This window comes from Nakamurella sp., assembly GCF_044224575.1.
Lineage (GTDB): Bacteria > Actinomycetota > Actinomycetes > Mycobacteriales > Nakamurellaceae > Nakamurella.
The window spans coordinates 171,222-219,498 of record NZ_JBGAKE010000009.1 but is presented as its reverse complement, the minus strand read 5'-3'; the positions used below and the strand labels follow the sequence as shown (position 1 = coordinate 219,498).

Here is a 48,277-nt window from a genome sequence, read left to right as displayed (position 1 = left end):
ACCTCAAACGAGTCCAGGACTCGCTCAACCAACGGCCTCGTCCGACGCTGGACCTCAGGACCCCAGCCCAAGCCCTGGCCCAGTTCCTGGCACGGGCCGCCTGATGACCCCCGTGTTGCACCGACCCCTTGACAAGGCCGCCCCGCGGAACGGCCACCAGCCCATGATCAACAGCGGATGGGGCTCGGCTCAGGCCCGGTCATGTCAGACTCAGGCCCGGTCAGGTCAGGTCAGGTCAGGTCAGCTCAGGTCAGGCCGCGAGGGTGAAGTCCCGCGTGGCGTGGTGCACCAGATCGCGGTTCTCGACCCCGACGAGCTCGTCGACGATCCGGGCCACCGCGTCCGGGTGCCGGGTGATGGAGCGGTGCCCCGCGGGCACCCGGATCGACCCCGCCGGCAGGCGGTCGGCTCCGGCGGGGACGACCCGGTCCACCGCGGCCTCGATGTCGACCCATCGGGTCGCGCCGAGACGAGCGTCGGCGGCCAGCTCCGCGAGGAAGGCCGAGCCGGGCGACATCTGCCGGGCGCCGGGACCGGGCACGAACCGGGCGAACGGCGTGCCCCGGTGCGGGGTGGCCAGGGTCACCACGGTCCGGGCCCGGTCGCCGAGCCCGCCCGACTGCACCGCCGCGCGTACCACCAACCCGCCCATGCTGTGCCCCACCAGGTGCACCCCGCGGGTGCCGCATGCGCCCATCGTGCGGTCAGCCTGATCCACCAGCCAGTCCGCGACGGACCGGATGTCGGCCCGAAACGTGTTGTACCGCAGGGCGATGACCTGATCGAAGCCGGCCGCGGCCAGAGCGACACGCAGGGGTTGCCACATGTGTTCGGTGCCGGCGTACCCGTGCACCAGCAACACGGGCGTGCGCCGCGGGAGCGCGGAGCGCACGATCGGACTCGGGCGCGGCCAATAGCGGATGGACAGGCAGTCCGGCGTCCGCCCCACCCCCGGCAGCCGCAGCCAGCGGGCCAGGCACGCGGTTCGGTGGCGTACCGCGGCCCACGCCGGCACGTCGGCCAGCCAGTGAAAGGTGTGGGGGCGCACCGTCATCAGGTCCTCCTGATACTCATGCCCGGAGTCGGCGTCGGGAGCCGGTGCGAGCGGCGTCGGGAACGAAGGCCCCGACGCGCCAACCCGATTCGCGGCGGTCGACCCGGGATACGGGCCGACGGTCGGAACGGTTCTCCGCGGGGCGCGCCCGGCCGCGGTCCGTTCCTTCCGCTGGGTGAAGCATGCTGTGAAGTGGATCTGTGTGATGCATGACGCGCCTGACCGGCGGGCGTTGCCCGGGCCGACGGTTCCGGGCGAACAACGCAGATCCATCCGCGGCGACCGGAACCCGTCGACATTGATTCCGACCGATGTGTCGATCCGGTGGGGCGGCTGCGTCAACGAGGCAGCGGTCGGGAACCGACCCAGCCGCCGCGAGATCATCAACGATCCGCCACCCGAGGGCAAGGAGCCGTCATGGAGTACATGCTGCTGATCTACCGCGACGAAACGGACGCGCCGGAGTACGGGTCACCCGAGTGGGAGCAGATGATGGCCGGCTTCCTCGCGTTCAACCAACGGCTGATCGACGGCGGGCACTGGATCGCCGGCGGCGGCCTGCAGACCACGCCGTCGGCGACGACCGTGCGGCTCGCCGCCGGCACGATCCCCACGGTGCTGGACGGCCCCTACGCCGAGACGAAGGAGCAGCTCGGCGGCTTCTACCTGGTCAAGGCCGAATCCCTGGACGACGTGTTGGACCTGGCCAAGGGCCTGCCGATCGTGGGGGCCGTCGAGGTGCGGCCGCTGACGTTCCGGCCGACCGGTGACTGAGAGCGCGGCGAGCGCGGTCACCGCCACCGGGGCGGTGCCGGCGGCAGTGACCGCCCTGGCCCGGGGCGAGGGCGGCCGGATGGTCGCCGTCCTCGCCCGCCGGTTCGGCGACCTGGACGTCGCCGACGAGGCCGTGCAGGACGCCTTGATCGAGGCCCTGCGGACCTGGCCGACGGACGGGATTCCGGCGAACCCGACCGGCTGGTTGCGGACCGTCGCCACCCGCAAGGCCATCGACCGGATTCGGAGAGCCGGTGCCGCTCACCGGCGAACCCTCGCTGTGGCCCGGGACCTCATGCCTGACCCGCTGGGCGGGTCACCCGCCGGCCCGGACGGATCGGAGCAGGAGCTGATGATCGACGAGAGCACGATCCGCGACCAGCAATTGCGGCTGGTCCTGCTCTGCTGTCACCCCGCCCTGCACCCCGAGGCGCAGATCGCGCTGACCCTGCGGCTGGTCGGCGGCCTGACCACCGCCGAGATCGGGGCCGGGTTCCTGCAGCCGGAGGCGACGATCGCGCAGCGCATCGTCCGGGCCAAACGCAAGATCCGGGACGCGCGGATCCCGCTGTCCCTGCCGACGGACCTGACCGAGCGGCTCGGCGTCGTACTCACCGTGCTCTATCTGGTGTTCAACGAGGGTTACCTGTCCCGGGGCGGTTCCACCGGGGCGCGCTCGAGTTTGATGGACGAGGCGATCCGGTTGACCGACGTGCTGATCTCCCTCGTCCCCGACGAGCCCGAGATCCGCGGGCTGCTGGCGTTGGAGCTGTTCCACCGGGCCCGCACCGCGGGGCGGTTCGACCCGGCCGGAGACCTGGTGCTGCTGGACGACCAGGATCGGTCGACGTGGGACCTGGCGATGATCATCCGGGCGAACCGGGCCCTGGCCTCCGCGCTCCCGCAGCGGCGTCCCGGCCCGTTCCAGCTCCAGGCGTTGATCGCCGCCGCGCACGCCAACGCGCGGACGGCGACCGACACCGACTGGCCGGCGATCGCCGGGCTGTACGGCCAGTTGCACGCGATGACCGGCTCGCCGGTCGTCGCCCTGAACCATGCGGTGGCCGTCGGCATGGCGGACGGGCCGGACGCCGGGCTGCGACTGCTGGACCGCATCGACGGCCTGGCCGGGTATCACCTGTTGCCAGCCGCCCGGGCGGAGCTGCTGATGCGGGCCGGCCGGCCGGTCGAGGCGGTCGCGGAGTTCGACGTTGCCCTGCGGGTCGCACCGGGGGAGGTGGAACGGCGGCACCTGGAACGACGGCGGGCGTCGGTCTCCGGTCGATCGTGCCCGGGGTGATCGCCGCCGCCGATCCCTTGGTCAGTCCTCCGGTTCTGGTTCCGGCTGTGGCACTGCGCCCGGCTCCAGGTCGATCCGGAAAGGCGCGCTTGGGCTGTTGATCGCGGCGACGACGGCCGCCCGCAGGCCGTCCGGGATCGCCGCCCGGCCCTCGACCGCCGGGACGATGCCGAAGGACTGCAGCATCCGCAGGGTGTCGAACACCGTGGCGCTCAGCAGCGCCGATGCCTCCTGTTCGGCCGACTCCCTGGATGGTGATCAGGTCGGCCGCCACGGCGACGTCCCAGGCCTTCATCAGGCTCAACATCTCGAAGACGGCGCGGAAGTCGTTGTCCGCGATGGACAATTCGTGGTGGCGAATCCACCACGACTGGTCGTCCCGGGTGAGATCGAGCTGCTTGTCCAGCCGTCGCCCGCGGGTCACCCACGCGGTCAGGGATCGCAGGTGGCGCAGGAGCGGGGTCGCCGTCAGCGCCGCCCATTCCTGGTCGGCGGGCGGCACGGTGATCGGGACCACGACGCCGGGCAGCAGCCCGGTGGCCTCGACGAACTGCTCCGCCGCGCGCGACTGGCCGATTCGTCGTTCTGCGGCTTCCACCGGCCCGTCCGGACCAGAAAGTCGAAGAAGACGGTCAGCGCGGGCACCCCATGCCGGGCGATGTCCTCGGGGTCGACCCGGGGCTGCTCGGCCAGCACCTCGAAGAGCTCATCGAGCGTCTCCGCCGGCCAAGTCCCGCGGGGTTCGGCACGCCGAAGATGGCCTTTGCGTTGGCCAGGGTGGTGACCTGGATCAGGAGTTCTTCGATGGGCAGGACCGTGGTGGGGTGATCGTCCATCCAATGCCGGAATGCCATGACGACCCGGAAGACCATCTGCTCCGGGGATTCCGGCGCGGGTCCGCGCCGGCGCTTCTTGTCCCGTCGTGCCGCCACCCGTGCTTTACCTCCGAGGGAGGTACCGACTCGGGACAACCCCGCTGGACGCCGTTGTCCGGTCGGGACAGGTCGAGCGGGGCGCGCCGCCGCTACCGTCGACGCGGATCGAGGAGGCACGATGACCGAACCCACCCGCGCGGCCGGTGCGCTGGGTCTGATCGAGACCAAGGGGCTGGTGGGGGCGATCGAGGCCGCCGACGCGATGGTCAAGGCCGCCAACGTGCAGGTGCAGGGGTACCGGACGCTGCGCAACGGGCAGGTCTCGGTACTGGTTCGCGGCGATGTCGGCGCGGTGAAGGCCGCGGTCGACGCCGGCCGGGCTGCCGCGCAGCGGGTCGGTGAGCTCTACAGCAGCCATGTCATCCCGCGCCCGCACGGGGAGACCGAGGACGTCGTCGGTCAGGCCGTCGTTTCCACCGGCTGACTCTGTCCCGGGAAAGCTCCGGTGCGCCGCCAGCCCGGGGCCTGGCGTCGGGCTGATCAACTCGGCAGGATGCGCCAGAAATGTAGCCATTCTTGCCGAGTTGATCAGCCCGGGCGAGCGGTCGCGGGCACGCCGACGGGCTCCAGCAAAGGCCCGGCGGCGCGAGGTCGGTCAGCGGGCCGGCGCGGCCCCGTCGTCCGCGGTCTGGTTGATCTGCAGCAGGCGCAGGGCGAAATCGGCGCGCATCCGGTCCTCGTGCCGGCTCAGGTCCAACCCGGTGAGCTGCCGGATCCGTTCCAGCCGGTAGCGAAGGGTCTTGTGATGGACGAACAGTCGCTCGGCGGCGACCCGCTGCGAGCAGTCGGCGTCGAAGAACGCGCGCAGGGTGCGGATCAGGGCGCCGTCGTTCTCCCGGTCGTAGGCCACCAGCGGACCGGTCATCTCGTCGATGAACGTCTGCAGGTCCGGGTCGTTGCCCGAGCCGAGCAGCAGCCGGACGATGCCGAGCTCCTCGTACAGGAAGGCGTTGCGCCCGCCGAGCCGGCGGGCGGCGGCCAGCGCGGTCTCCGCCTCGCTCAGCGCGGTGGGCAGCTCGATCGGATTCGGATGCTCCCGGCTGATTCCCCAGGTCAGCCGCAGGCCGGGCCATTCGGCGTGGATCGCCGCGCAGGTCGCCGCGGCGAGGTCCTTGGCCGCCGCACGACTGAGCTCCGCGGCCACCGCAACAAGCAGATCCCCACGCATGCCGGTCAGCGGCAACCGGCGGGTCTCGTCCACGCCGCGGACCGCCCGGAGGATGCCGCGGCGCACCTTGTCGGTGTGCGAGGTGTCCCACCCCTGCTCGGCGGCCACCTCCTCGACGTTCTCGATCCGGCCGTGCAGCACCCGCAGAGCGCCGTGCAGGGTGATGCCCAGCTGCTGGGCCCGCGTACGCGCGGCCACCCGGTGCTCGACCGGTCCCTGCAGCAGGTCCCACAGCACCTGGTCGACGGCCTGGGCCCGGGCCCGGGACGCCGCCCGTTCGCGGAGCAGGGCCAGCGAGCAGGCCATGGCCACCTGACCGGCGACCGCTTCCATCAGCTCCGCCGTCGCCTCGCCGAGGACCAGCACGACCTGGCCGACCTGATCGCCGTCCGCGTAGACCGGTCGGACCCACCGGCCGGCCACGGACCGGCCACGGGCCGGAAGTCGCGCCGGCAACGACAATTCGAGTGGACCGGGGGCGTGCGAGGCGATCATCGCGCCGTCCGGCCCGTAGACCCCGACCTCGCAGCCCAGTTCGGACGCCACCGCGTGCACCACGGCGGGTAATCCGCCGCCCTCGATGACGGTGGTCAGCAGGCTCTGCTGCAACCGGGACGATCGGTCGAGCAGGGCGACCTGCCGCTGCAGGGCGTCCCGCGCCTGTTCGGCCTCGGCCGTCGCCGCGGCCTGCTCGTCGTGCAGCCGGGCATTGTCGATGGCGACGGTGGCGATGTCGGCGAGCACCACCATCCGGCGTTCGTCGGCCCCGGTGAACATCGACGGGCGGCGACGCCACACCTCGAGCACGCCGATGAACTCGCCGTGCAGCCGCAGCGGGACGGCCAGCGCGGACCGGGTTTCCTCCTTGGCGGCGAGCGACATGAAGTCCGGGCTGATCGTCCGGTCCTCCAGGTAGGTGTCGACCTTGGCCGGCCGTCCGGTATCGAACACCAGGCCGGCCAACCCCTGCCCGCGGCGCATCCGCAGCCGCGCCGTCTCGGCGACCCGGTTGCCGACACACGCGCGCATCCGGACCAGGTCGCCCTCTCGCAGCATGACGCCGCAGATGTCGGCGTCCAGCACCCGCAGGGTGCGCTCGGCGATCGAGGTCAACACCTGGTCGACATCGCGGACGGACAGTAGTTGCTGCACGACCTCCCGGACGGCCTCGCTCTCCGGCTCGGCAGGCCCGGCCGGCGCCGGCCGATCCGGCCGCCGGAGCAGGGCGAGCCAGACGCAGGCCTGCGTCAGCATCGGATGCCGGCGGCCCGCGTCGCCCGTCCAACACAACGCGACCGTTCCGTCGGGGGCCACCACCTGCCGCGGCATCGACCTGGAGTCGCCGGCCAGCACGCCGCTCGCGGCGTCGACCACGCTCACCGGCCGGCCGAGCAGGGCGGCCGCCAGTCCCGCGAGATCAGCTGCTGCGCCCGCGACGTCGACCGGCTGGGTGCCCAGCAGGGTGGCCAGCGGCTCGGCGGCCGGCTCGCCATCGATCACGATCGGCGCGAGCACGGCGACGCGTTCGGCCGTGGCCATCGCTTCACCTCCGTCGGTGTCAGATCGCGATCAGCGTCTTGAGCGTACGTCGATCGGCCATGCGCCGGTACGCGTCCGGGGCCTGGTCGAGACGGACGGTGTCGGTGGCGACCACGGTCGGGTCGATCGCCCCCGATCGGACCAGTGCGATCAGCGCGTCGCCGTCCCGCAGCGCATTCCCGACGACGAACCGCAGCGTCAGCTCGTCGCCGAACGCGCGAGCGACCGGCAGGGACCAGCCCAGATCCCGGTGCACGCCGACCGAGATCACCGTGCCGCGGCGCCGAACCATCGCGAACGCCGCATCCAGCGCGCGCGGGCCACCGACGGCGTCGACCACGAGGTCCGCGCCGCGTCCGTCGGTCACCCGATCGACGACGGTCCGCGCGGTCTCCGGTTCGGCGGTCACCGCGCCCTGCGCCGACGCCAGCTCCCGGCGGGCGCCCACGGGCTCGACGAGCAGGACGACCCCGGCCCCGACCGCCTGGGCGGCCAGACTGGTCAGCTGGCCGACGGGTCCGCCGCCCAGGATCGCCACCGTGTCGCCCGGCGTGATCCGGGCCCGGGCGATCGCGGCGTACCCGGTCGCCAGGGTGTCACCGAGGAATACCGCGGCGTCCGGGGACAGACCGGCCGGGACCGGCCGGAGGGTGGCGTCGGCGAACGGCACCCGCACCAGCTCGGCCTGGGCACCCGCCAGCGGGGGGCCGAAGGCGGCGCCGGTGCCGAAAAAGCTGCGGTGATCGCATTCCCAGTGGTCGCCGCGCCGGCACCACCAGCAGCGGCCACAGGCGGCGTAGTCGGCGCCGAACACCATGTCGCCCAACCGATGTCCCTGAACTGCCGGTCCGGCGGCGACGATCTCGCCGACGAACTCATGGCCCAGCACGGAGCCGGCCGGTAACCCGTCCGGATGCGCGACGACGTGCAGGTCGGTGCCGCACACCGCGGCGCGTCGCACCCGGACGACGGCGTCCTCGGGGCCGGAGACCTCCGGGTCGGGCACGGTGTCCACCCGAACCCGGCCGTCTCCGGCGAACACCACCGCCTTCACGAGGCCCGGGCCAACCCGGCCAGCCGTTCCCGGATCCGGTCGGCGGCCTCGCGTAGCGCGGTGAGTTCGTCCGGCCGCAGCGGCAGCTCGACGATGCCGGCGACGCCGCGCCGGCCCAGCCGCGCGGGCAGGCCCACGTACACGTCGCGGATGCCGTAGCTGCCGTCGGCCAGCACCGCCGCGGGCAGCACCTCGCCGGTGTCCCGGGCCATCGCGAGCACCATCCGCGCCGCCGACATCCCCGGGGCCAGGAACGCGCTGCCCGTCTTCAGCAGCCCGACCACCTCGGCACCGGAACCCCGGGCCCGGTCGATGGTCTCGGGCAGCCCCAGCCGGTCCAGCGGGTGACCGTCCGCACCGGCCTGGGACAGCGGGATCACCATCTCCTCGCCGTGGCTGCCCAGCGCCCAGGCGGTGATGCGGTCGGCCCGGACGCCGCTGCCGAGCGCGGCCAGGGCCTGGAACCGCGCCGTGTCCAGGACGCCGGCCATGCCGACGACCCGGCTGCTCGGGAAGCCGGACACCTGCCAGGCGTGTTGGGTCATCTCGTCGAGCGGGTTGGTGACGATCACCATCACCGACTGCGGGGAGGTCGCCGCGACCCGGGCCGCCACGTCGCCGACGATCGCGGCATTCGTGCTGATCAGGTCGGCCCGGCTCATCCCGGGGCGGCGCGGCCGGCCGGCGGTGACGACCACGTAGTCGGCCGGACCCGCCGCCTCGACCGAGCCGACCCCGCGGATCCGCGTCGCGAAGCCGGAGAGCGCCGCGGTGTGGGTCAGGTCCAGCGCGATGCCGGCGGCCCGGCCCTCGTCGATGTCGACCAGCACGATCTCGTCGAACAGGTCCGCGTCGGCCAGCCGCATCGCGGCGATCATCCCGACGTGCCCGGCGCCGACCACCACCACCCGGCCGGGTTTCGCGGGTCCGGCGGCGGTGACCGGTGCGCCCCGCCGGTACAGCGCGCCGGACGGCGGGCCGACGAACGGCACGGGCGGGCCCAGCACCGTCGCCCGCGGAGCGGCCCGCGCCGGACGCAGGGTGCGGGTCGGCCGGCGGTCGGCCGGTGGGGCCGCCCGGCGATCATTCGCCTCATCGCGGGAAGGGGCTGCGTCGATGACGATCTCGACCCCCAGGTCACGCGCCCGTTCCCGGGCCAGCGGCGTCACCAGATCACCGGCGGCCACCCGGAGCGCCTCACCCGCCTTGGCCGCGCGCTCGATCGCGTCGGCGCCGATGACCGTCATCGGGGGTGTTCCCGGCCGGGCAGGCCCTCGAGCGCGGCCACGGCCGCGTCCCGGGCGGACTGCACCTCACTTTCCGTGCCGGACAGGAACATCCGGCCGAACCGACCCACCGCCCGCAGCTCGATCACGGTGATGTTGGCCGCCTTCTCCGCCTCATTCGCGGCGATCGCGATGTACGCGGCCGGCGCCACCTCCATCACGAACAGGCTCTGCCCGGGCATCATCATCGACCCCTTGCGCCACTTGTTCAGCAGCTGCGCCTGGTACGGGTGCACGTTGGTGATGAACTGGGTCGACGCGATGACCGGCTTGAGCCGGTCGCGCTCGGTCAGGCCGAGTTCGTCCAACACCGCCTGCCCGGAGGCGAGCACCTCGGCCTGCTGCTCGGAATGGATCTCCAGCAGGCCGAACTCACGCTCGATGATCTGCAGGGCCGGCCGCACCCCGGCCGCCTTCAAAGCGACGTCGGCGGCCCGGAAAACCTCGTTGCCGGGCGACATCTCGATGTACAGCTCGGCCATCCCGGCCAGCGGAACGTCACCCGGGCTGGTGGCCGCGATGTGCGCCGCGCACTGCGGCTGCATCCGATCGACGAACGCGTACGTCCGCAGCGTGGTTCCGGTACTCATGACGCCGTCCTCCCGGGGTGCCTCGCAGGCTCGTGCACCCCGGCGCGGACGCCGCAGCGGTGTCGACGATTCCCTCGGCAAGCCTCGGTCATGGCGCCGACCTCGCGATGCCGATCGGGGTGATGAGCAGGGCATGCGGGTAGGTGATCACGGTGCGCTCCAGGTAGCGGGCCAGCACGTCGCCGGCGCCAGGGATCATCAGCGCGCCGCCGGCCAGGTGCAGCGGCAGGTCGGCCGCGTCCGGGGTGAGCGCGCGGACGTTCTCGGCGATGCGCTGCAGGCCGGGGACAAGGATCGGGAAGGAATCGTCGGGATGGGCCCGCTTGTACGGCTCGGCTTCCTCCAGGGGGATGCCGAGCGCGCCGGCGAGCATCAGGTCGAGGTGATGCCCGCCGCCGGGCCGGTCGTCCAGCCCGGTCAGCATCCCGTCCCGGAACACCCCGACGCCGGTCGACCCGCCCCCCACGTCGACCACCACCCCGTCCCGCACGCCGAGCGTGCGCTGGGCCGCCGCGATCTCGTCGATCAGCGTCACCTGGCCGAAACCGGCAGCCTCGCAGACAAACCGGCAGGCGCGGGCGTCAGCCACCGGGATGCCCGGCGGGTAGGCGGTGGCCGCGTCGGCCAGCTGGGCGCCGAGCGCCGCCTCGGCGGTCTGCTTGAGCCGGCGGACCGTCGCGGTCGCCCGGGCGAAGTCGACGACGACGCCGTCCGCCAGCGCGCCGGACGGTGCCGCGCCCACCCAGACGGGTCGGTCACCGGCCAGCACCACGAGCACGCAGTTGGCGGTGCCCAGGTCGACGCCGACCCGCAACGGGCCGTCGGTCTCCCCGGCCGTGCCGTCCGCGAGCCGCGTCGCGGCCGTCCCCAACAGGTCGTCCACGGCAGTCATGACGGCGGTCGGCATCTCACAGCTCCACCGGGTCGTAGACGGTGCGCCACGGCCGGACCTCGTGCGCGATCCGCTTGATGTTGATCAGGTGCAGGGGGGTGACGTTGTCCGAGCAGATGGACCCGCTCCAGGTGCCGGTACCCAGCTGGAACGACGGGTCGACCTCGGCCGAGAAGCCCATGCCGCCGAACAGGGCCGGCGTGTTGATCAGGATCCGGCCGGCCCGCAGGGTGGCGAACGGGGCGATCTCCTCGGGATCGGCGGCGTGCACCGCGGCGGTGTGGCCCTCGCCGCCGTGCGCGAGGATCTCCTGGCACCGGGCCAGGCCCGCGGCCGGGTCGGGCACGGTATACACCGACAGCACGGGCCCCAGGATCTCCGCCGACAGCGGGATGTCGGTGCCCACCGTGTCCAGCCGGGCGGCCAGCACCCGGGTGCCCTTCGGGACGGAGAAGCCGGACAGCTCGGCCAGTCTCACCGCCGACTGGCCGACCGATGCGGGCCGCATCACCCCGCGCTCGTCGAACAGCACCCGGCCGAGCGCGTCCTGCTGGGCGGCGTCGAGCCAGTGCGCACCGCGGGCGGCGAAGGCGGTCAGGAAGGGCTCGGCGACCGCGGCCGCCACCACCACCGACTGCTCGGCGACGCAGGCGGTGCCGTTGTCGAAGGACTTGGAGGTGATGATCATCTCGGCCGCCTCGGCCGGGTCGGCGACGCTGACCCCGACGTAGGCGGGCACGTTGCCGGCGCCGACGGCGATGGTCGGCTTGCCGCTGGAGTACGCGGCCCGCACCATGCCCGGCCCACCGGTGGCCAGCACCAGCGCAATCTCCCGGCGTCGCATGAGTTCCGCGGTGGCGGGCAGCGTCGGGTTCTCCAGGCAGGAGATCAGGCCGTCGGGCGCACCCGCCGACACGGCCGCCTCGGCCATGATCTGCACCGCTCGCCGGGTGCACCCGGCCGCGCGGGGATGCGGGGCGAGCACGATCGCATTGCCCGACTTCACCGCGGCGAGGCTCTTGAACAGCGCCGTCGACGTCGGGTTCGTCACCGGGATGATGCCGGCGATGACGCCCATCGGCGTGCCCACCGCGGTCACCCGCGCCGCCTCGTCCACCCAGAGCACACCCACCGCGCGGCGTTGCAGCATCCACCGGGCGACAAATCCGGTGTTGTAGCGGTTCTTGTAGACCTTGTGCTCGTAGACGCCGTATCCGGTCTCGTCCACCGCCAGCCGGGCCAACTCCTCGGCGGCCCGGGTGCCGGCCTCGGCCATCGCCCGCACGTAGGTGTCCAGGGTGTCCTGGTCGGCGCCCTCGAGCGCGTCGAAGGCGGTCCGGGCCGCCCGGGCCTTGGCTCGGACGTCGGCCAGACCGGCGAGATCGGCGTCCAGGCCGTCCAGCAGGGCAGTCATCAACGCACCTCCACGGTCGGTTCCGGATCACTGGAGTGGAGGCCGCCCACCCGGCGCCCGAGGGGTCGGCGCCGGGCAGGCGGACGGCGGGACGGCCGGGCCGGACTCAGCCCTTGGGCCGGGTGAGGATGGACAGGATGCCCTCGGTCTCCTCGTGCGGACGCGGAATGACGTGCACCGAGACGACCTCGCCGGCCTTGCCGGCGGCGACCGCACCGGCGTCGGTGGCCGCCTTCACGGCGCCGACGTCGCCGCGGACCATCACCGTGACCAGGCCGCCGCCGATCTCGCGGTGCCCGACGATCTGCACGTTGGCCGCCTTCACCATGGCGTCGGCCGCCTCGATCGCCCCGACCAGGCCCTTGGTCTCGATCAGGCCCAGCGCGCCCCGCGGCCCGGACGTGGCTGTCGTCATGTGGTCCTCCAGTGTTCTTGCGACGCTGTGGTTGCGATGCTCACGACTTGCGGTAGGTGACGGTGCCGCGCTCGATGACGGAGTCGGCGATGCCCACCACCGCCCGGTCGGTCGGGCAGTCGGTGCCCGTGGCGGCGCTCGCCGCTGCCCGGGCGGTGCTGCCCCCGACGACCAGCACCAGTTCCCCGACCCCCGCTCCGACCAGATCGACGGCCACGTAAGGCGTTCCGGCCGGCGGGTCCGTACCCGGATCGGCCGCCAGACCGTCCTGGACGACCAGTAGGGTGAACCGGTCCAACCCGGGCTCCTTGACGGTGGCAACGACCTGACCGAGCACTGTGGCCAGCCGCATGCCCGATCCACCTCCGGCGTCGTCGCTGTTCGTCGCACCGACGACATCGGCCGCCGGCTGAACGGACCGTAGGGTCGACGGCACCCGGCGAGCGTTATCCCGAGCGGACAACGTGCCGGGGTGTGGTTGTCCACCACCGGCATGGCCGGGCGACGGGGTGGGAGAGAGTGTGACCCGGCAGCAGCGTGGCCGAGTCGACCCCGAAGGAGAGTCATCGGTGATCCGCCCCGAGGACGCCCAGTTCCACCGCCCGACCAGCGACGATCCGCTCTGGTCGGAGACGAACTACTTCGGCCTGTATGCCGGGCAGGACACCGACCGGCCGATGAACATCGGCGTGTACGGCCTGTTCCGGGAACCGCTCGGGGTGCTCGGCTCGACCGTGTCGGTGAACAGCCGCCGGGTGACCATGCCCTGGGCGGCCGACTACTGGGACGCCTGGCAGCATCTCGTCGTCCCGCAGCCGTCCGACCTGCTCGACTACTCGCTGGCCAACGGTCTGCGGGTGCGTTGCCTGGAGCCGAACATGGTGTGGGACGTCGACTACTCCGACGCCGCCGCGGGACTGGAACTGCACTTCCGCTACACCGCGCTGATGGAGCCCTACGACATCAACGACCCGGCCCAGGACCCGATGGCCGCCGGCCGGGACATGTCGCTGACCTGGGGGCATGCCTACGCCGGGCACTTCGACCAGACCGGGCACTACGAGGGCGAGATCGAGCTGCGCGGGGTGCGCACGCCGATCGACTGCGTGTCCACCATGGACCACAGCTGGGGGGTGCGGGCCGAACGGCAGACCTCCCGGCTCTCCTGGATGCACGCGCACTTCTCCCGGGACCTGGTGGTGCACGGCCTCTTCGACTTCGCCACCGCCGGCGGACCGGATGCGCCGTCCGAGCTGGTGATGACGCACGGCTACGTGCTGGAGACCGGAAAGGTCTTCGGGCTCCGGGCCGGCGGCGGGACGACCGACCGCACCGGGTTCTACCCGGAGCGGATCTCGCTGTCCGTCACCGACTCCGCCGGCCGCACCTGGGACCTCACCGGGGTCGCATTGACCACCTTCCCGTGGCAGTCGCAACCCGGGGTGGTCGGCCACAACAGCCTGCTGCGCTGGGAGATGAACGGGCGGACCGGCTACGGGGAGGCGATGGACTTCGTCGGACTCGGCGAACTCGGCGACGTCTACCACCGGATCCATCACGCCGGAGTCGCCGCCCGTGGCTGATTCGCCGGTGCGCGCGGTGATCTTCGACCTCGACGGCACGCTGGTGCAGACCCGGGTGGCGTCGTGGGAGATCTTCCAGCGCATCGACGAGCGGTTCGGGCTGGGCGTGGACCGCCCCGAGAAGTACTTCGAACTGTTCAACGGCAACGTGTTCCGTTCCATCCGTCGGCTCTGCCGGGACGACGCCCAGGCCGACCAGGTGAACGCGGCGTTCCTGGAGTTGCTGCGCACCGAGTACACGCCGCCCCTGGTGCCGGGGGTGGCCGACGTGGTGCGCCGGCTGGCGAGCGACTGCACCCTGGCGGTGATGTCGTCCAACGCGATGGCGGTGTTGCGCCGGGTGCTGGTCGCCAACGATCTCGCCTTCTGCTTCGCGCACGTGTTCGGTGGTGACGTGGCGCCGGACAAGAAGACCGCCATGCGCAGTTTCCTGGCCGACGCCGGCAACGGGTACGGCCGGCGGTGCGCCGCCGACTACGACGAGGCCGCCGCCCGGCAGGAGGCCGACCCGGCCAGCACCGTGCTCGTCACCGACACTGCCGGTGACGTCAAGGACGCCCGGGCCGTCGGCATCCGGGCGGTGGGGGTGGCGTGGGGAATGCACTCGGTGGCGGAGCTGACCGACGCCGGGGCCGAGTTCGTCGCGTTGTGGCCGCAGGAGATCGCCGCGCACCTGCTCGGTGACCAGGCCGCCCGACCGCCCCGCGGCGCCTGCGCCGTCCCGGCCGTCCATCCACCGGCCCGGCGCCCCGGGGAACATTCGGCTGTTGCGGGCGGCCGGATCCCCGGGGAACAGAACCGCCCCGGGGGGTGTGGGTGCGGGTGTGACGGCAGTGGCTGTCCGGTGCAGCGGTTCGTCAGGGGCGAGCGCGACCCGGTGCGAGAGGCCGCCTCGGCTCGGCGGCGGCGTCGCCAGCAGGCCGCCGCGGCGGTGAGCGCTCCGCCCCGATCCACCCGCGCGGTGCCGATGCCCGTGCCGGTGACACGTCCCGCAGCCGCGCCGTCCGACGAGCTGCTCGCCGCGGTTCGCCGGGTCTGCCATGGCTGAGCCGAGCCCGGTCACCGGCGCGTTCAACTTCCGCGACCTGGGCGGCCTGCGCACCACGGACGGCCGCACGCTGCGCCCCGGGCTGCTGCTCCGCAGCGACACCTTGCAGGCGCTCACCGCGACCGATGTGCGGTACCTGGTGCACGAGCTGCGGCTGGAACTGGTCGTGGACCTGCGGATCGGACCGGAGGCCGTCGGGGAGGGCCGCGGCCCGCTCGTCGAGACCCCGGTCTGCTACCTGAACGCGCCGCTGCGCGACCTGTCGCCGGAGCCCGGCCTCGCGCCGGACGCGCAGACCCTCCGGTTCTACCTGGACCATCTCGGATCGCCCACGTCGCCGCTGGCCACCGTCGTCCGCGTGCTGTGCGCGCAGGCCGGGCATCCGGTGCTGGTGCACTGCGCGGCCGGAAAGGACCGCACCGGCCTGGTCATCGCGCTGCTGCTGCGGTTGCTCGGCGTCCGAGACTCCGAGATCGTCGCCGACTACCTGCGCACCGCCACCAATATGGACCGGATCATGCAGCGGTTCCTCGGCTGGCCGCGGTATCGGGAGCACATGGCCCGCGTGCCGGCGGAGGTCTACCGGGCGCAGGAGCACACGATCGTCGGCTTCCTGGAGGGGCTGGACCGGGAGCACGGTGGCGCGCACGGCTGGGCGCAGGCCCGGGGGATCGGCGAACCGGAGCTGACCACCCTGCGGACGCGGTTGCTGACCGCGGGATGACCCGAGGTCACCCGGTTCGGTCGTTGGTTCCGCCGAGTCCGGCCGCCACCACGCGAAAGGCCTGATCCAGCAACTCGAGCAGGTCGCTGCCGTCGTCACGCAACCAGACGTCATAGGCCGCGATCGCCACGGCCAACGCCGTGTAGGCGATCGTCTGGATGACGATCGACGACTCCGGGAGCCCGAGCCGGGGGGCCGCGAACTCGACGATCACCTGGCGCCACTCGGCGTAGCGAAGCGTCGAATGCGCCTGCAGCGCAGGCGTCCCCAGGATCAGGGCGAGCCGCCGCCGATGCCACGGTTGCTCGGCCGGCTCCACGGTGTTGAACCGGACCACCGCGTACCGGACGGCCTCCATGACGGGCATGTCGGGCGGTGTGCCGGCCAGCATCGTGCGGAACAGCGCCAGCTCACGGTCGAACGAACCCCACGGAACGTCGTTCTTCGACGGGAAGTAGCTGAAGAACGTGCGCCGGGCGATCCCGACGGCCGCCGCGATGTCGTCCACCGTGGTCTGGTCGAAACCCTGCTCGTCGAACAACCGGAAGGCGACGTGTTCGATCTCGGTCCGCGAACTCGCCGGCTGCCGGCCGGTCCGGCGAGCACTGTCGGCTCGGCCGGTGCCGCATCCGCTCTCGCCAACGGTCACGTCCCGCACTCTATTCACATCGAACTCTTCGGGCGCGAACCCTTCACTTCCTGCACTCGGTGCATCTAGGGTGGGAACCGAGGCGAGATGTTGACACTCACCTCAGTCGGGGTCGACCGGATGCCGCGGACGGCATGCGGTCCGCTCCGTGCCGCAGTCGAAACGTCACCAGTCGACATGGTTGTCGTCGCCCGAGCGGGCCATCCGGCCTGCCCCCGGGTGCGGCCGGGTGTCGGCGCGAACGAAGGGACCACGCAATGGGGCGGGTCGAAGGAAAAGTCGCTTTCGTCACCGGAGCGGCCCGCGGTCAGGGCCGCAGCCACGCCGTCCGGCTGGCCGAAGAAGGCGCCGACATCATCGCGGTGGACATCTGCGCCCAGCTGGAGACGGTGCCCTACCCGTTGGGCACCGCCGAGGAACTGGCCCAGACGGTCAAGGAAGTGGAGGCACTCGACCGGCGGATCGTCGCCGTCGAGGCCGACGTGCGGGACGCCGACGCTCTCCGGCGGGTGGTCGACGACGGGGTCGCCGAACTGGGTCGGCTCGACATCGTCTGTGCCAACGCGGGTATCTGCACCATCCAGGCCTGGGACGAGGTGACGCCGGCGGTCTGGCAGGACACCCTGGACACCAACCTGACCGGTGTCTGGAACTCGATGGTCGTCGCCGTCCCGCACCTGATCGCGGCCGGCGGCGGGTCGATCATCGCGACCAGCTCGACGGCCGGCATCAAGGGCCTGCCGTTCCTGGCGCCGTACGTCGCCGCCAAGCACGGTGTCGTCGGCATCGCGAAGTCGTTGGCCAACGAGCTCGCCAAGCACCGGATCCGGGTGAACACCGTGCATCCCACCGGGGTGGACACGCCGATGGGCGCCGGCCTGGGCGGCCTGGAGGCGCTGCTGACCCGGGAGCCGGCGTTGGGCCCGATCTTCATGAACACCTTCCCGGTGGAGATCGTCGACCCCCGGGACATCAGCAACGCCGTGCTGTTCCTGGCCTCGGACGAGGCGCGTTACGTCACCGGCCTGGAATTCACCGTCGACGCCGGCAACACCATTCGCTGAACGATTCCGGAAAGGAAGTGCACTCGTGGGACGAGTAGAAGGCAAGGTCGCCTTCATCACCGGCGCCGCGCGCGGCCAGGGGCGCAGCCATGCGCTGCGGCTGGCCGAGGAGGGCGCGGACATCATCGCGATCGACATCTGCGAGCAGATCGACACCGTGCCGTTCCCGATGGCGACGCCGGCCGACCTGGAGCAGACGGTCAAGGAGGTGGAGGCGCTGGACCGCCGGATCGTCGCGGTCCAGGCCGACGTCCGTGACTATGCCGCGGTCAAGGCGGCCGTCGACCAGGGTGTCGCCGAGCTCGGCCGGCTCGACATCGTCTGCGCCAACGCCGGTATCGCCGGTGGCAACGCCGCCGCCTGGGAGCAGACCGAGGAGGAATGGCACAACACCATCGACGTCAACCTGACCGGCGTCTGGCATACCTGCAAGGCCGCGGTGCCGCACCTGATCGAGGGCGGCCGCGGTGGCTCGATGGTGCTGACCAGTTCCGCGGCCGGGCTCAAGGCCATGCAGAACATCGCCGACTACGTCTCGGCCAAGCACGGCGTGGTCGGCCTGATGCGCACCCTGGCCCTGGAACTGGCGGCGCACAGCATCCGGGTGAACAGCGTGCATCCGACCGTCGTGAACACGCCGATGATCCAGAACGATTGGACGGCCGGACTTTTCCGGCCGGATCTGGACAAGCCTACCGTCGAGGACGCGCACGACGTGTTCCGCAGCCTCAACATCCTGCCCATCCTGTGGGTGGAGCCGGTCGACATCAGCAACGCCGTGCTGTTCCTGGCCTCCGACGAGGCCAGGTACATCACCGGGGTCACCCTGCCCGTCGACGCCGGTTTCGGCATCAAGTAGGGGGGACCATGAGCGCACGAGTGGCCGGGAAGGTCGCGTTCGTCACCGGCGCCGCCCGCGGGCAGGGCCGCAGCCATGCGCTGCGGCTGGCCGAGGAAGGCGCGGACATCATCGCGATCGACATCTGCGAGCAGATCGAGTCCGTGCCGTACGGCATGTCGACCCGGGCCGATTTGGACCAGACGGTCAAGGAGGTGGAGGCGCTGGACCGCCGGATCGTCGCGGTTCAGGCGGACGTTCGCGACTACGCCGCGGTCAAGACGGCCGTCGACCAGGGCGTCGCCGAACTCGGCCGGCTGGACATCGTCTGCGGCAACGCCGGCATCTTCAGCTTCACCGCCGGCGGGGCCGAGCTGAGCGATGCGATGTGGTCGGACATGATCGACGTCAACCTCACCGGGGTCTGGCACACCGCCAAGGCGTGCGTGCCGCACCTGATCGCCGCCGGTGGCGGATCGATCGTGCTGACCAGCTCGACGGCCGGGATCAAGGGCTTTCCCAACTTCGCGCACTACGTCTCGGCCAAGCACGGTGTCGTCGGGCTGGCGCGCACTCTGGCCCTGGAACTGGCCCCGCACTCGATCCGGGTCAACACCGTGCACCCCACCAGCGTGGACACCGACATGGTGCAGAACACCGCCACCTGGTCGCTGTTCCGGCCCGACCTGGCCGAGCCGACCCGCGAGGACGCCCGGGAGACGTTCGCCAGCATGAACGCGCTGCCCATTCCGTGGGTGGAGGCCCGGGACATCAGCAATGCCGTGCTGTTCCTGGCCTCCGACGAGGCCCGGTACATCACCGGCGTGATGCTGCCGGTGGACGCCGGCTCGACCCAGCGGTAGCCGCGGGTGAGCACCAGCATGTCGACGGGTTCGTCGAACGGTCGGGCCGGGACGGGCCGCGCGCCCGTCCCGGCCCCGGCCCACCCTTCCCTGCGCTCGGTGCGGGACCGGGTCGCCACCCAGATCGTCGGCCGGGAAAGGGAACTCGACCTGGTGCTGGCCGCGGTGGCGGCCGGCCGGGACCTGGTGCTGGAGGGTCCACCGGGCACCAGCAAGACCACGATGCTCAAGGCGATCACGGCGCAGTGGGGGATCCCGCTGCTGTTCGTCGAGGGCAACGCCGACCTGACTCCGGCCAAGATCGTCGGTCACCACAACCCGGCCCGGGTGCTGCGGGAGGACTACAGCGCGGACACCTTCGTGCCCGGCCCGCTGGTGCAGGCGATGCGCGACGGCGGCTTCCTGTACATCGAGGAGTTCAACCGGGCGCCCGAGGACACCCTGAACACCCTGCTGACCGCGATCGCCGATCGAACGATCGCGGTGCCGCGGGTCGGCACCATCGACGCGGCGCCCACCTTCCGGGTGATCGCGTCGATGAACCCGTTCGACAACGTCGGTACCACCCGGCTGTCGACGAGCGTGCACGACCGGCTGTGCCGCCTGTCGATCGACTACCAGGACGAGTCCGCCGAACGGGCGGTCGTCGCGTTGCGGGCCCCGGACCTGCCGGACGGCCTGGCCGGCCGGCTGGTGCCGGATGCGGTCGCGGTGACCCGGGCCACCCGTGAGCACCCGGACGTGCGGCAGGGCAGCAGCGTGCGCGGCGCCATCGACACCGCGCTGGTCGCGGCCGAACTGGCGGACCTGCGGGGGATCGCGGCGGCCGACGACGAGCGCTACCCGGCCACCGTGCTGGACGCGATGATCGTCGCCCTGTCCGGCCGCATCCATCTGGACGAGGCCGCCGAGACGACGCCGGAGCAGGTGCTGACCGAGATCTTCCAGGACCGGTTCTTGCTGACGGGTGCCGACCGGCCCGGTTGAAGAGTGGTCGACGCCGACGGTCCGGTCCGCCGGCCCTCGGATCGACCGCCCCGCCCCGGGCGGAAGCCGTTGCGGCGCAAGCCGAAGGCGCTCAGCGCCGACCCGTCGGTGTTCGTGCCGGCGCCCGGCGGAGGAGCGGGCCTGGTGCTGGAGCGGGCCGGCGGCGCCGGCCAACGGCCCGCGCCGGCCGGCGGGGGCGGCTCGGCGCCGGGCGTCACCGAGGAGAGCGCCGAGCTGGCCGCCGAACCGGCGCCGGCCGAACGCAGCCCGCACGAGGCGCAGGTCCGGGAGCGGGCCCGGCAGATCGCGCAGCGACTCGCGCTGCCCCGGCCACGGAGCGCCGGTCCGGTGCGCCGCGGCGCCGGCGCGCTGGCCAGCCTGCCGTATCGCGGCGGCTCGGACGACATCGACCTGGACCGCACGGTTGAGGTCCTGGCCGAACGACCGGTACCCGAGCCCGAGGACATCGTGGTTCGCGACCGGATCCGGACGAGGCGCTCGGTGGTGCTCGCCGTCGACGTCTCCGGGTCGATGCGCGGCGAACGGGTGCGCACCGCCGCGGCGACGGTGGCCGCCCTCGCGGGTGCGTTGCACCGCGACGACCTCGCCGTCATCGCGTTCTGGTCGGATGCGGCGGTCCTGGCGCCACTCGGGACGCCGGTGGGGTCGCTGCGGCTGCTCGACCAGTTGCTGGCGTTGCCCGCCCGTGGGCTGACGAACGTGGCCTTCCCGCTGCAGCTCGCCGGCCGGCAGCTGGCCCGCATCCCGGCCCGCGACGCCCGGGTCGTGCTGCTCTCCGATTGCGTGCACAACGCCGGCCCGGACCCGCGTCCGATCGCCGGCCGGCTGCCGCGCCTCGACGTTCTGCTCGACGAGTCCGGGGAGAAGGATCTGGATCTCGGCCGGGAGCTGGCGACGGCCGGCCACGGCCGGTTCGCCCGGATCCGTACGTATCGCGACGTCGCCCCGGCGCTGCAACGGGCCTTCGCGGACTGACCCCACCGCCCCGCCCTCCCTGCCCGCGCGGATCAACGACGCCGGCGCGGCTGAACTCACCCCGAATGTGACCGGTGGGACGGGAGTCGACGACTTCATCCGCGCGGCACGAACCCGGTTCGGGACAGAGGCACGAACCCGGTTGGTGGACAGAGCGCGGTCCGGGTCAGCCGGTGGCGGCCCGGCCCAGGGCGAGGGTGAGCGGGCGCGTTTCCCCGGTGGAGATTGCGAACCGGCGAAAGCCCAGGGAATACAACTGCTCGACGACGGTCTCGGAGACCTCACCGGCCAGCCGAACGCCGACCCGGGCGGCGCCGGCGACCGCGGCCGCCGGGCCGAGGAGCCGTTCGACCGATGGGTCCAGCCGGCGCCGGGGATCGGCCGGCAGCAGTCCGCGGCGCAGGTAGTCGTCCAACGGTTCGGCCGTGAGCAGCAGCCGGGGCGGCAGGCCGAACATGGCCGCCTGCAAGGATCGAACCTCCAGCCAGATCACGTCGGACACCCCGGCGATCTCCTCGATCGCCAGCACCCCCCGCGGGCTCGTCAGGTAAGAGCCCACCGCAATGCCGGTCCCGGCGGCGGTTTCCCGCAGGAGGCGAGCTTCGGCCGGATCGCAGATGTGCCGCACCGCCAGATGCACCCGCGCGGCCCCGCCGGACGAGGCCAACGCCCGACCCAGCCCGGCCAGTTGCGCCTCGATCAGGGCGAGCCGGCCGAGCGGCACGGCGAGCTCGGGATGACGGGTGGTCACGGCCGTCTGCTGCAGCAATTCCCGGGACTCGTCGGCGACGAGATCGATGGCCCGAACCCCGACCTCCAGGCCACCGGCCTCGGCGAGCACCGGCGCCAACTCCTGCGCGATCAGATCGGTGAACCGTTCGAAGCCGTCGGCCCCGCGCGCCGGAGCCTCCAGCAGGTGCGCGACCAGGCCGTCGAGGTGTCCGGTCGCAGCCAGTATCTCGTCGATCGCGGTCACCAGCCCGCAGGCTCCGGCGGACCGGGCCACGGCGACGTCGGCGGGCAGGGTGACCCGGGACAGCACCTCGCACCCACTGGCCGCCGACGCCATGGCCAGCACCCGATCCATCGCCCCGGACGTGGCCGCCGGGGTGGCGGTGGCGAACGATCCGGCGAACAGCTCGCCGGTTGAACCGTCCAGCGACACCGGGTCACCCTCGGCCAGCCTGGTCTTGCCGACCAGCAACGTGCGTGTCGCCGCATCGATGCGCAGCTCGCCGGCACCGACGACACAGCAGGTGCCGAGCGCCCTCGCCACCACGGCGGCGTGGCTGGTGGAACCACCGGTGGCGGTGACGATCCCGCGCGCGGCGATCATGCCGTGCAGGTCGGCCGGGCTGGTCACCGATCGGGCCAGCACCACCGCCTCCCCGGCGTCCGTGCGGTCCCGGGCCCGGTCCGGGTCGAGCACCAGGGCGCCGCTCACCTGGCCGGGGCAGGCGCCGATGCCGGTGGTCAGCAGCCGCCCGCCGGCCCGGGCGGCGGTCACCTCGGCCGGGTCGAAACCGGGACGCTGCACCTGCCGGACCTGCGCCGCGGAGACGCCGCGCAGGGCCGCTCGCACGGTCGTGACGCCGGCGTCGACCAGATCGGCGGCGATCCGCACGGCCGCCTCCGGTGTCCGCTTGGCCGACCGCACCTGCAGCAGGTACAGCACGGATCGCTCGACGGTGAATTCGATGTCCAGCACGTCGCCCTGGGCGCGTTCCAGCGCGTCGCAGGTGGATTGGAGTTCGGCCAGCACGCTCGGGGCCAACGCCGTGGCGACCGGGTCGGGGGTGCGGACCCCGGCGACGACGTCCTCGCCCTGGCTGTGGGCCAGGTACTCGCCGAACAGCCCGGGTTCACCGGTGACCGGGTTGCGGGTGAACACCACCCCGGACCCGGAATCGTCCGACAGGTTGCCGAACACCATCGACTGCACCACGACGGCGGTGCCCAGATCATGCGGGATGCCGTGGAAGTCGCGGTAGGTGCGGGCGCGCCGGGTGTTCCACGATCGGAAGACCGCCTCCACCGCGCCCAGCAGCTGGTCCTGCGGATCGGCGGGCACGGTATCTCCGGTGTCGTCGGCCAGCGCTCGCTCGCATGCCGCCCAGACCCGGTCGTACACGGCGCCGGGGTCGTCCGTGCCGATGACGGAGTCGACCACCGACGCCACCGCCGGACCGGGATCCAGCGCGCCGAGTACGGTTTCGGCGTACATCGCATGGAAGCGGGCGACCACATCGGCGACGAACCGGCTGTCCCCGGTGGCTCGGCCCAGCGCGACCGCCGAGTCGCGGCAGATGCCCAGGTTGAGGATGGTGTCCATCATTCCGGGCATGGAGATCGGTGCCCCGGAGCGCACCGACAGCAGCAGCGGCACCGGGCCGCCGCCGAACGCCTTGCCCGCGGCCCTCTCCAACTCGGTCAGCCGGGAGCCGATCTCGTCGACCAGACCATCGGGCAGCCGCTTCTCGGCCAGATAGGTCCGGCAGGCCGGGGTGCCGATGATGTAGCCGGGGGGTACCCGCAATTGTTGTTGGGACATCCGGGCCAGGCCGGCGCCCTTGCCACCCAGCCGGTCCACGTCGGCCGGATCGGCCTCCGCGAAGGTGAGCGTGTACCCGGGCGGACCCGTCACCGTCATTCGGTGCGGTCCCGGCCCAGGGTGCGCAACAGGTCCTCGTGGAACTCGAACCAGACGGTGTGCACCGAGTCCAGCGTGGGCGAGGAGACGTACTCGTGGCGCCCGGCGTCGATCTGACCCGTCGCCGCGGCGAACCGCGTCGCGTACCGGGCGAACCGTGGGTCGTGCGCGGCCAGCGCGTCGATCAAGGGGTCGAGCCGGGCGACCAACTTGTCGATCCGGCCGATGATCTTGTCGTCGTATTCGGCGTCGGCGTGGTCGTTGGCCACCTTCCGGCCGCCGACGTCGACCTGCTGCCACGCCGAGATCGTCGTCAGGAACTGGGCATTGATCGTCTCGAACCGTTCGACCTGGGCCAGCACCACGGCATCGTCCCGCAACCGGGCGTAGCGGTCGGCGGCCGCCGCCTTCAGGGCCGGTTCGGCGGCGTCGGTGGGCAGCGCGGCACCGCCGGCGACGACCACCAGGCCCTGCGCGGCCAGCGGGCCGAGGACATCGTCCACGGCGGCGACCCCGATTCCCACCGTCTCGGCGATCGCTGCCGCGGTCGCCATCTTCTTCAGCGCCACCACGTTGAGCACGTCGTAGCCGGTCGGGTCCATCGCTTCATCCTCACAGGCGAACGGGGGCGGCGCGGCGCGCCGCCCCCGAGAGGGTGTCGGACTCCCGCGAGGAGATTGGCCTCGCCGGAAGGGTCAGAGCCAGCGGTACTTCGAGCGGCGCCGGTCGGCGTTGTCGGAGAACGGGAGGTAGCCGGCCCCGGAGAAGATCTTGCTGGGCACCGTCTCCTGGGCGAAGCCGCGTTTGGTGATGTCGTAGTAGTAGTTCGCCACCCGCTGGTCGATCTCCCACAGATCGTAGTCGCGGCAGGCCTTCTCGTAGGACCCGGCCAACCGCATGTGCGGCAGGATCATGTCCACGTAGTAGACGTACTGGCCGTTCCAGATCAGATCCCGCCGGCACATCCGGGCGGTCTTGCTGTACAGCTTGAATGTCGCGGTGCGCACCCGCTCCAGATGGTCGGCCAGGTCGTCGATCGGGATGTTGGCGACCTGCCCCATCGGGGTGTTCCACTTCTCCCGGGAGAAGACGGCGCCGCCCACGATGGCGTCGATGTAGTTCTTCGGCCGGGTGAACGTGGTGGAGATGTCGTTGACCCGGATCTCCGCGAGGGACATCTTCTCCGGATCGATGACGATGGCCAGGCTGTACACGTGCGGTAGGCCCGCATCGTCACACACGTCGCTCCAGTGGAACACCTCCTCATTGACGAACAGGTCCCGCAGGATCAACAGGTTGCCGTCGGGCAGCTCGTACGGGCCGGTGTCGCCCAGGCCGAGGCGGCAGTCGTAGTGGTCCAGGAAGGACAGCAGTTCGGCCGCCGCGTTGAACTGGGTGAACGCGGCGTGCTTGGGACTGCCCGGCTCGAGGGGCTCCACCTGGGCGGTGAGGGTGGCCAGGAAGTCGTCCTCGTGGATGCGGCAGCGGTAACGGTCCTGGGAGTTGAGGATGTAGCCGTCCTGTCGCTTGCCCCACAGGATCCGCTGCATGAACTTGAGGATCTCGTTGGATTCCTCGATGTAGTCGTCCGGCCCGATCGCCTCCAGGGCCAGCAGGCCGCACCGACCCATGCCGAAACCGACCGCACCGATACACCAGTCGTGCACCGCGTTGACCTTGGTGCCGATCTCCCGGCGGGCGGACGCGCCGATGTCCATCACAGCCTGTGGACCGCCGGCCTCGTCGGTGGTCATCCGCAGGAGCTCGGGCCACCGGTAGAACTCATGCATGAACGCGAGGATCTCGTACTCCTGGCGCGGGATCATGCCGCTGACGCCCTCGGTGGCGCGCATGACCAGGACGTCCCAGATGTTCCAGGCCAGATAGTTGTTCAGATCATTGAGCTCATCGATGGTGAACTGGCCGCGCAGCACGTCATCCTTCGAGACCCGCTCCAGCACCTGGCTCTTGGCGCGCTCGCGCAGCATCTTGTCGCCCTTGATGCCGTCGGTGACGGGCTCCATCCCGACGAAGTTGCCGGTGTAGGTCAGGTCCTGGAACCGCAGGCCGTCATCGGCTTGTTCGTACCGCTGGCGGAAGGTCGAGCGCTTGCTTTCCGTGGTCGTCATTGACTCGTCTGCTCCTTGCTCGGGCTTAGGATTGAACCGGCCGCGGGGACGTCGGTTCGATTCAATTCTCGGCGACCACCCGGCCGACCTCGTGGTCCGAACAGTCCAGCCGGACCCGGCGGCCGTCCAGCTCCTTGGCGATCTCCTCGAAGTGCGCCTCGTCGGTGTTGCCGACGACGTAGCGCGAGTCGCTGCTGGTCAGGTGGGCGGTCATCACGCAGGGGGTCTGGAACTCGCGGGACAGGATGCCGAGGTGCGATTCGGGGGCACCGGACATGGTGATGACGCCGATCGCGCCCATGCTCAGCGCCGGAGCCAGGAAGGTGGTCGTGCCGCCGCGGACCAGCAGGATGTGTTCGGCCAGCTTGCCCGACTGGATCAGGGTGATCACGTCCGCCGGCGAACCCAGGTACCTCACCGTCCCCGTCGGTGATTTGGCGGTATCGAAGACGTTGAATCCCTCGGCGAGCACTTCGGCCATGAAAGTTCCTCCTTGAACCTCTCGGGGACCGGCACCGCCTGCGTGCCGGTGGAGGAGCCGACCGGGTTCCGATCCTCCAGCCCGGCTCGTCGCCGACTGTTGCCGACGTCACAGTGCCGCGCGGCCCGGGCAGGGCCGATGGTCCCGACAGACAAAACTAGCCGAGGGCCTTGTCCAGGTTGGATAACGGGCGCGCGGTGCCTGGTTCCGGCGCTCGCAGCGTTGATTCCACTGCCGCCGACGGGTGAATCCGGTCGGCCGAGTCAGGTGCCGAGCAGGCTGACCGCGAGCCGGGCGGCCGCGCGTCCGCTGTGCACGGCGCCGTCCAAGTAGGAGGCACCCACCCGGGTGACGTCGGCGCCGGCGGGGACGATCCGCCCGTGCGGCACGGAAACCGCGTCGACCTCGGCCGTGGTGGTGGCTGCGTCGTGGGCCAGCCAGGTCCCACGGGCGTAGGGGTCGGCGACCCAGTCGTGCATCGCGGCCGCCAGCACCTGGACGTCCGGGACGACCGGTCGGATCAGGTCGGCCACCGCGGCCAGGTCGTCGGGGTCGATCTGGTCGGGGTGCGAGCCGAAGACGACCAGGACGACCGCGCCATCGGGCAACCGCCTGATGGTCTTGAGCACCGACAGGTTGGGCAATCCGCAGAACGCGACATCGGGAATGTCGCCCCGGGCGAGCACTCCCAGCTTGGCACCGCTGCCCCGGTGCCCCCGGGCAATCAGCGCGGCCGCGTCGGCGGTCCACGCGGGCGAGACCTCGAGGTCCGGCCAGGTGTTCAGCGGGGTGGCCAGGATGACCGCGCCGGCGCGGTAGGACCGCCCGTCGGTGATCGACACGTCGACGCCGGTTCCGTCGTCGGTCAGGGATCGGACCGGGCTATCGAGTTCGATCCGACCGGCCTCGGCGCCGAGCGCGGCGGTGAGCTCGCTGATCCCACCCTGGACGGTCGGCGCGAGCATCGCCGCGACGGTCCACCGGGTCACCGAACCACCGCCACCGGCGAGATCTTCGGCCATGGTGTGCATCGAGGCGGTGGCCCAGTCACCGGAGACCTCGGTGTCGAAATAGGCGCGCAACAGGTCCAGCGTGTGCGGGCCGTGCACCCGGCTGGTGAAGAAGTGCGCGACCGACCCAGGGACGAATCCGCCCCCGTCCGCCGTGGCGGCCGCGTCCTGCCAGGCCCGGACGGCGATCTCGAGTTGAGGCAGTTCGTCCGGCGGCACCGGCAGGCCACCGCGGCGTAACTCGCCCAGGGTGAGCCAGGCGACCGACGCCGGGAACGGCAACGGTTCGAGACTCAGTCCGTACCGGTCGAGTTCGGTGACGATCGCGGTGTGGGCCGGATCGACGAACATCCCGCCCATCTCGAATCCGTTGCCGTGCAATGCCGTCGGGTCGGTCCAGGCGCGACCGCCGACCCGGCTGCGGGCCTCCAGGGTGACGACGCCGACGCCGGCCGCGGTCAGGTCGCGGGCTGCGGTCAGGCCGGCCAGGCCCGCACCGACCACGATCACGTCCACCTCGGACACGCCCACCTCGCCCTCGTCGCTCCCCGGCCGGATGGGCAGGGTCCGGTCCCGAACGCTACCGGGTGGATCCGGATCGTGCGCTCGGCCGGCATCGTCCGACCGACCGGGTCGCGGGCCGGTCCGGCCTACCCGGAGAGCGCGAACCGCCGCGGTTCGGTGTACCGGCTGACCCCGTCCTCATCACCCAGGTAGAACGAGACCGCCAACGACGAATCGTCCAGGTCGTAGACCGCATGCCAGAAGGTGCGCGCCATCGGCACGGGTGCGGTGAATCGCACGGCGGCGAAGTGATCGCGGATGTCGTCCCGATCGACGAGCGGTCCGGGGTCGACCGCGGCGCTCAGCGTCCGGTACCGGTGGTAGGTCAGCGCGGCGGTGCCGTCCAGCTTCGGATCGTCGGGCAGGGTCGCGCCGTCGGGCCAGCGGTGCAGCAGGTGGTTGGTGCAGACGGTGGGCCGGTCCGGCGATGGCTCGACGATGAACTCCCGGTTGTGACCGGGCGAGTACTCCCAGACGAAGGAGCGGCCGGATCGATCGGCCACCAGGAAGTGGCACGGAACGAAGAAGTAGTACTGCTTGGCCAGCAGCAGCGCCTGCTTCGCCTCGTCCACTGTCGCACAGGTATCGAGCAGGTACCGGATGATCTGTTGCTCCGACAGGCCCACCTGGGCAACGATGCTCGGCTCGGGGGTGGCCGATTCGTTGTCCGCCATGAGGCTCACGGCCAGGCCCGCCGAATTCACCCCGTCCATCGCACCCAGCACGTCCATGATCCCGACCGTGATGGACGAGTAGCCATTATCAGGGTGGCATTCCACCACCCATGGCGCCGACGACAGCGGTCGCTCCGCGGAACCGGCTGCCCGGCCGATGATCTCGGAGTAGGAGAGGGTCGGGAAGTCGAAGTTCCGGGCCAGCAGGTTGTGCCCGTCCTTCACGCCGACGCCGGGGTAGAAGACGGTCGAACAGCCCGCCGGCAGTTCGTAGGTGCCGAGCCAGGCGAGATCCCAGGCGTCATCGGTCGGGTCCACGCCGAACGCCGTGCCGACCCCTTGCATGCGCTCGTGCAGGATCGGATGGTTGGCTGCGAACCAGGTGCGCCGGGCGCGCTGAACGGCCCGATCGGGTGCTCGTCGCGGCCCGGCCGCGGCGCCGTGGGCGTCGCGCGCCGCGTTGGCCAGCGCCTGCCCGATCTCCCGTTCGGTGCCGGCGACCCGAATGTGCCGGACGGTGGTGAAGTCGCCGGGATTGCCGCCGGCGACGATGTCGATGTGGGCAGGCATGGTGCTACCTCCGGTGTGTCGGGCTCGGAAGATACTACGGATTCGTAGTACTATGAGGAAATGATGCGACATCGCAGTAGCCCTGTCAACCCGTCCGCCGCGGTCAGTGCCGAGGACTACCGACAGACCCACCCGAAGCCGGATGCGGCCGACCCGGCGGCCGTGCCGACCGACGAGAACGTGCTGTTCGCGCTGTGGTCGGTCGGCCGGGCGGCGGCCGAGCTCCTCGACGTGATGCTGGCGCCGGCCGGCCTCGATGCGGACGAGTTCGCCATGTACTCCCTGGTGCTCGCCCGGGATCAGGTCACGCCCACCGAGCTGGCCCGGTGGGCGTCGGCTCCGGCGACGACGGTGTCCAGCTACGTCAAGCGGTTCGAGAAACGGGGGCACGTCGACCGGGTGCCGCACCCGACCGATCGACGGTCCTACTCGATCCGGCTCACCGATGCGCGCACGGCGGTGGGTGCGGTCGCCGCGCAGCGGTCGACCTCCGAGCCCTGATCACCGATGTTAACCGGGGGCCGGGCCCGGTCGGCCGGCCCCCGACTCGGCGGCGTTCCGGTACCACATCGCCGCCGCCGTGCGGCTCGTCACCTCCAACTTCGCGTAGGCGTTGGTCAGATGCTTGCGCACCGTGCGCTCGGTGATGCCGAGGGTGGCGCCGACCGCCGCGTTCGTCCGGCCGGTCGCGACCAGTGCAAGCACGTCCCACTCGCGAGCGGTCAATCGTCGTTCGTCGGCGGGTTCGGCCACCTCGAGGCTGACCAACCGCCCGACGGCCTGGTCAAGCGCGGCCCGGAAACTCAACGCCGACTGCAGCGGCTCGCACAGCAGGCCAAGGCAGTGCATGTCGTCATCGCTGAAGTCGTGCTTGTACCGGTGCAGCCCGACCATTCCCGCCTTCCCGCCGTGCAGCCCGAGGTTGAACCCGGCCGGGTACCGCCCGTCCCGGATGCCGTGGACGTACCACCATGTTTCGGTGTCCCAGAACGGCCGGATGGGCAGCTCGTCGCTGAGCCGGAAGGGGCGAGTCCGGACGAGCGCTGAGGGCTGGGTCATCGGATGGGCGCGCATGTGGGCGACGACGCCCTGCAGTTCACCGGGGCTGAGATTGGGTACCCCGGCCGCGCGGTGCCGACCCTGCAACGGGGCGGAGAGCTCCCACCGCCCGATGGCGACGCCGACGCCGAGGATTCGATGCAGCCCGTCGGCCAGCATGCGCGAGCAATCCCCGCCGCGGGCCTCGATCGTCGCCGCCTCGATGCCGAGCCGGATGAAGTCCTGTTCGCGCAACGGATCCTCCCGACCGAGCGAGCTGCTTCCCCAGTCGCACCCATGGTGGCGCATCCGCCACTGTCCGGCCAGTCGCCGGTTACGGAGAATTGATCGGCACGCGTCAAACGCGGGCACGCCCGCACCCGGCCCCCCGACCCGGGTGCGGGCCTCACGACGCGCGGGACGGGCGGCGCCGGACGGGGGCCCCGGCGCGGATGGCCCGGGGTATCTCGGCGACGCTGTCCACGGCCTGGAGCAGCTCCCGCAGCTCGTCCGGGGAATCCGGACCGTCGACCTCGACGGTGTACTCGATTCCGGTGGATTCCCAGGTCTCGAGGTCGAAACCGCCGGAGGCGGTCACCCGCACGCCGCGAACGGTGACCGCGAGCCGCTCGGCCTCCCGGTAGACGTCGTTGAGGACGCAGCCCGCCGTCGACAGATGCAGCAGGTGGGCACCGGTGAAGGCGCTCTCGACCCTGACCCCGCCCTCGGTCCAGCGGTGGGGGAAATGCACGGTACCGGCCGCGGACCCGGCGAGCGTCCCCGCTGCGGCAACAACCTGGAAGTCACCCATTTGTCCATTTTGACACTGGGACCGCCCGCGCGGCCACGGGTCAGCGGACCGCGTTCCGCCGGACCTCGTCCTCGACCACCGACCGGACCACCCGCGCCTGGATCTCGGTCAGGGCCGGCAGCCGCTCCGCCGCCGGCAGCGCGGTCAGCAGCGCGGACGCCTGGTCGATCGCCCGGTCGCGAGGGGCGGAAGGGTTCGGCACCGCGGCCGGTGCTGCCGCCGGATGTGCTGTCACCGATGGTGTTGCGGCCGGTGCGGCCGGTGCGGCCGCTGCCGGCGGGGTCGGATTCCGACGAAAGCTCCGGTTGGCGATCCAGCCGCCCGGCGCGCCTGACGCGAGGTCGGCCGGGGCGCCTGACGCGAGGTCGGCCGGGGCGCCTGCCGGAGCACCCGCCGCGAGGTCGCCCGTCCCAGGGTCACCCGCCGTGCCCGCTTCCCTCGCGGCCGAGCCGGTCGAGGTGGCCGAGAAGGCGCGGGGGGCCGCGCCGGCCGATGTGCCACCGGCCGGCGAGCTGACGGGCGACGGCGCGATCGACGGGCGTCCGGCTCGCGACGCGGCGGTGTGCGGGACCGCCGGGGCGGGGGCCGGTGCCCGGCTCGACGGTGTGTCACGCGACGGCGCCGATCGAAGGGCGTCGAACAGGCTGTCCGGCCGCAGGCCCAGGGCATCGGCCAGGGTGCGCATGGCGGGGGTGGACGGCATCCGGTAGCCGGTCTCGATCTGCGAGATGTACGGGTAGGACAGCCCGGTCGACTCGGCCAGATCCCGCCGGCTCATTCCACGGCGTTCTCGGGCCCGGCGAACCGCCTCGCCGAACTCGTCGCTCCCCGTCTTGAGTGACTCGGCCATTCAATGCTCCTTGCATAGCTATGCTTTAAGCATTACGCTCTAAGAATCAGCATAACCGATGCGATCGACCCGGAGGACGCACATGCACATCGCCACCCATCTCGATCTCGATGTGGTCGCGCTCGACGGCGACGACGAGATCTCGTTGCTCGTCGAGATGTCCGCGCCCATCGCCGCGGCCGGCACCGTGCGCGCGCCGCGCACGCTCGTCGTCGTGCTCGACCGCAGCGGATCCATGCAGGGCGAACGGCTCTCCGGGGCCAAGCGAGCGCTCACCGATCTGGTCGACCGGCTCGAACCGCAGGACCGGTTCGGCCTCGTCACCTTCGACAACTCGGTGCGGCTGGACATCCCGGCCGGGGCGTTGACCGACAAGGCCGCGGCCAAGCAGCGCATCGAGGCGATTCGCCCGGGCGGTGCGACCGATCTGTCGGGCGGCTACCTGCGCGGCCTGCAGGAGGCCCGGCGCAGCGTGGACGGTGCCGGCGGCACCCTGCTACTGATCAGCGATGGCCACGCCAACGCCGGAGTGGTCGACCCGGATCAGCTCGGCGCGGTCGCCGCGAAGGCGGCGGCCGACGGAATCGTGACCACCACGGTCGGTTTCGGGCTGGGTTATGACGAACGCCTGCTCCGGGCGATCGCTGCCGGGGGGAATGGCGGCGAGCTGTTCGCCGAAACGGCCGATCAGGCACTCACGGCGATCGCCGGCGAGATCGACGGGCTGCTGTCCCAAACCGCCCAGGCGGCGTCGTTGCTGGTCCGGATGTCCCCGTCGTGCCGCCGGTTGAGGGTGATCAATGAGCTGACCTCGGTGCCCACGGCGGACGGGGTGCAGGTCGAGCTCGGGGCGTTCCACTCCGGCGAGGCGCGCCGCCTGATGCTCACCTTCGACGTGCCCGGTATCGCCGCCCTCGGGCTCGCGCAGGTCGCCGAACTCGACTTCACCTGGGTGCAGTTGCCCGGGCTGGTGCAGCACTCGGTCACCATCCCGGTGTGCGTCAACGTCGTCCCGGGCGACCAGGCGGCCGGCCGGGTGCCGGATCCGACGGTCCGCACCGAACTCGCCTACCTGCGCACCCAGCAGGCCAAACGCGCCGCGGCCGAACGGATGTCCGCCGGCGACGCGGGCGCGGCGATCGCCGCGATGCAGGCCGCAGGGGCGATGCTGCGCACGGCCATGGCCGCCGCACCGGCGCCGATGATGGCCGACCTGCGCGAGGATCTGGACGCCATCGACCGGCTGGCCGACGAGGCGACCACCGGTAACCTGTCCCGCGCCGCCAAGGCGCTGTCGGCCGACACCAGCCGCAAGTCGCGCCGGCGGGGGAGTGGCGCGCGGGTCTGAAATCCCTGAAGCGGCTTCGCCCCCGCAGTCTTGCTGCCCCGCAGTCTTCCTGCCCGCCGACTCGCCGCACCGGCAGGTCCGGTCGGCAGGGGATTCGGCCGGTCAGGCGGTCGTTGGGCGCGATACTGCGGGCAACCGGGTCAGGCGCGAAGCGCCGCCAGGACCTTCTCGACCCGCCGGGCCCGGGTGTCGTCGGTCTTCGCGCCGTCCACGGACAGGGCATGCGCCCGCTGGTTGCTGTACGACAGCGCTGCCCACGCCGCGGCCGCGGCCGGGTCGGTGGCGAGCCGGTCCGCGAGCGCCGTCGGCACCTCGACGGTGCGGGGCGCGTCGTCGACCGCGAGGGCGACCTCCACCTCGTCCCCGGCGCCGCGCCCGGTAGCGGCGCGAGTCTCGGCGCCGAACGAGATCAGATACCGACCGCCCATCGAGGCGATGGTGCTGCGGTAGGTGCAATCGCCATCGATCGTGACCAGCACCGGGACCCGCTTGCCGCGGCCGAAGCCGTGCACGATCTCCTCGGGGACCACAATGCCCACGTTGTTCCCGCCGGCGGCCCAGAGTGTGGTGCGAAAGCTGACCATCGACGCTCCTTGTGGCTGTTTGCCCGGGTCAATGCAGTATCGCCGGGCAAGGGCGCCGGCGCGCGGAACGCTGTCGTGGCCCGGTGCCGGTAGGCCGACAATCGTTGGGCCGACCGGTCGCTTGACGCGAATCGGGCACCGGTCACCGTGCGGGGGGCGCTGGAACTCGATCCAGCACTGGCGGGGTCCGCCCGTCGACCCGGGGTGTTCATGGAGGCAATGACCCACGAGATTGACCCGCGTCAGGCTGTTCGTGCCGCCACCGGTCGCCGTCCTGGCCGGTCCGTGGCACCGAAGCCGCCCTCGAGGCCGCATCCCCCAGCCGGGTGGGCCCGAGCCGCCACGCCATCGCGATGGCCGGGCGGTAACTGCACACGATGCCCATGCGCAAGGCCGCCCGCAGGTGGGTGGCGAGCGCCGGATGCACCCGCTCGATCCGGCGCAGGCTGTCCCGGACCCGGGCGCCGACGGCCTTGCGGGCCCGCTCGGCCTCGTCGCCGAGTCGGCGGTTCCGGCCCCCGAATCCGCTGGCCGCGGCGAGTTCCCGGATCACTGCGGAGCGTTCGCCGGCCAGCCGGGCGGCCTTGTCGAGCTGCCCGAGCAGTTCCGCGTCCTCGATCTGTTCGGCCAGCGCGTCCAGTCGGTCGCGGTACTGCGCCCTGGCCCGCTCGTCCAGCACCGGGTCGGCTCCGGTGCCGGCGACGGCGGTCGCGGCAGCCGGGTCGAGCAGATCCCGAACGTGCACGTCGGCGCCCTGGGCGGTGATCAGCGCGGCCAGATCGTGCAGGCCCTTCGCGTCGGGCAGGTGTGCGGTCCGGCCGCCGAAGCGCAGCCGCCACTGCCCGTCAATGATGCGGAACTCGTTTGCGGGCGGTTGTTCTGCGGCTGCGATCCGATCGAGTTCGCGCTGCGATACCCGTTCCCACCCGGCCGCACCGAGGCGGTGGTGCATCGTGACCGCGGCCTTCAGATGCGTGGTTGCGGCCGTGCGTTCGCCCAGCGAGGCGGCCAGCACGCCGAGGTGGTGGTCGACGGCGGCGTGGTATGACGCACAGCCCCCGACGACGACGTGCGTCCCGGCGAAGGGAAGGAGGTGCTCGTAGGTCCACCGGCGCTGCGCTTCGGTCCCGACCGCGGCAAACACCACCGCACCGACGGCAAGAGACTCCAGGCCCAGCCACATCGTGAGATCGAGCACGCTGAAGTCGCCCAGGGCATCCCCGGCAGCGGTCAGGTCGCCGGCGACCGCGGGGGCCCAGGCCCGGAGCAAAGGGAACATCGGCCACATCGGATCGGCGCGATCCAGCGTGACCGGCGCCCCAGGAGCACCGAGCGCGACCAAGGCCAGTCGCAGGGTGCCCCAGCACCCGACCGCGTCCGGCTCACCGATGGCCCGGCCGAGCTCCACGGCCTCGGCGGAGAGCACCACGGCCTCCGCCGTGCGTCCGGCTATCTGGGCGTAGGTCGCACGCCGGGTCAGCGCCGCCCATTGACCCCGGGCGTTCCCCAACTGTTCGGACAGCGTCACGTAGCGGAGCAATTCGTCGCGGCCCACGGGGTCGCCGAGTTCGAGCAGCGCGGTCGCGCGCAGCAGATGGGCCAGCGCGACCAATTCCCGGTCGCCGGCATCATTGGCGGCGACAAGCATCTCGTCGACGACCGGCAGCCGGGCGGCCGCTGATCCGGGTTGCCAGAGCGCGTCGTGGCGGGCGAGCAGCGCGGTGGCCAACGCCGCTGCGTCGCCGCTGAGGCGTCCCAAGGTCACCGCCCGGTCGGCGATGTGCAGCAGATCGGCCGGCGGCAGCGGATCGGAGCCGTGCCGCAGCGCCCGAGTGAGCGCGGCGACCACGCGGGCGTGCAGGCCGCGCCGGCCCGGGGTCGCCTCGAGGCGGTCGTCCGCCACGCGAAGCAGGCCGACGACCTCGTCGACGGACGCCTGGGACCGCTGGCCCAGGGAATGCAGTCCCAGCGCGGCCCGGGCGAGGGCGACCGTGTCGTCGGCGGCCAGGGTGTGCTCGGCGGCCTGCCGGTAGCGCGCCCGGGCCAGGTCCGCCGATCCGTCGCGATCATGGGCCGCGGCCAGTTCGAGCAGGGTTTCCACATACCGGGGATCACCGATAGCCAACCGGGGCAGAGCCTGCAGGTAGTGCCGACAGGCATCGTGGTGTCCCAGGGCGGCGGTCGCCGCTCGCGCGGCCAGAATGCAGTACCGGGTGGCGTCGGTGCGCGCCTGCGGTCCGGCCGACATCAGGTGGGCCGCGATGCGAGCCGGGTCGGCCGGGGAGAGTCGTTGCAGTGACCGAGCGATCGCCAGGTTGATGGTGGCCCACGTGGGCGCGGCCTGCCCGTCGAGGATCGCGTCCCGAAACAGGTCGTGGCTGAAGCGGGGTGGGTCGTCGGTGACGATGCCGGCCCGGCGGGCCGGCATCAGCAGGTCCATCGCCGTGCTCTCGCCCGCCACGGCGCCGGCGGCGATCAACAGGTGCACGTCGATGTCGCGACCGGCGACCGCGGCCCAGTCCAGCAGCCGCGCGGATTCCGACGGAAGCCGGGCCATCCGTCGCCGAACGGTTTCGATCACCCCGGCCGGCAGGTGGCCGGGCAGGTGCCCACCACCCTGGGCCTGCACGAGACGAACCAGCTCGCGGATGAAGAACGGATTCCCGTCGCTGCGTCGCCAGACCTGTTCGATCACTTCCGGCGACGGCGAGCTGCCCGGCAGGGCCGCAACCAGGGCCCGCGCCTCGGTCAGGCTCAACCCGGCCAGCGGCAGGTGGTGCCCGGCAGCCAGCCCGAGCAGGGCCGCGCCGGCCTCGGCGTCGCGATAGGCACCCACGATCAACACGCGGTCACCGGCCAGCCCGCGGATCACCTGGTCCAGGACGGCCAGGGACTGTTCGTCGGCCCAGTGCAGATCGTCGAGCACGACGACGACCGGCTGGTCCGCCGCCAGATCGGCCAGGGCCCGGCCGATCCCGTCGTGAAGTCGGAACCGGGCGTCCGCGGCGGCCAACGCGCCGTCCGGATCCGGCGGGCCACCCGCTGGCTCGAACAACCGGCCGGCCGCACCCAGGTCGGTGGCGGGCATTCCGGACGCCCGCAGCACCTGGATCCACGGCCAGTACGGCGGCACTCCGGAGCCGGGCAGGCAGAACCCGCGAAGCACCCGGGTGCCGTCGTCGACCGCCCCGGCGAGGAAGGACAGCACGGCGGACTTCCCGATCCCGGCTTCGCCACTGATCAGCAGCAACTGCCCGGTCCCGGATTGCGCCTGAGCCAGCGCGTCGATGACGGACGCCTTGACGTCGGCCCGCCCGACGAGACGTTCGCCGCGAACCATGACGCCATGGTGTCCGGTTTGCCGGCGATGTGCCACCTGCCCGCTCGTCAGGGTCGCAGCTCCAGCACGAGGTTGAACGGCAAGGGAACGTCGAGCCGCCGCACCCGGGAAAAGCCGGCCTCGCCGGCGAGGGCACGCAGCGCCGATTCACCGGGCTGGGCGCCGAGAGGTTCGGACGACGTCGGGGTCCGCTGCGCGACGGCATTCGGCGTACAGATCAGCGTGGAGATGCTGTACATCATCCGACCGCCCGGGTGCAGGTTGTCCGCGACCCGGTCGCCGCCGGCCGGTTCGAACAGCAGCACCGCACCGGATGGCGTGACTGCCTGCCGGGCCGCCGAGAGCGCGGCGCGGGGGTCGCCGAGATCGTGCAGCGAGTCGAAGAAGGTGATCAGGTCGTACCCGCCCGGCCGAGCGGGCAGATCCAGGGCCGCCGCCACCTCGAATCGCACGTTGTCGACCTGGTCCTGTCCGGCCGCCTGCCGGGCATGCATGACGGACGCGTCGTGATAGTCGATCCCCAGGACGCGCGCGGCCGGATGCTGCTGGGCCACGGCGCGCGTCGGTGCGCCGTACCCGCAGCCGACGTCGAGCGCGGCACCGCCGGCGTCCAGGGCGGCCGCCACGTCGTCCGGCACCGACGCGCCGATCAACTCTTCCGGAAGGATCAGGCGGGTAAAGGCATCCTGCCCGTGCCAGTACTGGCCGGTCCGCTCGTGCCAGCCGAACCCCCGCCCGGCGCCGAACGCCGCGCTGAACTCGTCGAACCCCGCAATCGTGGCCGCGAGCATCTCCAGACATGCCTCCACCAGCGGTGCGCCGGGCCCGTCCGGGATGGCCGCGGCGCCGGCCGGGGAGAGCTCGAAAGTGTCGCCGGCCTGGTCATAGTCCAGATAGCCGGCGGCGGCTTGGGCGCGCAGCCATTCGCGGACCAGGGCCCGGTCGACGGTGACCCGGGTCGCCAATTGCTCGGCCGTGCACGGACCGGCACCGGCCAGCGCCCGCCACAGACCGTGGCGGGTGCCGAGGGACGTCAGGAGGACGCCCAGCGTCCCGCCCAGGTCGGCCGTGAGCCGGCCGAGGAACGCCTCCACCGCCGCCAGGTCCGGGGGTACCTCGACAGTGACCTCGATCGTCGTCATGTGCCGTCTCCTTCCACTGGTGGTTTCGACCAGCAGGCGCTAGTTCGGCACTCGCGATCCGCGAGACCCGGTCTCGCACGCTTGAGGAGTCTCCGGTGGCGCGTGCGGCGACTGGCATGCCGCCGCACCGCCGCGACGGGGTCATTCGGTCAGCGGTACCGCGCCCGGCGTCAGGCTGACCCGGAACAAAGCGAGGGGTGAGTTGATCGTCTGCACCACCGCGGGTCGGAGGGGGACCGGAATGACCGCATGATTGGCGGACTCGACGATCACCCCCCAGGCGCCCAGCATCTGGATGTTGGTGCGTACCGCCCGGGCGACCATTCGCGGGTCGTGCAGGCCCATCCCGATCGGGACCGGGGTGAGCATCGCGTCGAGTCCGTCGAGTCCGTCGAGTCCGTCGAGGTCCTGGCCCGGGGGCACACACATGGTCACCAACATCGGCAGCATGATGTGGTTGATCGCGTCCAGCAGTTGCCGGTCGATGGAGCGGGGGACCAGCACGAGATCGAGCAGGCGCTCGACCAAGGACCGCCCGAGGCGCACCCGGTCCGCCGTCGGCCCGCCGGTCGGCCGGGTGCCCGGGTGGGCCCGACTTCCGTCGAGACCGATGACTGCGCAGTCGATGCCGATCCGCCAGGGCAGAGCGATCGCGGCCACGTCCCACATCGTCCGGGTCCGGCCGGACCCGGCGGGCAGGTCCCAACGATCGCACCACCGGCGCAGGTCGTCCCGGCGCATCGCACCGGTGCCGGTGACGGCCCGGCCCGGTCCGACCCATTCCGCCAGGTCCAGCACGCGGGCGCACAGGGTCGTGGCGGCCAGCGCGGCCCATTCCTCCTCCGCCGGCGGCACGGTGACCGATGCGACGTGGCCCGGCCGCACGCCGTTCAGGGGTATGCGGGTGGTGACTGCGGTCTCGTTTCCGAGCCCACCGTCCGGCGGGCCCGGGACCCCGGGCTTGTCGTCGTTGATCGCAGCGGCGTCGACGCAGGCGTCGGTGGCCCGTCGACGCCACTCCAGGGGCATGGCATTGAACCGCTGCATGAATTCGTCCAGGGCGGTGGGATGGCCGAAATCAACACCCTCGTCGGCGGCCAGGTGCAGGACTCGCGCGGCCATGGATTGCCGGACAGGGTCGCCGAACCGGGGCGCCAGGTCACCCAACCGGGCGAGGGCGGCCAGGGTGGACGCCTCATCGTTGGCCGGCTTCCAGCGGCCGGTCTGCAGCAGGAAGTCGATGTACAGCTGCATGGCCGGGACGATCGCCGCGACATACGCAGCGTCCGCGCCGATGATCTTGGCCGGCAGCACCTCCCCGACGATGCGGGTGGTCACGTGGGGCGCCCAGTCGGTGGGATCCGGTTCGACGAACATCGACTTGAACTCGCAGGCCGCACGCACGACTTCCAGTACCCCTGCGTGCAGCCGCGGATCCGGTGACCGCTCGCCGAGCCAGCGGTCGAAGAGACCCAGGACGCGGTCGATCGCCGGCTCGGGGGATTCGGATGCCCCGACCGTGTTCGTCCGCTGGTCGTCGCGTCGTCCTGCCACCCGTTGCTCCCGTCGACCGTCCCGCAGGTGTCGACGCTACCCACTGCGGCGGTGACCAACTCGACGCCGGCTCACCGCGCCGGTTCGGCCAACGCCGATCGCAACCCCGGATCGTCCGCCCGGTCGATCCGCTCGACCGGGCCGCGCTCGGCAGTGCCGACGACCAGCGGGACGAGGGTGGGGATCAGCGTGGGCATGCGCCGATGGGTGATCGACACGACCTGCAGCGCCGACGTCGCCAGCGATGCCTCGAAGTCCCGGTTGGGTCGGCAACCGTCGGCCAGCCGGCGTTGCAGGGGAGTGCACAGGTCCTGCACGATGCCGCGCACCCGGCCGCCGCGTACGTGCTCATGGAACAGGAACCGGCCGCCGGGCCGCAGGACCCGGTGGATCTCCGCGAGCATCCGCTCCGGGTCGTCGACCGAGCAGAACACCAACGACGCCGTGACGGTGTCGAAACTCGAATCGGTAAAGGGCAGTTCATGCGCGTCCACGTCCACGACGGAGGTGGGGAAGGGCAGCGAGTCGGCCGCGATGCGCAAGGACGGGTGGAACGCATGGTTCGGTTCGACCAACACCAGTTCGTCGATCCCGGATGGGTAGTGCGGTACGGAAAGCCCGCTGCCGGCTCCGATCTCCAACACCCGCCCCCGTGCGGTGGCCAGCTGGTCGCGGCGAAGGGCGGCCTGACCGTTCCGGTCGATCCGACCCATCAGCGCCGGATACCACAAGGCGAACGATCGGCGGCCCAAGTTCGTAGAAGTCAGCATGCACCGATGGTCCGCGACCGGACGCCAGGCCGGCATGGCCGATTCGGGCCATCTTTCCGGGGTCGGCCGTCCGCGCCGGCATCGGTGCACAGCGCGGCCGATCGCCCACTCGCCGCGGCCGGATCGACCCGTTCGCCGCCAGCCGGTCGTAGGCTGCCAGCGGAGGCGTCGTGCTGGGCATCGAGGATCAGGTCGTCCGCAGGCTGCGGGTGGCCGGAAGCGACGTCGCATACTCGGTCGTCGGCGATGGGCCACCGGTCGTGCTCGGCGGTTGGTGGTGCGCGCATCTGCAGCTCAATTGGCAGGATCCCCGGTTCCGGGCGTTCCTGACCCCGCTCGCCGCGCGGCACTCGGTCATCCGGTTCGACCGGCCGGGCACCGGCGCATCCGACTTGTCGGCCCCGCTCCCCGTCACCGTCGACGCCGATGTGGCCGTGCTCGCCGGGGTCGTCGACGCACTCCGGCTCTCCCGGTTCGGGCTCGTCGGTGCCTCGTCCGGGGCGGCCACGGCGGCCGCGTTCACCGTCGAACGGCCGGAGCAGGTTGACCGGCTGGTGCTGTACGGGTCGTTCGCCCGCGGGTCCGAGATCGCCACCGAAGCGGCCCGGCGCGCGCTGCTCGATGCCGTGACCGGTCATTGGGGACTCGGTTCACGATTGCTCGCCGACCTTTTCGTGCCCGGTTCGGCGGCCAAGGAGCGGGACGAGTTCGCCCGGTTCCAACGCCGATCGGCCACGCCCGAGCAGGCCGCGCGGTCGCTGGCGGCGAGTTACCGGACGGACGTGACCGATCGACTGTCGCGGGTGCGCGTCCCGACGCACGTCGTTCATCGCCGTGACGACCGGGCCGTACCCTTCACTCTCGGGGCCGACGTGGCCCGCCGAATCCGTGGGGCGACCTTCCTCCCGCTCGACGGCGTCGACCATTTCCCGTGGCGCGGTGATGCCGACGCGGTCGGTGACGCCCTGTTGCGCGGCCTTGGTCACTACATCTCGCCCCGGTCCGGACGGCCGGGAGCGGCTGCCCTGACCGAGCGGGAACGGGAGGTCCTGGTCCTGGTCGCCGCCGGTCTGACCGACACGCAGATCGCCGAACGGCTGACGGTCAGCCCGCACACCGTGCATCGGCATATTGCGAACGCCCGGGCCAAGCTCGGGGTCCGGTCGCGGGCCGCGGCCGCCGCCGTCGCGGCCGGGCCGGGCCGGTAGCGCCGGCGGCCGGCTCCGCTCGGGCAGTCACCGGCGGGCCGGGCAGAACCTCGCCGGTCGCCGGTCATTCGGAGGGCGTCGCGGCCCCGTTCGCACCGGTGGCCTCGGCGGCGATCTGGTTGGCCTGACGCCACGCGTCCCAGATGGGCGGTGCGAGCCGGCCGCGGTCGGGGACGGCGAGACCGGCCGCGCGGGCCCACCGGCGAACCTCGGCGGTGCTCGGCAGGGGCGCGTCCGGAGCGCCGACCGTCTCGGCGACCGTGTCGACCCGGCGGCCGATGGCAAGTTCGGTCTCCGCCCAGGCCTGCGCGGCGGCGAGATAGCGGTAGGTCCACTCCTCGGCCAGTGGCCGCGTCTCGGCGAACACGATCGGTACCGACGGCCAGCGAACCTGCAGTTCGGCGAGCCCGTCGGCCACCACGGCCGGCCGCACCCGGTCGAGCTTGAAAATTTGCGAGTAGCGGTCTTCCACGACCAGTGCGGCGCGGGGCAGGGCGGCCAACTCGCCGACGGCAAAGCTCAGCTTGCCGCCGGTCAGGCTGGACACCAGGTCGGTCAACGACTTTCGTTCCACCGCGGCGATGAGCCGGTCCCCGACGATCAGCCCGTAATCCCCACACGGGAGCGCCCGCCTGGACGTGGTCACCTGCTGCGTGGCGAACCGGTAGGCGTACTGCTCGCGGGTGTCGACGACGATCTGCAGGTCGGCGATGCCCGCGGCCCGGGCGGTGGGGGTGGTGACGTTCGGCCGGGCCTGCTTGCGCACCCGCGGGGTCTGCCAGAACACCATGTCGCGGCCGCGGGCGGTGGTGAAGACGATCTGTGAACGGTTCTCCCGGCCGCGGGCGAGCACCAGGTCGATCGCCGCGCCACGCCGGGCCACGGACCGCACCGGGGTCCGTTCGACGATCTCGGGCTCGGCCGGCCACTCGGCGAGCTCGACCGGATGGCAGTACAGCGCCTTCGTTCGTGGCCAGGTGCCGGACGTGCGGAACACCAGCCCGGCGCCCAGCGGCAACCGCAGCAGGTAGGGCAGCCGGGATTCCGGGTCCGGATTCGTCGCGATCAGGAGGTCGGCCATGGCGACCGCCGATTTTACCGACAGGGCGACCATCGATCCTCCCCGGCGGCGCCGAGCCGGCGCCGCCCGCGATCGCGACGCGACTTTCCACGGACGGGCCGGTCGGTTCGCGCGGCTATCCGTCCAGTCGAACAGCCCGAATCAGCCGCACCGTGCCCAACGCGGCGATCGTCAGACCGAGCAGCAGGTACACCGGCCAGACGACGCCTGCAGGGAGCCAAGCAGGTCGCTGCCCAGTGCGTTGCCCGCTCACCGCTGCGGAGATCACCGCACCGACGCTCGGGATGAACGTGTTGGACCGGCGGGCGGTGTGCACCGGCGCCGACAGGGTGCCCTGGAGGGCCGCGAAGGTGCCGATCGGGTAGAGCAGTGCGGCCACCAGCGGAGAGCCGCCGACGGCGATGCCGATGTACGGCAGCACCACCGCGGTCGCGGACAGCTGGTTGGCCAGGCTCACCGCCGACGCCTGGCCGAGCAACGCGCGATAGTTCCTGGTGCGCGGCACCGGGTCGGCGCCGTCCGCCCCATCGGGTGCCGCCCCTTGGTCAGCGGTTCGGTCGGCCCCGACGGCCGCGCTGGTGGTCACCACCTCGGCGCTGACCGAGTCGGCGGTGACCGAGTGGATCGTCGGAGGAGCGGATATCGGGTCGCGGCCGGTTCCGCCGGCGCGCCGGTCGCGGCGAGCGCGGGGTCCGGCATGGACGAGCGGCCGCGCGATTCCCACTCGGAATTCGCTGAGTTGGGAGCCGGCACGGACAGATTGTCACGCTAGGCCCGGTGCGTCCGCACCGAAGGGGTCCCGGACGCCCGATCGGGGAGGCCGGGCTACCTCGACGCGTCGTGCCGGGGTGAATGGCTTGTCGGTAGCGTCCCTGGTCTGCGCCATCGAGCCACCATTCGCCGCCCAGGCCAACAGGTCGAGCCGGGTTGCGGCGGTGAGTCGGCGCTGCGCGGCGCGGAAAACGCTGGGAATGTCGGTGGAAGACGGAACGGGAGCTGCTGGCCATCCACGGGTCCGGCGGTGACGCGCATCTGTCCGGCCGCTCTTGTCCGCGATTCTGGTCAGGCCGGCGCGATCTCCCGGTGGGATTGCCCGGACGCGCCGACCATGTCGGTCAAGAACTTCTGCGTCTGCTCGTCCGTGCTGTAGAGAAGGGTGCCGACCATGCCCCGAGTCAGCAGCACCTTGTAGACGTTACGGACCAGGGCGGCGAAGTCGTCGTCGGTGACATCTTGGCGAGATCGGAAGTCGGGATCCCGATTGAATTCTCGTCGGCCCACCCATTGGTCGTCCCGGCGCACGAAGTCCGGGCCGATGATGACGCCGTTCCAGTCGTACTCGAAACCCTGCGCGGTGTAGACGCAGCCGATCTGGTGGAAGCCGTCGGGATGAGACGCCCACAGCGCCGACGGCGGTGCGCCGGGGAGGCCGCGGTCGCCTCGCAGGTTCCAGGGCCGGTCCCACCCGTCGATCTGCACGTCGGGAACCAAGGTGCCGTCCCGGTTGGGGTCGCTCCACGGCCAGCAGTAGCCGGCAGTCATCCGGGCGTTGTAGCCGTCGGCCACCTGCTGCCGCAGCGTCGACTCCATCGCGTCCGGCGTCGCCACGACGTCGACGATGAAGCGGCTGTCACCGGTCCATCGCCAGGGTGGCCGGCCACCGAGCCCGAGCAGGTCGAGGACCCATTGCTCGTACAGTTCGCTGCCGCCGCACCGGAATTGGTCCTTGAGCGGGATCACATGCATGTCAATGCCGAGGCGGGCGGCGGCCTCGCCGATGCCATCGATCGTTCCCATTTCGCCGGGCCGGACGACCTGGAACTCGTCGAGCAGGAACACCGGAACACGAGCCGCGGAGAGCAGCTCGTCGATCTGTGGGCGCCCGGTCCGGTGTTCGGCACGGGTGTAGCGGTTCGCCGATGTCCGGCGGATCCGATGCGCCTCGTCGAGGATGAGTACGTCCAATCCGTTGCGTTCGGCCTGCATGAACGAGTTGAAATACTTGAATAGCGAGGTGGCTCGCTGGTTCCGCTGGCCGCTCAGTTTGCGCAAGGTGGTGGTGAACGCACGTGACCCGGTGGCGTGCACGACGCTCCGACCTCGCGCGGCCAGTTCGCCCATCAGGGACAGGGCGACGACGCTCTTGCCGCTGCCAGGGCCGCCGCTGACCACGACCACCGCCTTGTGGTCGGCCGCCCGTGATCGCTCCACCTCCGCCAGCACGAGGTCCACCGCCACCCGCTGCTCGTCGAGGAGCACGAACTGCTCGCGGTTCGCCAGTTCGTCGGCGACGACGGTCAGCAGCTGGCGGGATGGGGCGACCCCGGAGCGCAGCAGCAGATCGGCGGCCGGAGCACCGGATGCCGTCGGATCGAGCCGGGTCAGCAGGTATTCGACGAAGCGGCCGCGTCCCGCTCCGGTGAACAGGCGGGCTCGATTGTCCTGTGGGTAGGCGCCGAGGACGTTCTCCACCTCGACCCCGGCGTTGTGGAGGTAGGCGACGCCAGTGAACGCGTCCGGATGGTCGTGCGCGATGCGCAGGAAGTCGGTCAGGTAGTCGTGGTACTTCCGCACCTGGGCGACCGGATGCAGGCGGGGGCCGCCGGGCGCACCCGGCACCGAGATGAGTTCGGCCGACCCCGGCCACGGATCGACCCGGCTCCACTGCTTCAACTCGACAACCACGAACGACGGATCACCGGTCCGCGGGTGACGGCCGGCGAGGACCACGTCGGCGCGTCTGCTGGTCAATGGCAATTGGTACTCGACAAGGACTTCAATTCTGTCCAGACCGGCGTCGTCGAGGTCGGTGGCGAGAACGGGCAGGCTTCCGGACCAAGATCGCACCTCGCTCGGTGACACCCGGTGTCCGGTGCGGTTGACGAACTGACGTTCCAACTGTGCCTCGATGGCGGCGGGGTGCCAGGCCAGGTCCATGAAGGCACGGCCGCTTCGCCGCAGCAGCATGACCGGTGACCCCCCAGAGCAGCACGAAGTGACTCGTGCGGATGGGGGACTGTCCGGGAGGATGCCCGTCGGGCCGCGTCAATCAGCATAGTTCGCCGGCGTCACCGGCTGGCGTGCCACAGTGTTGTGGTGTCCGATCTGTTCGAGCTCACCTCCGAGATCCGCCGCTTCACCACCGAGCGGGACTGGCAGCGATTTCACGACGCGAAGTCGTTGACCTTGGCGCTCACCGGGGAGGTCGGTGAGCTTGCCGAGCTGCTGCAATGGGTGTCCGCGTCGACCGTTCGCACTGACGTGCGGGAGGGCCGATTGCACGAGCGGCTCGGCGAGGAACTGGCCGACATCCTGATCTACCTGATCATGCTGGCGGATGAGGCAGGGATCGACCTCGCCGCGGCGGCGTCGTCGAAGCTGGCCGATGCGGCCCGCCGGTTCCCGGCCGCCGACTTCAGCGGGCGGGCGCCGAGCAAGGTGCAGTGATGAATCTTGCGTTGTGCCTCACCGTTCGAGTAGGGCAGTCCGCTGTGCTTCGGAGCCAGACATCGTCAAAATCCGGATCGACAATCCGCAGCGGGTCCGACCTCAGGGTGGCGATGAAACGGTGCGAGCTGGGAATTGATCGTGTCCGACCACTCCGGGCCGGAGCACGACCGGGATCCTTGCACGGCCAACGGAACGCCGATGATCCCCGGCTCGTGTCCCGGGAACGACGACGAAGTCGAAGGAGTCGTTGCACCCTCGCCCGGCCCAACTGCACCCATTCGACTGGCCGGAGCTTCGAGGAACCAGCCCCCGGCCGGCAGTCGACCTTTTGATGCGCGTGACCCCGCAGGCGGCACACATCCGTGACGGCCGGTCGAGTCAGGCGGTGATCCGGGCTCATAGCCGCGGCGAGTCGATACCAACGCCGCCAGTCCGGCCGGGCATGTGGTGCCCCGACGAGAACGACCGCGCATCTCTACCGACGCCGGAAGCGTGGTCGGCGGCATTCGGCTCGATCTCCCTTCTGCACAAGAAGGATGGATCAGGTGTTCCGGGGTCGTCAGGGATCAGGACCGAGCGTTCCGCCACTTGCCTTCCGCCCGAAGCCACCTGCGCAGCCTCGATCTACGTATCGGCCACCAACGCCGTCGGCCGGCCCGCTTGTTGGTCCGTGATCTGCTGGTGCGGGTGACGTCGGACAGTGCGAGGATCGATTGAAGGGTTGGGTGACCGGGGGGATGGCGAGGCCACGTGTCGCCAGCGGAGCAGACCGACGGGCTTCCGGAGGGGCTGTACGAGAGCCTGATGACCACCCGGCTGCGCGCCCGCCTCGACGGGCGACCGCACCTGGTACCAGAGATTGCTGCCATCCACTCCGCCGATCAACCGGCCGTGCTCGCCCGGCACGTTCACGACGCAGTCCAGAGAACGCTGGCCAACGAACCTTCGAGCGATCGCCGGATAGAGCTGGTCAACCGCGTCCTGACCGACCTGGGCGCTGTCGACGATCGTACCGAGGGCGGTCCGCGCCAGTTGTGGTCCCTGGCGGGTCCCGCCGGGCCAGGGCGGGTGGCCGGCACCATGCACCGGCCTCGCACACCTTTGTCCGACGCGGCGCTGCTGACAAATGCCCGCGGCGAACCGTCTCTTGGCGCCGAATTGCGTGCCGAGTTGACCACCGCCGACCAGGTCGATCTGCTCTGTGCATTTGTGAAGTGGCACGGACTCCGCTTGCTGGAGGCCGAGTTTCGGGACCTGCGCCAGCGTGGAATTCCCTTGCGGGTAGTGACCACCACATACGTCGGCGCCACCGAGCGGGCCGCTCTCGACCGGCTGGTCGACGTGTTCGGCGCGCAGGTGAAGATTCAGTTCGACGCCTTGCGGACTCGGTTGCACGCCAAGGCGTGGCTGTTCCGGCGGCGGACGGGGTTCGACACGGCGTATGTGGGTTCGTCCAATCTGTCTCGCAGCGCGCTTCTGGACGGCGCCGAATGGAACGTCCGACTGTCCCGGGTGGCCACCCCGGTGCTGCTCGACAAGTTTTCCGCCACGTTCGACAGTTACTGGAACGAAGCGAGTTTCGAGACCTACGAGCCGCACAGAGACCGTGGCCGACTGGACGACGCGCTGGCCGCCGCGTCCGGCCGCCAGTCGACAACTGCGACAATCGCGTTGTCCGGCCTCGAGGTTCGGCCGTACTCGTACCAGGCGACCATGCTCGACGCGCTGATGGCGGAACGGCAAGTACACGACCGGCACCGGAACCTGCTGGTCGCGGCGACCGGCACCGGCAAGACCGTCGTTGCAGCACTGGATTACCAGCGGCTGTGCCCCGCTTCCGGGGTCGACCG

Annotated in this window: 44 protein-coding genes (1 of these 44 running past the window's edge); 16 read left to right on the top strand and 28 right to left on the bottom strand. The window is 71.5% G+C overall.

Features of this window, described 5'->3' with window-relative positions:
- Positions 1-250: 250 nt before the first annotated feature.
- Positions 251-1,054, bottom strand: a complete 804-nt coding sequence (locus tag ACILSK_RS12900) for an esterase/lipase family protein (RefSeq protein WP_395727562.1) — start codon at positions 1,052-1,054, stop codon at positions 251-253.
- Positions 1,055-1,471: 417 nt separating this feature from the next.
- Here ACILSK_RS12900 and ACILSK_RS12895 point away from each other — a divergent pair, with 417 nt between their 5' ends.
- Complete coding sequence (locus ACILSK_RS12895; RefSeq protein WP_395727561.1) at positions 1,472-1,828, top strand: YciI family protein; 357 nt, start codon at positions 1,472-1,474, stop codon at positions 1,826-1,828.
- On the top strand, positions 1,821-3,128 hold the full coding sequence (locus tag ACILSK_RS12890; protein WP_395727560.1) for an RNA polymerase sigma factor: 1,308 nt from the start codon (positions 1,821-1,823) through the stop codon (positions 3,126-3,128). Before ACILSK_RS12895 ends, ACILSK_RS12890 begins: the two co-directional genes overlap by 8 nt.
- Before the next feature lie 21 nt (positions 3,129-3,149).
- Here ACILSK_RS12890 and ACILSK_RS12885 read toward each other — a convergent pair whose 3' ends face one another.
- Positions 3,150-3,332: a hypothetical protein gene (locus ACILSK_RS12885; RefSeq protein WP_395727559.1), complete on the bottom strand. Its 183-nt coding sequence runs from the start codon at positions 3,330-3,332 to the stop codon at positions 3,150-3,152.
- Between the two features lie 849 nt (positions 3,333-4,181).
- On the opposite strand from ACILSK_RS12885, the gene ACILSK_RS12880 reads away from it, so the two are divergent.
- Positions 4,182-4,487: a BMC domain-containing protein gene (locus tag ACILSK_RS12880; protein WP_395727558.1), complete on the top strand. Its 306-nt coding sequence runs from the start codon at positions 4,182-4,184 to the stop codon at positions 4,485-4,487.
- Between the two features lie 171 nt (positions 4,488-4,658).
- On the opposite strand, the gene ACILSK_RS12875 is transcribed toward ACILSK_RS12880, so the two are convergent.
- From ACILSK_RS12875 to ACILSK_RS12840, 8 genes are all read right to left on the bottom strand, one after another.
- Positions 4,659-6,770, bottom strand: a complete 2,112-nt coding sequence (locus ACILSK_RS12875) for a helix-turn-helix domain-containing protein (RefSeq protein ID WP_395727557.1) — start codon at positions 6,768-6,770, stop codon at positions 4,659-4,661.
- A gap of 19 nt (positions 6,771-6,789) precedes the next feature.
- Positions 6,790-7,815, bottom strand: coding sequence for an alcohol dehydrogenase catalytic domain-containing protein (locus tag ACILSK_RS12870; RefSeq protein WP_395727556.1), 1,026 nt, complete (start codon positions 7,813-7,815; stop codon positions 6,790-6,792).
- 5 nt (positions 7,816-7,820) lie between these two features.
- The gene (locus tag ACILSK_RS12865; RefSeq protein ID WP_395727555.1) at positions 7,821-9,071 is read right to left on the bottom strand and encodes a malate dehydrogenase; all 1,251 of its coding nucleotides are present in this window, start codon (positions 9,069-9,071) and stop codon (positions 7,821-7,823) included.
- The gene (locus ACILSK_RS12860; RefSeq protein WP_395727554.1) at positions 9,068-9,700 is read right to left on the bottom strand and encodes a BMC domain-containing protein; all 633 of its coding nucleotides are present in this window, start codon (positions 9,698-9,700) and stop codon (positions 9,068-9,070) included. Before ACILSK_RS12860 ends, ACILSK_RS12865 begins: the two co-directional genes overlap by 4 nt.
- Positions 9,701-9,788: 88 nt before the next feature.
- Positions 9,789-10,607 (bottom strand): ethanolamine utilization protein EutJ, encoded by an 819-nt coding sequence (gene eutJ / locus ACILSK_RS12855; RefSeq protein WP_395727553.1) that lies wholly within the window; start codon positions 10,605-10,607, stop codon positions 9,789-9,791.
- Position 10,608: 1 nt separating this feature from the next.
- Positions 10,609-12,006: an aldehyde dehydrogenase family protein gene (locus ACILSK_RS12850; RefSeq protein ID WP_395727552.1), complete on the bottom strand. Its 1,398-nt coding sequence runs from the start codon at positions 12,004-12,006 to the stop codon at positions 10,609-10,611.
- A gap of 106 nt (positions 12,007-12,112) precedes the next feature.
- Entirely contained in the window at positions 12,113-12,421 is a 309-nt protein-coding gene (locus tag ACILSK_RS12845; protein WP_395727551.1) for a BMC domain-containing protein, read from the bottom strand.
- A 40-nt stretch (positions 12,422-12,461) separates the two neighbouring features.
- Positions 12,462-12,773 carry a EutN/CcmL family microcompartment protein gene (locus ACILSK_RS12840; protein ID WP_395727550.1) on the bottom strand — a complete coding sequence of 104 codons (312 nt, stop codon included), beginning with the start codon at positions 12,771-12,773 and terminating at the stop codon, positions 12,462-12,464.
- 217 nt (positions 12,774-12,990) lie between these two features.
- Between ACILSK_RS12840 and ACILSK_RS12835 the strand changes: the two genes are divergently transcribed.
- Genes ACILSK_RS12835 through ACILSK_RS12825 form a run of 3 tightly spaced genes read left to right on the top strand, consistent with a single transcriptional unit; the run spans position 12,991 to position 15,776 of the window.
- A complete protein-coding gene (locus tag ACILSK_RS12835) occupies positions 12,991-14,004 on the top strand; it encodes a hypothetical protein (RefSeq protein ID WP_395727549.1) in 1,014 nt (337 codons plus the stop codon).
- Positions 13,997-15,052: an HAD family hydrolase gene (locus ACILSK_RS12830; RefSeq protein WP_395727548.1), complete on the top strand. Its 1,056-nt coding sequence runs from the start codon at positions 13,997-13,999 to the stop codon at positions 15,050-15,052. Before ACILSK_RS12835 ends, ACILSK_RS12830 begins: the two co-directional genes overlap by 8 nt.
- Positions 15,045-15,776 (top strand): tyrosine-protein phosphatase, encoded by a 732-nt coding sequence (locus ACILSK_RS12825; protein ID WP_395727547.1) that lies wholly within the window; start codon positions 15,045-15,047, stop codon positions 15,774-15,776. Before ACILSK_RS12830 ends, ACILSK_RS12825 begins: the two co-directional genes overlap by 8 nt.
- A 7-nt stretch (positions 15,777-15,783) precedes the next feature.
- Here ACILSK_RS12825 and mftR read toward each other — a convergent pair whose 3' ends face one another.
- Positions 15,784-16,425, bottom strand: coding sequence for a mycofactocin system transcriptional regulator (mftR, locus tag ACILSK_RS12820; protein WP_395727546.1), 642 nt, complete (start codon positions 16,423-16,425; stop codon positions 15,784-15,786).
- A gap of 257 nt (positions 16,426-16,682) precedes the next feature.
- Between mftR and ACILSK_RS12815 the strand changes: the two genes are divergently transcribed.
- From ACILSK_RS12815 to ACILSK_RS12795, 5 genes are all read left to right on the top strand, one after another.
- The gene (locus tag ACILSK_RS12815) at positions 16,683-17,489 is read left to right on the top strand and encodes a mycofactocin-coupled SDR family oxidoreductase (RefSeq protein ID WP_395727545.1); all 807 of its coding nucleotides are present in this window, start codon (positions 16,683-16,685) and stop codon (positions 17,487-17,489) included.
- A 25-nt stretch (positions 17,490-17,514) separates the two neighbouring features.
- Positions 17,515-18,348: a mycofactocin-coupled SDR family oxidoreductase gene (locus tag ACILSK_RS12810; protein WP_395727544.1), complete on the top strand. Its 834-nt coding sequence runs from the start codon at positions 17,515-17,517 to the stop codon at positions 18,346-18,348.
- A gap of 8 nt (positions 18,349-18,356) precedes the next feature.
- Positions 18,357-19,190, top strand: coding sequence for a mycofactocin-coupled SDR family oxidoreductase (locus ACILSK_RS12805; RefSeq protein WP_395727543.1), 834 nt, complete (start codon positions 18,357-18,359; stop codon positions 19,188-19,190).
- Between the two features lie 18 nt (positions 19,191-19,208).
- Entirely contained in the window at positions 19,209-20,177 is a 969-nt protein-coding gene (locus ACILSK_RS12800; RefSeq protein ID WP_395727570.1) for an AAA family ATPase, read from the top strand.
- A gap of 69 nt (positions 20,178-20,246) precedes the next feature.
- Positions 20,247-21,173: a VWA domain-containing protein gene (locus ACILSK_RS12795; protein WP_395727542.1), complete on the top strand. Its 927-nt coding sequence runs from the start codon at positions 20,247-20,249 to the stop codon at positions 21,171-21,173.
- Between the two features lie 166 nt (positions 21,174-21,339).
- On the opposite strand, the gene ACILSK_RS12790 is transcribed toward ACILSK_RS12795, so the two are convergent.
- From ACILSK_RS12790 to ACILSK_RS12765, 6 genes are all read right to left on the bottom strand, one after another.
- On the bottom strand, positions 21,340-23,823 hold the full coding sequence (locus ACILSK_RS12790; RefSeq protein ID WP_395727541.1) for a pyruvate, phosphate dikinase: 2,484 nt from the start codon (positions 23,821-23,823) through the stop codon (positions 21,340-21,342).
- Positions 23,820-24,425 carry a hypothetical protein gene (locus ACILSK_RS12785; protein WP_395727540.1) on the bottom strand — a complete coding sequence of 202 codons (606 nt, stop codon included), beginning with the start codon at positions 24,423-24,425 and terminating at the stop codon, positions 23,820-23,822. The genes ACILSK_RS12790 and ACILSK_RS12785 overlap by 4 nt, the downstream gene beginning before the upstream one ends.
- A gap of 93 nt (positions 24,426-24,518) precedes the next feature.
- Positions 24,519-25,952 (bottom strand): hypothetical protein, encoded by a 1,434-nt coding sequence (locus ACILSK_RS12780; protein ID WP_395727539.1) that lies wholly within the window; start codon positions 25,950-25,952, stop codon positions 24,519-24,521.
- Positions 25,953-26,013: 61 nt separating this feature from the next.
- A complete protein-coding gene (locus ACILSK_RS12775; protein ID WP_395727538.1) occupies positions 26,014-26,433 on the bottom strand; it encodes a PEP-utilizing enzyme in 420 nt (139 codons plus the stop codon).
- A 263-nt stretch (positions 26,434-26,696) separates the two neighbouring features.
- Positions 26,697-27,974 (bottom strand): flavin monoamine oxidase family protein, encoded by a 1,278-nt coding sequence (locus ACILSK_RS12770; protein WP_395727537.1) that lies wholly within the window; start codon positions 27,972-27,974, stop codon positions 26,697-26,699.
- Between the two features lie 119 nt (positions 27,975-28,093).
- Positions 28,094-29,251, bottom strand: coding sequence for a C45 family autoproteolytic acyltransferase/hydolase (locus tag ACILSK_RS12765; RefSeq protein WP_395727536.1), 1,158 nt, complete (start codon positions 29,249-29,251; stop codon positions 28,094-28,096).
- Between the two features lie 60 nt (positions 29,252-29,311).
- Here ACILSK_RS12765 and ACILSK_RS12760 point away from each other — a divergent pair, with 60 nt between their 5' ends.
- Positions 29,312-29,752, top strand: a complete 441-nt coding sequence (locus ACILSK_RS12760; RefSeq protein WP_395727535.1) for a MarR family winged helix-turn-helix transcriptional regulator — start codon at positions 29,312-29,314, stop codon at positions 29,750-29,752.
- Positions 29,753-29,761: 9 nt separating this feature from the next.
- On the opposite strand, the gene ACILSK_RS12755 is transcribed toward ACILSK_RS12760, so the two are convergent.
- The 3 genes from ACILSK_RS12755 to ACILSK_RS12745 form a co-directional block, all read right to left on the bottom strand.
- Positions 29,762-30,544 carry a response regulator transcription factor gene (locus ACILSK_RS12755; protein ID WP_395727534.1) on the bottom strand — a complete coding sequence of 261 codons (783 nt, stop codon included), beginning with the start codon at positions 30,542-30,544 and terminating at the stop codon, positions 29,762-29,764.
- A gap of 151 nt (positions 30,545-30,695) precedes the next feature.
- Positions 30,696-31,100, bottom strand: coding sequence for an OsmC family protein (locus tag ACILSK_RS12750; RefSeq protein WP_395727533.1), 405 nt, complete (start codon positions 31,098-31,100; stop codon positions 30,696-30,698).
- A 40-nt stretch (positions 31,101-31,140) separates the two neighbouring features.
- On the bottom strand, positions 31,141-31,950 hold the full coding sequence (locus ACILSK_RS12745; RefSeq protein WP_395727532.1) for a helix-turn-helix domain-containing protein: 810 nt from the start codon (positions 31,948-31,950) through the stop codon (positions 31,141-31,143).
- An 82-nt stretch (positions 31,951-32,032) separates the two neighbouring features.
- Between ACILSK_RS12745 and ACILSK_RS12740 the strand changes: the two genes are divergently transcribed.
- Entirely contained in the window at positions 32,033-33,298 is a 1,266-nt protein-coding gene (locus ACILSK_RS12740) for a VWA domain-containing protein (protein WP_395727531.1), read from the top strand.
- A gap of 140 nt (positions 33,299-33,438) precedes the next feature.
- Here the strand turns inward: ACILSK_RS12740 and ACILSK_RS12735 are convergent, their stop codons facing one another.
- From ACILSK_RS12735 to ACILSK_RS12715, 5 genes are all read right to left on the bottom strand, one after another.
- Positions 33,439-33,882, bottom strand: coding sequence for a DUF1905 domain-containing protein (locus ACILSK_RS12735; RefSeq protein WP_395727530.1), 444 nt, complete (start codon positions 33,880-33,882; stop codon positions 33,439-33,441).
- A 208-nt stretch (positions 33,883-34,090) separates the two neighbouring features.
- Positions 34,091-37,222 carry an ATP-binding protein gene (locus ACILSK_RS12730; RefSeq protein WP_395727529.1) on the bottom strand — a complete coding sequence of 1,044 codons (3,132 nt, stop codon included), beginning with the start codon at positions 37,220-37,222 and terminating at the stop codon, positions 34,091-34,093.
- A gap of 47 nt (positions 37,223-37,269) precedes the next feature.
- Positions 37,270-38,364 carry a class I SAM-dependent methyltransferase gene (locus ACILSK_RS12725; protein ID WP_395727528.1) on the bottom strand — a complete coding sequence of 365 codons (1,095 nt, stop codon included), beginning with the start codon at positions 38,362-38,364 and terminating at the stop codon, positions 37,270-37,272.
- A gap of 141 nt (positions 38,365-38,505) precedes the next feature.
- Positions 38,506-39,918 carry a hypothetical protein gene (locus tag ACILSK_RS12720; RefSeq protein WP_395727527.1) on the bottom strand — a complete coding sequence of 471 codons (1,413 nt, stop codon included), beginning with the start codon at positions 39,916-39,918 and terminating at the stop codon, positions 38,506-38,508.
- 71 nt (positions 39,919-39,989) lie between these two features.
- Positions 39,990-40,688, bottom strand: a complete 699-nt coding sequence (locus tag ACILSK_RS12715; protein WP_395727526.1) for a class I SAM-dependent methyltransferase — start codon at positions 40,686-40,688, stop codon at positions 39,990-39,992.
- Positions 40,689-40,858: 170 nt separating this feature from the next.
- Here ACILSK_RS12715 and ACILSK_RS12710 point away from each other — a divergent pair, with 170 nt between their 5' ends.
- Positions 40,859-41,896 carry an alpha/beta fold hydrolase gene (locus ACILSK_RS12710; protein WP_395727525.1) on the top strand — a complete coding sequence of 346 codons (1,038 nt, stop codon included), beginning with the start codon at positions 40,859-40,861 and terminating at the stop codon, positions 41,894-41,896.
- A gap of 64 nt (positions 41,897-41,960) precedes the next feature.
- Here the strand turns inward: ACILSK_RS12710 and ACILSK_RS12705 are convergent, their stop codons facing one another.
- The 3 genes from ACILSK_RS12705 to ACILSK_RS12695 form a co-directional block, all read right to left on the bottom strand.
- Complete coding sequence (locus tag ACILSK_RS12705; protein WP_395727569.1) at positions 41,961-42,977, bottom strand: ERCC4 domain-containing protein; 1,017 nt, start codon at positions 42,975-42,977, stop codon at positions 41,961-41,963.
- A gap of 115 nt (positions 42,978-43,092) precedes the next feature.
- On the bottom strand, positions 43,093-43,563 hold the full coding sequence (locus ACILSK_RS12700; protein WP_395727524.1) for a hypothetical protein: 471 nt from the start codon (positions 43,561-43,563) through the stop codon (positions 43,093-43,095).
- Positions 43,564-44,039: 476 nt separating this feature from the next.
- Positions 44,040-45,944: a DNA/RNA helicase domain-containing protein gene (locus ACILSK_RS12695; protein ID WP_395727523.1), complete on the bottom strand. Its 1,905-nt coding sequence runs from the start codon at positions 45,942-45,944 to the stop codon at positions 44,040-44,042.
- A gap of 129 nt (positions 45,945-46,073) precedes the next feature.
- Between ACILSK_RS12695 and ACILSK_RS12690 the strand changes: the two genes are divergently transcribed.
- Positions 46,074-46,424, top strand: a complete 351-nt coding sequence (locus tag ACILSK_RS12690) for a nucleotide pyrophosphohydrolase (protein WP_395727522.1) — start codon at positions 46,074-46,076, stop codon at positions 46,422-46,424.
- A gap of 807 nt (positions 46,425-47,231) precedes the next feature.
- Positions 47,232-48,277, top strand: the 5' portion of a protein-coding gene (locus ACILSK_RS12685; RefSeq protein WP_395727521.1) for a DUF3427 domain-containing protein. Its footprint extends 2,008 nt past the window's final position; only the first 1,046 of its 3,054 coding nucleotides appear in the window; the start codon lies at positions 47,232-47,234; its stop codon lies off the right edge, out of view.

Bases quoted from the DNA above. Each gene is read 5' to 3' on its own strand.
- ACILSK_RS12900 (WP_395727562.1), bottom strand. From the start codon at position 1,054: ATGACGGTGCGCCCCCACACCTTTCACTGGCTGGCCGACGTGCCGGCG.
- ACILSK_RS12895 (WP_395727561.1), top strand. From the start codon at position 1,472: ATGGAGTACATGCTGCTGATCTACCGCGACGAAACGGACGCGCCGGAG.
- ACILSK_RS12880 (WP_395727558.1), top strand. From the start codon at position 4,182: ATGACCGAACCCACCCGCGCGGCCGGTGCGCTGGGTCTGATCGAGACC.
- ACILSK_RS12875 (WP_395727557.1), bottom strand. From the start codon at position 6,770: ATGGCCACGGCCGAACGCGTCGCCGTGCTCGCGCCGATCGTGATCGAT.
- ACILSK_RS12865 (WP_395727555.1), bottom strand. From the start codon at position 9,071: ATGACGGTCATCGGCGCCGACGCGATCGAGCGCGCGGCCAAGGCGGGT.
- ACILSK_RS12860 (WP_395727554.1), bottom strand. From the start codon at position 9,700: ATGAGTACCGGAACCACGCTGCGGACGTACGCGTTCGTCGATCGGATG.
- eutJ (WP_395727553.1), bottom strand. From the start codon at position 10,607: ATGCCGACCGCCGTCATGACTGCCGTGGACGACCTGTTGGGGACGGCC.
- ACILSK_RS12850 (WP_395727552.1), bottom strand. From the start codon at position 12,006: ATGACTGCCCTGCTGGACGGCCTGGACGCCGATCTCGCCGGTCTGGCC.
- ACILSK_RS12845 (WP_395727551.1), bottom strand. From the start codon at position 12,421: ATGACGACAGCCACGTCCGGGCCGCGGGGCGCGCTGGGCCTGATCGAG.
- ACILSK_RS12840 (WP_395727550.1), bottom strand. From the start codon at position 12,773: ATGCGGCTGGCCACAGTGCTCGGTCAGGTCGTTGCCACCGTCAAGGAG.
- ACILSK_RS12825 (WP_395727547.1), top strand. From the start codon at position 15,045: ATGGCTGAGCCGAGCCCGGTCACCGGCGCGTTCAACTTCCGCGACCTG.
- ACILSK_RS12815 (WP_395727545.1), top strand. From the start codon at position 16,683: ATGGGGCGGGTCGAAGGAAAAGTCGCTTTCGTCACCGGAGCGGCCCGC.
- ACILSK_RS12805 (WP_395727543.1), top strand. From the start codon at position 18,357: ATGAGCGCACGAGTGGCCGGGAAGGTCGCGTTCGTCACCGGCGCCGCC.
- ACILSK_RS12800 (WP_395727570.1), top strand. From the start codon at position 19,209: ATGTCGACGGGTTCGTCGAACGGTCGGGCCGGGACGGGCCGCGCGCCC.
- ACILSK_RS12790 (WP_395727541.1), bottom strand. From the start codon at position 23,823: ATGACGGTGACGGGTCCGCCCGGGTACACGCTCACCTTCGCGGAGGCC.
- ACILSK_RS12785 (WP_395727540.1), bottom strand. From the start codon at position 24,425: ATGGACCCGACCGGCTACGACGTGCTCAACGTGGTGGCGCTGAAGAAG.
- ACILSK_RS12780 (WP_395727539.1), bottom strand. From the start codon at position 25,952: ATGACGACCACGGAAAGCAAGCGCTCGACCTTCCGCCAGCGGTACGAA.
- ACILSK_RS12775 (WP_395727538.1), bottom strand. From the start codon at position 26,433: ATGGCCGAAGTGCTCGCCGAGGGATTCAACGTCTTCGATACCGCCAAA.
- ACILSK_RS12765 (WP_395727536.1), bottom strand. From the start codon at position 29,251: ATGCCTGCCCACATCGACATCGTCGCCGGCGGCAATCCCGGCGACTTC.
- ACILSK_RS12760 (WP_395727535.1), top strand. From the start codon at position 29,312: ATGATGCGACATCGCAGTAGCCCTGTCAACCCGTCCGCCGCGGTCAGT.
- ACILSK_RS12750 (WP_395727533.1), bottom strand. From the start codon at position 31,100: ATGGGTGACTTCCAGGTTGTTGCCGCAGCGGGGACGCTCGCCGGGTCC.
- ACILSK_RS12745 (WP_395727532.1), bottom strand. From the start codon at position 31,950: ATGGCCGAGTCACTCAAGACGGGGAGCGACGAGTTCGGCGAGGCGGTT.
- ACILSK_RS12740 (WP_395727531.1), top strand. From the start codon at position 32,033: ATGCACATCGCCACCCATCTCGATCTCGATGTGGTCGCGCTCGACGGC.
- ACILSK_RS12735 (WP_395727530.1), bottom strand. From the start codon at position 33,882: ATGGTCAGCTTTCGCACCACACTCTGGGCCGCCGGCGGGAACAACGTG.
- ACILSK_RS12730 (WP_395727529.1), bottom strand. From the start codon at position 37,222: ATGGTTCGCGGCGAACGTCTCGTCGGGCGGGCCGACGTCAAGGCGTCC.
- ACILSK_RS12725 (WP_395727528.1), bottom strand. From the start codon at position 38,364: ATGACGACGATCGAGGTCACTGTCGAGGTACCCCCGGACCTGGCGGCG.
- ACILSK_RS12715 (WP_395727526.1), bottom strand. From the start codon at position 40,688: ATGCTGACTTCTACGAACTTGGGCCGCCGATCGTTCGCCTTGTGGTAT.
- ACILSK_RS12705 (WP_395727569.1), bottom strand. From the start codon at position 42,977: ATGGCCGACCTCCTGATCGCGACGAATCCGGACCCGGAATCCCGGCTG.
- ACILSK_RS12695 (WP_395727523.1), bottom strand. From the start codon at position 45,944: ATGCTGCTGCGGCGAAGCGGCCGTGCCTTCATGGACCTGGCCTGGCAC.